The sequence below is a fragment of the Alteribacter aurantiacus DSM 18675 genome (assembly GCF_000429705.1).
GTDB classification, from domain to species: domain Bacteria; phylum Bacillota; class Bacilli; order Bacillales; family Salisediminibacteriaceae; genus Alteribacter; species Alteribacter aurantiacus.
Map to the genome: position 1 here is coordinate 1,439,099 of NZ_KE386941.1, position 56,050 is coordinate 1,495,148.

Annotated in this window: 66 protein-coding genes and 1 tRNA gene (2 of these 67 cut by a window edge); 25 read left to right on the plus strand and 42 right to left on the minus strand. The window is 41.2% G+C overall.

Going from position 1 to position 56,050, the window contains the following annotated elements; translation table 11 throughout:
• On the minus strand, positions 1-493 hold the 5' portion of the coding sequence (locus G476_RS0110485) for an SIS domain-containing protein (protein ID WP_026690075.1). Its footprint begins 242 nt before the window's first position; the window shows 493 of its 735 coding nt (coding positions 1-493); its start codon is at positions 491-493; its stop codon lies beyond the left edge, outside the window.
• Between the two features lie 422 nt (positions 494-915).
• Positions 916-1,632 (minus strand): GntR family transcriptional regulator, encoded by a 717-nt coding sequence (locus G476_RS0110490; protein WP_026690076.1) that lies wholly within the window; start codon positions 1,630-1,632, stop codon positions 916-918.
• A gap of 212 nt (positions 1,633-1,844) precedes the next feature.
• Here G476_RS0110490 and G476_RS0110495 point away from each other — a divergent pair, with 212 nt between their 5' ends.
• Entirely contained in the window at positions 1,845-2,027 is a 183-nt protein-coding gene (locus G476_RS0110495; RefSeq protein ID WP_026690077.1) for a DUF5325 family protein, read from the plus strand.
• A 126-nt stretch (positions 2,028-2,153) separates the two neighbouring features.
• On the opposite strand, the gene G476_RS0110500 is transcribed toward G476_RS0110495, so the two are convergent.
• The gene (locus G476_RS0110500) at positions 2,154-2,933 is read right to left on the minus strand and encodes an inositol monophosphatase family protein (RefSeq protein WP_026690078.1); all 780 of its coding nucleotides are present in this window, start codon (positions 2,931-2,933) and stop codon (positions 2,154-2,156) included.
• Between the two features lie 137 nt (positions 2,934-3,070).
• Positions 3,071-3,259: a hypothetical protein gene (locus tag G476_RS0110505; RefSeq protein ID WP_026690079.1), complete on the minus strand. Its 189-nt coding sequence runs from the start codon at positions 3,257-3,259 to the stop codon at positions 3,071-3,073.
• Positions 3,260-3,511: 252 nt separating this feature from the next.
• On the opposite strand from G476_RS0110505, the gene G476_RS0110510 reads away from it, so the two are divergent.
• The 4 genes from G476_RS0110510 (at position 3,512) to thiE (ending at position 6,598) form a co-directional block, all read left to right on the plus strand.
• Positions 3,512-4,120 carry a YktB family protein gene (locus G476_RS0110510; protein WP_026690080.1) on the plus strand — a complete coding sequence of 203 codons (609 nt, stop codon included), beginning with the start codon at positions 3,512-3,514 and terminating at the stop codon, positions 4,118-4,120.
• A gap of 163 nt (positions 4,121-4,283) precedes the next feature.
• Positions 4,284-5,096 carry a hydroxyethylthiazole kinase gene (gene thiM, locus G476_RS21725; protein ID WP_035186388.1) on the plus strand — a complete coding sequence of 271 codons (813 nt, stop codon included), beginning with the start codon at positions 4,284-4,286 and terminating at the stop codon, positions 5,094-5,096.
• The gene (thiD, locus tag G476_RS0110520) at positions 5,097-5,939 is read left to right on the plus strand and encodes a bifunctional hydroxymethylpyrimidine kinase/phosphomethylpyrimidine kinase (RefSeq protein ID WP_026690081.1); all 843 of its coding nucleotides are present in this window, start codon (positions 5,097-5,099) and stop codon (positions 5,937-5,939) included. It begins immediately after the preceding gene.
• Complete coding sequence (gene thiE, locus G476_RS0110525) at positions 5,927-6,598, plus strand: thiamine phosphate synthase (protein WP_026690082.1); 672 nt, start codon at positions 5,927-5,929, stop codon at positions 6,596-6,598. The genes thiD and thiE overlap by 13 nt, the downstream gene beginning before the upstream one ends.
• A 95-nt stretch (positions 6,599-6,693) precedes the next feature.
• Here thiE and G476_RS0110530 read toward each other — a convergent pair whose 3' ends face one another.
• Positions 6,694-6,966 carry a UPF0223 family protein gene (locus G476_RS0110530; protein ID WP_026690083.1) on the minus strand — a complete coding sequence of 91 codons (273 nt, stop codon included), beginning with the start codon at positions 6,964-6,966 and terminating at the stop codon, positions 6,694-6,696.
• 219 nt (positions 6,967-7,185) lie between these two features.
• Here G476_RS0110530 and G476_RS0110535 point away from each other — a divergent pair, with 219 nt between their 5' ends.
• The gene (locus tag G476_RS0110535) at positions 7,186-8,673 is read left to right on the plus strand and encodes an aminotransferase class I/II-fold pyridoxal phosphate-dependent enzyme (RefSeq protein WP_026690084.1); all 1,488 of its coding nucleotides are present in this window, start codon (positions 7,186-7,188) and stop codon (positions 8,671-8,673) included.
• Between the two features lie 57 nt (positions 8,674-8,730).
• On the opposite strand, the gene G476_RS0110540 is transcribed toward G476_RS0110535, so the two are convergent.
• The 4 genes from G476_RS0110540 to G476_RS0110555 form a co-directional block, all read right to left on the minus strand.
• Positions 8,731-8,862 carry a GapA-binding peptide SR1P gene (locus tag G476_RS0110540; protein ID WP_026690085.1) on the minus strand — a complete coding sequence of 44 codons (132 nt, stop codon included), beginning with the start codon at positions 8,860-8,862 and terminating at the stop codon, positions 8,731-8,733.
• Positions 8,863-9,032: 170 nt separating this feature from the next.
• A complete protein-coding gene (locus G476_RS0110545; RefSeq protein WP_026690086.1) occupies positions 9,033-9,326 on the minus strand; it encodes a DUF3055 domain-containing protein in 294 nt (97 codons plus the stop codon).
• A 75-nt stretch (positions 9,327-9,401) separates the two neighbouring features.
• Positions 9,402-9,833, minus strand: a complete 432-nt coding sequence (locus G476_RS0110550; protein WP_026690087.1) for a hypothetical protein — start codon at positions 9,831-9,833, stop codon at positions 9,402-9,404.
• Positions 9,834-10,586: 753 nt separating this feature from the next.
• The gene (locus tag G476_RS0110555; protein WP_026690088.1) at positions 10,587-11,444 is read right to left on the minus strand and encodes a polysaccharide deacetylase family protein; all 858 of its coding nucleotides are present in this window, start codon (positions 11,442-11,444) and stop codon (positions 10,587-10,589) included.
• Between the two features lie 320 nt (positions 11,445-11,764).
• On the opposite strand from G476_RS0110555, the gene G476_RS0110560 reads away from it, so the two are divergent.
• Both G476_RS0110560 and G476_RS22860 read left to right on the plus strand, forming a co-directional pair.
• On the plus strand, positions 11,765-13,282 hold the full coding sequence (locus G476_RS0110560) for a glycine betaine uptake BCCT transporter (protein WP_035186392.1): 1,518 nt from the start codon (positions 11,765-11,767) through the stop codon (positions 13,280-13,282).
• Positions 13,283-13,558: 276 nt separating this feature from the next.
• Positions 13,559-13,978: a thioredoxin domain-containing protein gene (locus G476_RS22860; protein WP_051314744.1), complete on the plus strand. Its 420-nt coding sequence runs from the start codon at positions 13,559-13,561 to the stop codon at positions 13,976-13,978.
• A 295-nt stretch (positions 13,979-14,273) separates the two neighbouring features.
• Here the strand turns inward: G476_RS22860 and lpdA are convergent, their stop codons facing one another.
• From lpdA to G476_RS21735, 5 genes are all read right to left on the minus strand, one after another.
• Positions 14,274-15,683, minus strand: a complete 1,410-nt coding sequence (gene lpdA / locus G476_RS0110570; RefSeq protein ID WP_026690090.1) for a dihydrolipoyl dehydrogenase — start codon at positions 15,681-15,683, stop codon at positions 14,274-14,276.
• A gap of 4 nt (positions 15,684-15,687) precedes the next feature.
• The gene (locus G476_RS0110575) at positions 15,688-16,995 is read right to left on the minus strand and encodes a dihydrolipoamide acetyltransferase family protein (protein ID WP_026690091.1); all 1,308 of its coding nucleotides are present in this window, start codon (positions 16,993-16,995) and stop codon (positions 15,688-15,690) included.
• 101 nt (positions 16,996-17,096) lie between these two features.
• Positions 17,097-18,074 carry an alpha-ketoacid dehydrogenase subunit beta gene (locus G476_RS0110580; protein ID WP_026690092.1) on the minus strand — a complete coding sequence of 326 codons (978 nt, stop codon included), beginning with the start codon at positions 18,072-18,074 and terminating at the stop codon, positions 17,097-17,099.
• A 3-nt stretch (positions 18,075-18,077) separates the two neighbouring features.
• A complete protein-coding gene (gene pdhA / locus G476_RS0110585; RefSeq protein WP_026690093.1) occupies positions 18,078-19,166 on the minus strand; it encodes a pyruvate dehydrogenase (acetyl-transferring) E1 component subunit alpha in 1,089 nt (362 codons plus the stop codon).
• Positions 19,167-19,823: 657 nt separating this feature from the next.
• A complete protein-coding gene (locus G476_RS21735; protein ID WP_051314745.1) occupies positions 19,824-20,471 on the minus strand; it encodes a YkyA family protein in 648 nt (215 codons plus the stop codon).
• A gap of 212 nt (positions 20,472-20,683) precedes the next feature.
• Between G476_RS21735 and G476_RS23290 the strand changes: the two genes are divergently transcribed.
• Both G476_RS23290 and def read left to right on the plus strand, forming a co-directional pair.
• Positions 20,684-20,848 (plus strand): YjcZ family sporulation protein, encoded by a 165-nt coding sequence (locus tag G476_RS23290; protein WP_084405701.1) that lies wholly within the window; start codon positions 20,684-20,686, stop codon positions 20,846-20,848.
• 138 nt (positions 20,849-20,986) lie between these two features.
• On the plus strand, positions 20,987-21,568 hold the full coding sequence (gene def, locus G476_RS0110610; RefSeq protein WP_026690095.1) for a peptide deformylase: 582 nt from the start codon (positions 20,987-20,989) through the stop codon (positions 21,566-21,568).
• Positions 21,569-21,828: 260 nt separating this feature from the next.
• Here the strand turns inward: def and G476_RS0110615 are convergent, their stop codons facing one another.
• On the minus strand, positions 21,829-22,602 hold the full coding sequence (locus tag G476_RS0110615) for a Cof-type HAD-IIB family hydrolase (RefSeq protein ID WP_026690096.1): 774 nt from the start codon (positions 22,600-22,602) through the stop codon (positions 21,829-21,831).
• Positions 22,603-22,731: 129 nt separating this feature from the next.
• Positions 22,732-23,061: a hypothetical protein gene (locus G476_RS0110620; protein ID WP_026690097.1), complete on the minus strand. Its 330-nt coding sequence runs from the start codon at positions 23,059-23,061 to the stop codon at positions 22,732-22,734.
• A 518-nt stretch (positions 23,062-23,579) separates the two neighbouring features.
• Here G476_RS0110620 and G476_RS0110625 point away from each other — a divergent pair.
• Both G476_RS0110625 and rnjA read left to right on the plus strand, forming a co-directional pair.
• Entirely contained in the window at positions 23,580-23,789 is a 210-nt protein-coding gene (locus G476_RS0110625; RefSeq protein ID WP_026690098.1) for a DNA-dependent RNA polymerase subunit epsilon, read from the plus strand.
• A gap of 3 nt (positions 23,790-23,792) precedes the next feature.
• Positions 23,793-25,457, plus strand: coding sequence for a ribonuclease J1 (gene rnjA, locus G476_RS0110630; protein ID WP_026690099.1), 1,665 nt, complete (start codon positions 23,793-23,795; stop codon positions 25,455-25,457).
• A 103-nt stretch (positions 25,458-25,560) separates the two neighbouring features.
• Here rnjA and G476_RS0110635 read toward each other — a convergent pair whose 3' ends face one another.
• The 4 genes from G476_RS0110635 to G476_RS0110650 all read right to left on the minus strand — a co-directional run bounded on the left by G476_RS0110635 (position 25,561) and on the right by G476_RS0110650 (position 28,474).
• Positions 25,561-26,124 (minus strand): GNAT family N-acetyltransferase, encoded by a 564-nt coding sequence (locus G476_RS0110635; RefSeq protein WP_026690100.1) that lies wholly within the window; start codon positions 26,122-26,124, stop codon positions 25,561-25,563.
• A gap of 303 nt (positions 26,125-26,427) precedes the next feature.
• The gene (locus G476_RS0110640; RefSeq protein ID WP_026690101.1) at positions 26,428-27,096 is read right to left on the minus strand and encodes a potassium channel family protein; all 669 of its coding nucleotides are present in this window, start codon (positions 27,094-27,096) and stop codon (positions 26,428-26,430) included.
• A 262-nt stretch (positions 27,097-27,358) separates the two neighbouring features.
• On the minus strand, positions 27,359-27,805 hold the full coding sequence (locus tag G476_RS0110645; RefSeq protein ID WP_026690102.1) for a redoxin domain-containing protein: 447 nt from the start codon (positions 27,803-27,805) through the stop codon (positions 27,359-27,361).
• 117 nt (positions 27,806-27,922) lie between these two features.
• Positions 27,923-28,474 (minus strand): peroxiredoxin, encoded by a 552-nt coding sequence (locus tag G476_RS0110650; protein ID WP_026690103.1) that lies wholly within the window; start codon positions 28,472-28,474, stop codon positions 27,923-27,925.
• A 451-nt stretch (positions 28,475-28,925) separates the two neighbouring features.
• On the opposite strand from G476_RS0110650, the gene G476_RS0110655 reads away from it, so the two are divergent.
• Positions 28,926-29,765, plus strand: a complete 840-nt coding sequence (locus G476_RS0110655) for a mechanosensitive ion channel family protein (RefSeq protein ID WP_026690104.1) — start codon at positions 28,926-28,928, stop codon at positions 29,763-29,765.
• Between the two features lie 46 nt (positions 29,766-29,811).
• Here the strand turns inward: G476_RS0110655 and G476_RS0110660 are convergent, their stop codons facing one another.
• The 5 genes from G476_RS0110660 to G476_RS0110690 all read right to left on the minus strand — a co-directional run bounded on the left by G476_RS0110660 (position 29,812) and on the right by G476_RS0110690 (position 34,465).
• On the minus strand, positions 29,812-30,057 hold the full coding sequence (locus G476_RS0110660) for a YkuS family protein (protein WP_026690105.1): 246 nt from the start codon (positions 30,055-30,057) through the stop codon (positions 29,812-29,814).
• A 339-nt stretch (positions 30,058-30,396) separates the two neighbouring features.
• The gene (locus tag G476_RS0110670) at positions 30,397-31,521 is read right to left on the minus strand and encodes an N-acetyldiaminopimelate deacetylase (protein WP_026690106.1); all 1,125 of its coding nucleotides are present in this window, start codon (positions 31,519-31,521) and stop codon (positions 30,397-30,399) included.
• Between the two features lie 36 nt (positions 31,522-31,557).
• The gene (dapD, locus tag G476_RS0110675) at positions 31,558-32,280 is read right to left on the minus strand and encodes a 2,3,4,5-tetrahydropyridine-2,6-dicarboxylate N-acetyltransferase (protein WP_026690107.1); all 723 of its coding nucleotides are present in this window, start codon (positions 32,278-32,280) and stop codon (positions 31,558-31,560) included.
• 132 nt (positions 32,281-32,412) lie between these two features.
• A complete protein-coding gene (locus G476_RS0110680) occupies positions 32,413-32,979 on the minus strand; it encodes a hypothetical protein (protein ID WP_026690108.1) in 567 nt (188 codons plus the stop codon).
• A gap of 343 nt (positions 32,980-33,322) precedes the next feature.
• Entirely contained in the window at positions 33,323-34,465 is a 1,143-nt protein-coding gene (locus tag G476_RS0110690) for a mechanosensitive ion channel family protein (RefSeq protein ID WP_156906548.1), read from the minus strand.
• A gap of 157 nt (positions 34,466-34,622) precedes the next feature.
• Between G476_RS0110690 and G476_RS0110695 the strand changes: the two genes are divergently transcribed.
• Both G476_RS0110695 and G476_RS0110700 read left to right on the plus strand, forming a co-directional pair.
• On the plus strand, positions 34,623-35,279 hold the full coding sequence (locus tag G476_RS0110695; RefSeq protein WP_026690111.1) for a potassium channel family protein: 657 nt from the start codon (positions 34,623-34,625) through the stop codon (positions 35,277-35,279).
• 198 nt (positions 35,280-35,477) lie between these two features.
• Entirely contained in the window at positions 35,478-36,191 is a 714-nt protein-coding gene (locus G476_RS0110700) for an ABC transporter ATP-binding protein (RefSeq protein WP_026690112.1), read from the plus strand.
• 81 nt (positions 36,192-36,272) lie between these two features.
• Here G476_RS0110700 and G476_RS24045 read toward each other — a convergent pair whose 3' ends face one another.
• Positions 36,273-36,407: a hypothetical protein gene (locus G476_RS24045; protein ID WP_281170447.1), complete on the minus strand. Its 135-nt coding sequence runs from the start codon at positions 36,405-36,407 to the stop codon at positions 36,273-36,275.
• Positions 36,408-36,753: 346 nt separating this feature from the next.
• Positions 36,754-37,137, minus strand: coding sequence for a hypothetical protein (locus G476_RS0110715; RefSeq protein WP_156906549.1), 384 nt, complete (start codon positions 37,135-37,137; stop codon positions 36,754-36,756).
• A gap of 144 nt (positions 37,138-37,281) precedes the next feature.
• Between G476_RS0110715 and G476_RS0110720 the strand changes: the two genes are divergently transcribed.
• From G476_RS0110720 to nfsA, 3 genes are all read left to right on the plus strand, one after another.
• Positions 37,282-37,716 (plus strand): Hsp20/alpha crystallin family protein, encoded by a 435-nt coding sequence (locus G476_RS0110720; RefSeq protein WP_026690114.1) that lies wholly within the window; start codon positions 37,282-37,284, stop codon positions 37,714-37,716.
• Positions 37,717-37,726: 10 nt separating this feature from the next.
• Positions 37,727-38,119: a YppG family protein gene (locus tag G476_RS0110725; RefSeq protein WP_026690115.1), complete on the plus strand. Its 393-nt coding sequence runs from the start codon at positions 37,727-37,729 to the stop codon at positions 38,117-38,119.
• Positions 38,120-38,341: 222 nt separating this feature from the next.
• Complete coding sequence (gene nfsA, locus G476_RS0110735) at positions 38,342-39,091, plus strand: oxygen-insensitive NADPH nitroreductase (RefSeq protein ID WP_026690116.1); 750 nt, start codon at positions 38,342-38,344, stop codon at positions 39,089-39,091.
• A 45-nt stretch (positions 39,092-39,136) separates the two neighbouring features.
• Here the strand turns inward: nfsA and G476_RS0110740 are convergent, their stop codons facing one another.
• The 3 genes from G476_RS0110740 to G476_RS0110755 all read right to left on the minus strand — a co-directional run bounded on the left by G476_RS0110740 (position 39,137) and on the right by G476_RS0110755 (position 40,743).
• Positions 39,137-39,571, minus strand: a complete 435-nt coding sequence (locus tag G476_RS0110740) for a hypothetical protein (RefSeq protein ID WP_026690117.1) — start codon at positions 39,569-39,571, stop codon at positions 39,137-39,139.
• Between the two features lie 14 nt (positions 39,572-39,585).
• A complete protein-coding gene (locus G476_RS0110745) occupies positions 39,586-39,954 on the minus strand; it encodes a hypothetical protein (protein ID WP_026690118.1) in 369 nt (122 codons plus the stop codon).
• Positions 39,955-40,377: 423 nt separating this feature from the next.
• Positions 40,378-40,743 carry a hypothetical protein gene (locus G476_RS0110755; protein WP_026690120.1) on the minus strand — a complete coding sequence of 122 codons (366 nt, stop codon included), beginning with the start codon at positions 40,741-40,743 and terminating at the stop codon, positions 40,378-40,380.
• Between the two features lie 291 nt (positions 40,744-41,034).
• On the opposite strand from G476_RS0110755, the gene G476_RS0110760 reads away from it, so the two are divergent.
• The 4 genes from G476_RS0110760 to G476_RS0110775 are packed head-to-tail and all read left to right on the plus strand — an operon-like array spanning position 41,035 to position 44,252.
• A complete protein-coding gene (locus G476_RS0110760; protein ID WP_026690121.1) occupies positions 41,035-41,679 on the plus strand; it encodes a class I SAM-dependent DNA methyltransferase in 645 nt (214 codons plus the stop codon).
• A gap of 18 nt (positions 41,680-41,697) precedes the next feature.
• Positions 41,698-42,174: an S-ribosylhomocysteine lyase gene (locus G476_RS0110765; protein ID WP_026690122.1), complete on the plus strand. Its 477-nt coding sequence runs from the start codon at positions 41,698-41,700 to the stop codon at positions 42,172-42,174.
• 15 nt (positions 42,175-42,189) lie between these two features.
• Positions 42,190-43,116, plus strand: coding sequence for a PLP-dependent cysteine synthase family protein (locus G476_RS0110770; protein WP_026690123.1), 927 nt, complete (start codon positions 42,190-42,192; stop codon positions 43,114-43,116).
• Positions 43,116-44,252, plus strand: coding sequence for a bifunctional cystathionine gamma-lyase/homocysteine desulfhydrase (locus G476_RS0110775; protein ID WP_026690124.1), 1,137 nt, complete (start codon positions 43,116-43,118; stop codon positions 44,250-44,252). The genes G476_RS0110770 and G476_RS0110775 overlap by 1 nt, the downstream gene beginning before the upstream one ends.
• A 136-nt stretch (positions 44,253-44,388) precedes the next feature.
• Here G476_RS0110775 and G476_RS0110780 read toward each other — a convergent pair whose 3' ends face one another.
• The 7 genes from G476_RS0110780 to G476_RS0110810 form a co-directional block, all read right to left on the minus strand.
• Positions 44,389-44,883, minus strand: coding sequence for a hypothetical protein (locus G476_RS0110780; protein ID WP_026690125.1), 495 nt, complete (start codon positions 44,881-44,883; stop codon positions 44,389-44,391).
• Between the two features lie 29 nt (positions 44,884-44,912).
• On the minus strand, positions 44,913-46,220 hold the full coding sequence (locus tag G476_RS0110785; RefSeq protein ID WP_026690126.1) for an erythromycin esterase family protein: 1,308 nt from the start codon (positions 46,218-46,220) through the stop codon (positions 44,913-44,915).
• Between the two features lie 103 nt (positions 46,221-46,323).
• Entirely contained in the window at positions 46,324-46,998 is a 675-nt protein-coding gene (gene yknW / locus G476_RS0110790; protein ID WP_084405703.1) for a YknW family membrane protein, read from the minus strand.
• Positions 46,999-47,153: 155 nt separating this feature from the next.
• The gene (locus G476_RS0110795) at positions 47,154-47,387 is read right to left on the minus strand and encodes a WYL domain-containing protein (RefSeq protein WP_026690128.1); all 234 of its coding nucleotides are present in this window, start codon (positions 47,385-47,387) and stop codon (positions 47,154-47,156) included.
• A gap of 90 nt (positions 47,388-47,477) precedes the next feature.
• Positions 47,478-48,650 (minus strand): MGDG synthase family glycosyltransferase, encoded by a 1,173-nt coding sequence (locus G476_RS0110800; RefSeq protein WP_026690129.1) that lies wholly within the window; start codon positions 48,648-48,650, stop codon positions 47,478-47,480.
• 150 nt (positions 48,651-48,800) lie between these two features.
• A complete protein-coding gene (locus tag G476_RS0110805) occupies positions 48,801-49,238 on the minus strand; it encodes a GNAT family N-acetyltransferase (RefSeq protein WP_026690130.1) in 438 nt (145 codons plus the stop codon).
• A 2-nt stretch (positions 49,239-49,240) separates the two neighbouring features.
• A complete protein-coding gene (locus G476_RS0110810; RefSeq protein WP_026690131.1) occupies positions 49,241-49,756 on the minus strand; it encodes a YjcG family protein in 516 nt (171 codons plus the stop codon).
• Positions 49,757-49,975: 219 nt separating this feature from the next.
• Between G476_RS0110810 and G476_RS0110815 the strand changes: the two genes are divergently transcribed.
• From G476_RS0110815 to G476_RS0110825, 3 genes are all read left to right on the plus strand, one after another.
• On the plus strand, positions 49,976-50,536 hold the full coding sequence (locus G476_RS0110815; RefSeq protein ID WP_026690132.1) for a phosphatidylglycerophosphatase A family protein: 561 nt from the start codon (positions 49,976-49,978) through the stop codon (positions 50,534-50,536).
• Positions 50,537-50,686: 150 nt separating this feature from the next.
• Positions 50,687-50,887 (plus strand): hypothetical protein, encoded by a 201-nt coding sequence (locus G476_RS0110820; RefSeq protein ID WP_035186395.1) that lies wholly within the window; start codon positions 50,687-50,689, stop codon positions 50,885-50,887.
• A gap of 74 nt (positions 50,888-50,961) precedes the next feature.
• A tRNA-Val gene (locus G476_RS0110825) sits at positions 50,962-51,037 on the plus strand.
• 115 nt (positions 51,038-51,152) lie between these two features.
• Here G476_RS0110825 and G476_RS0110830 read toward each other — a convergent pair.
• The 5 genes from G476_RS0110830 to G476_RS0110850 all read right to left on the minus strand — a co-directional run.
• The gene (locus G476_RS0110830; protein ID WP_026690134.1) at positions 51,153-52,001 is read right to left on the minus strand and encodes a DegV family protein; all 849 of its coding nucleotides are present in this window, start codon (positions 51,999-52,001) and stop codon (positions 51,153-51,155) included.
• 340 nt (positions 52,002-52,341) lie between these two features.
• Complete coding sequence (locus tag G476_RS0110835) at positions 52,342-53,256, minus strand: C40 family peptidase (RefSeq protein WP_026690135.1); 915 nt, start codon at positions 53,254-53,256, stop codon at positions 52,342-52,344.
• The gene (locus G476_RS0110840; RefSeq protein WP_026690136.1) at positions 53,253-54,350 is read right to left on the minus strand and encodes a dipeptide epimerase; all 1,098 of its coding nucleotides are present in this window, start codon (positions 54,348-54,350) and stop codon (positions 53,253-53,255) included. The genes G476_RS0110835 and G476_RS0110840 overlap by 4 nt, the downstream gene beginning before the upstream one ends.
• Before the next feature lie 32 nt (positions 54,351-54,382).
• Entirely contained in the window at positions 54,383-55,339 is a 957-nt protein-coding gene (locus tag G476_RS0110845) for an ABC transporter ATP-binding protein (RefSeq protein WP_026690137.1), read from the minus strand.
• Between the two features lie 14 nt (positions 55,340-55,353).
• Positions 55,354-56,050 carry the 3' portion of a gamma-glutamyl-gamma-aminobutyrate hydrolase family protein gene (locus G476_RS0110850; RefSeq protein WP_026690138.1) on the minus strand. It continues 26 nt past the right edge of the window, so the window shows 697 of its 723 coding nt (coding positions 27-723); the start codon falls outside the window, past its right edge; it ends in the stop codon at positions 55,354-55,356.

Genomic DNA, 56,050 nt, shown 5'->3' on the forward strand with positions numbered 1-56,050 from the left:
CAATAGCCAAATCCACAACATCCTTTAACTTTTTCTGACTCGAGTGTCTCGATGGTTGGCTTTTCGTATAGGTGAATGATGTAAGGGCTATGGTATATGCTTCTTTTTCTTTTCCGTATATAGCCACATCGATCGGGACGGGATTTCGTCCTGATGTAGACGTTACGATTAAAACGTCAGTCGAACGAATGTCTTCCTTTTTCAAAAAAGTACCAGCATAATCATTCATTCTCTCAAACTCTGAAGAACGAATGGCTCCTTTATGTAGCATCGTATTTTCATCAAAAATGGGGTTAATCGGGACCAATCCCCCTGCTCTGTAAAATAATTCTTCGCCCATCATATGTGAGTGGCCTGCACCATAAAGGTGAATGACTCCACCGGACTTAAGTGACTGATGAATTTTTTTGGCAGCTAGGGAAAGCGATTCATTTTGTTCATCAAGAATTTTCGCAAGTCTTGCTTGAATGGCTTGGAAATAGTCTTCTATCAAAGTTGAACCTCCTATTTTGTTTTAAAAGGCTGTTTTTGTATATATTGTTGCTTATTTATTATTTTCTTTATCACTAGAATTGTTGTTGAAGCATACGGGCCCTTCGCTTTCCGTGGCGGTGCTAGCAAGCCTCCACAGGCAAACCTGTGCTTCTTCCTCTGCTAGCCTATGCTTCGAGGAGTCTGCGTCGAAGCAACTCGAAGCTTACTCTTGATGTAATCGCTCGTCCCTGTGGGGTCTTGCATTGCCCCCACTGCCACAGGAGTCTCGAGCCCTTCTGCTTCAACCTTTCTTGTATAAAAGCAATAATCCTTCCGAAAACAGCGTTTAAAAAGATCCGCTTTACATCATCGTAGCACCTGAAAGTACAGTTGTCTATACCAGTTATAGTAAACGAAGGAGCCTTCTTTAGCCCCTTCCTTTTATCGCTTCATTTCCGTAATAAATTTATAACGATCCCCGCGGTAGATGGACTTCACAAACTCAAATGGCGTTCCATCACCCAAGTAACTCACTCGTTTCATTAAAAGAACCGGGGACCCTCTTTCAATATTTAATAGAGCACTTTCCTCTTTACTGATTGCCGGTTCAATCGACTGCTCTGCGCCGCCAATTTTTAAACCAAGGCTTTCTACATACTCGTAAAAAGAGTGATCGAACTTTTCCGGCGTCAAATCAGGGAAAAGGGTTTTAGGTAATGTAAGCACTTCATATGCCATAGGCAAGCCATCTGCCAAGCGTAAACGTTTCATTTGATACCCCTTCGAGTAGGTTTCTACTCGTAACTCTTTACTGATGGAAGGTGGGAGGTCCAATTGTATGAAATCCAATCTCTTTGTCCCTGGTTCCATTCCTCTTTGTTTCATGTCCTCTGAAAAACCAGTTAAACGAATTAAAGGTTGTTCTACCTTTTTTTTCGCTACAAACGTTCCTTTTCCCTTTTCTCTAGTTAAAAGTCCTTCGTTCACAAGATTGGAAACAGCTTGACGAATCGTCATTCTACTAATTTCATATTTTTCGGATAACGCACGCTCCGAAGGAATCAGATCTCCCTCAAGTAGCTCCCCTTTATCAATCTCGCCTCTTAACCACTCTTCCAATTGGTAGTAAATCGGTACAGGAGATTTTTTATTTATCACGTGTAAACCTCATTTCGTTAGTTATCGTTTGATTACGATTGAACAGTTATGAGTAAATACGTATTTACATTTCTGCTTTGTTCGTTGCCCATTTGGCCACCTTTTTTTATACAATATACCGTTTTACATGATAGTTGTCTATACCACTATACTTTTCAACGACTCCAAATTCATGTAAACTGTGATTAGATGAAAGGGGTGTCTTTCTAATTATGAAAACGTTTAACTGGCCATTATTTATTTTATCTGTTTTTGCTGCATGTGGTATAGCAGGAGTTGGGATCGGCCTTGCCGAGAACAGCGCCTTGATTATTATCCTTTCAATCGTTATCACGCTCGTATGCGTAGGTGGCGGATTTTCCATTCGAAAGAAAATTCTTGCTGAGGACCAATGATGTCACTCTTAAAACAAAAACCTCAACCGAGTTGATATCTTGGTTGAGGTTTTTTTAAGTGTCATGTATTTTTAACCATAAGTAATTCTAAGAAAAACAACAATCTGTCCGAATACAGCTTTACAATTACCCGTGAATTCGCTTCGTAATATCATCGTAGATGGACGGATTGGCAGCAAGAAGGGTGTCCTTATCTAAGAACGACAATTCATTTCCTTCGTAGTTCGTCATTACCCCACCTACCTCATTTAAGAGGACGTATCCTCCAGCCATATCCCACGGGGCTAAGTTAAAGCTGATGTAAGCTTCAATTCTCCCACATGCCACATAAGCTAATTCAAGGGAGGCAGCCCCATATGACCGAATACCTCGTGATTCTTTCACAAGATTTTCAAGTCTTCGATCCTTTAGGACCCAACCTGCATTGAAACTTAAAAGGGATTCATTCATAGAGACGTTAGGAAGCTTTGGCAATTCTTCATTATTTAAGAATGCCCCATGTCCTTTTAAAGCCATAAACATCTCGTCAGCCATCACATCATAAACGATACCAATGAAACCAACACCTTCATGGAATATACCTATCGATATGGCAAAATAACATTGTTGATGGACAAAGTTTACCGTTCCATCTATGGGATCAATGATCCAAACTGTCCCATCCAAATCCTTTACTTCATCGCCTAATCCTTCTTCACCCATGATCCGGTGATCCGGAAAATGCTCGTTTATTTTCTCTTTGAAGAAAAGTTCCGTATGTCTATCTACGTCCGTTACTAGATCGTGTTGATTAGCCTTAGTGTGTATTTCATATGTATCCCCCATCATGGTGCGAATTTGCTCGCCAGCTTCCTTCGTCCATTGTTGGGCTATTTTGTATATTGTTTCCCATTGTGGTTGAGTCAACGAATCATTCCTCCTCTAAATATACTATGAACAATCTATACCATAATAGGTTTGCCGTTGCAAATAACGTGTAGATCCTTTTTATTTTCTTAAAGCAAAAAAAATGAACCTAATAGGCTCATTTTTCATCATCACGATTATCCTTCTAATCGTTGTAATTCGTTGCGAAGCCTCTCCAGAATGCGTTTGCTTTTCTCAATTTGCTTCTGATCGCTGGCTTGCATGGCATCAAAGAGCGTCTGGAGTTCGTAGTCAATTTCCATTTTTAAAACCGGAATACGTCTCTCACCGTCTCTTCGTTTTAGTGTTTGAATGACTTTTTCCATGTTCTCCACACCCCTTTTCTTTTCGTTACATTCTCGCGATCAACGATTTATTTCCGCGTCTCTTAAGGATTACTATAAGTTATGAAAGCTCTACACAAGTTGCAACAAAATTATTTAATTATTTTTTTCTTTCCACTTTTTTTTGTTTTCTAAACCAATGGTGCTCAGAGAAGCACATTTTTTTTAAATTAACACCCCTTATGATAAACTATCGGCATGTAAGTATTTACGAAAAAGGAGTGACTTCTGGAAATGGATTTCAATGGTTTTTCCAAAGATGATTTTAATGTTTTTTATACTGATGGACTAGAAGAGAGAATGACATTAATTCGAGAAAAAATTCAACCAAAGTTCAAAGAAATTGGCGAAGACTTAACAGAAGAACTATCGGTCCTTTCCGGTGAGGAGATGTTCTTGCATATCGCACAACACGCTCGCCGTAAGAAAAACCCGCCCAACGACACTTGGCTAGCCATTGCTCCTAACAAGCGCGGGTATAAAATGCTTCCACATTTTCAAGTAGGTTTATTTGATGATCACGTGTTTGTATGGTTGGCATACATCTATGAATTGCCGAACAAAGAAGATAAAGCATCAACACTCCTTGATAACATCGGGAATGTGAAGGAACTTCCTAGAGATTTTATGGTATCTCTTGACCATACCCAAAAAAACGCCTTTCCAATAACAGATGAAGAAGCACTTGAAAAAGGACTGGAACGCTTTCGTGATGTAAAAAAAGGTGAATTCCTTATCGGAAAACAAATCATGTCCGATGACCCCCTTTTAAAAGACGGGGACCGCTTCTTAAACACAGTCAAAGAAACGTTTGAAACATTAATGCCTCTATATAAATTGTAGAAAATATGCAGCCCTTACGTTTACCGGGCTGCATTACTTGTATAAAGGTATGTGACATAAATTTGTCCTCATCTTTTTCTTATGGAATGGTACACACCTTGTTTTTCGAAAGAAGAATTTGGGAAAAGGAAATCTATTAGTATTTTGTGAAAGGAAGATGAGGATGGATAAGAAAATCACCCAATTAAAACAAGCGATCGTGGAGACCTCGCCACTTATACACAACATAACAAACGTCGTCGTGACGAATTTTACCGCAAATGGATTGTATGCATTAGGAGCTTCGCCAGTCATGGCATATGCAAAAGAAGAAGTTGCTGATATGGTTTCCATTTCCAATGGCCTAGTATTAAATATCGGTACACTTACAGAACCTGATATAGAAGCGATGCTCATTGCAGGACGCTCAGCCAATGAACATCGTATTCCCGTTGTACTCGATCCTGTAGGAGTAGGAGCGACCTCGTATCGAACTGAAACAGCTAAAAAGCTTCTAAATGAAGTAGATATTACTTTACTTCGTGGGAACTTAGGCGAAATAAGTAATTTGATTGACGAGCACGTGAAAATGAAGGGCGTTGATTCCAATACCGATCAGAGTGACGCCATCTCTGTAGCAAAAAAAGCCGCTAAAACGTTTAACACACTCGTTGCACTCACGGGTAAAGTAGATGTGATTACAGATGGGGAACGAACGTTAAAAATAAGTAACGGCTCGTCTCGACTAACCAAAGTCACTGGAACGGGGTGTCTACTGTCCTCTGTCGCATCTGCTTTTTTAGCCGTAAGTGACGATCGATTAGAAGCAGTGGCATGTGCTGTCACCTTTTATGGTATTGCTTCAGAAGTAGCTGATGATAAAAGTAAGTCCTTAGGAATTGGGCATTTCCAGTCTTACTTTTTGGATGAAATTGAACAATTATCTGAAAAAGAAATATCCAATCGAATCTCTATTGAAAGGGAAGGAGGAGCTTAAATGATAAAAACAGCATTAACGATTGCCGGTTCAGACTCAGGAGGCGGCGCAGGCATACAAGCAGATTTAAAGACTTTTCAAGAACATGGTGTATTCGGTATGAGTGCACTAACTGCTGTTACCGCTCAAAACACATTAGGAGTGCAAGGGGTTTACCCAGTAGAGCCTGAAGCAGTACAAGAACAGCTATCCTCTATAGGAGATGACTTTAACATAGGGGCTGTTAAAACGGGGATGCTCTTCGATCGTCGACGTATTGAAGTCGTAGTATCTGCTATACACAAATACCAATGGACAAATGTGGTAGTTGACCCTGTGATGATTGCAAAAGGTGGCGACTCTTTATTAAATGAGACGGCCCACCAAACCCTAATGGACCAACTGCTTCCCGTTACCGATGTTATAACTCCAAACATCCCAGAAGCTGAAGCGTTGACGGGGCTTAGTATTAAAACGATGTCAGACCGTAAAGAAGCGGCAATTCAATTACATAAAGCTGGAGCTAAAAATGTCGTTATCAAGGGCGGTCATGATGATTCAACGAGGGTTGTGATCGACTTACTTTACGACGGAGAGCGTTTCATCTATTTCGAGTTACCAAGAATTGACTCAAAAGACACACATGGCACGGGCTGTACTTTTGCAGCATCCCTTACTTCCGAATTATCACTTGGGTCATCTATTCAAGATGCTGTAAAAAAAGCGAAGATATTCGTTCACATGGCCATTCTAAAAGCTTCTTCACTTGGTTCCGGACATGGCCCGACAAATCACGGCGCACTGAGAGCACATCCGAAAGAATCTGTTCAACTATTAGAAGAGGTGAAAGTATGGGAAGAGTAGACCCTCTCCAATTAAAACGGGCATTGCGCGTCTATTTTATAGGAGGAACACGAGACTGTAAATTGCCTTTTCCCCTTGTCTTAAATGAGGCCATATCCGGCGGTATTACTATGTTTCAATTTCGTGAAAAGGGTCCAGGTTCTTTAGAAGGACAGATGAAAGAAGCCCTTGCACAGCAACTTTTTTCACAATGTCAAGAAGCTTCCATTCCTTTTGTTATCAACGATGATGTAGATCTTGCCATTAAGCTAGATGCTGATGGGGTTCATGTAGGCCAAGAGGATGAAGAGGCGAAACAAGTGCGAGAGAAAATTGGTAAAGAAAAAATCCTAGGAGTTTCTGCTCATACCCTTGAAGAAGCACTAACTGCCATTGATGCTGGTGCCGACTATTTAGGTATTGGGCCCATTTTTGAAACGAGTTCTAAAGCTGATGCAAAAGAATTGAAAGGGCCTGAATGGATTCGAGAACTAAGAAGAAACGGTATTGATATTCCTCTAGTCGCGATAGGTGGAATTACGGTGGAGAACGGTAATCAAGTCTTAAAAGCCGGAGCTGATGGCTTGAGTGTTATTTCAGCCATTTCCCGTGCCCCATCCCCAAATGAAGCAGCCAAATCACTGATAACACTCTATAAAGGATTTGAGAAAAATCACTGACATAAATGAACCGGTAGAAGCATCGACGGATCGATACTTCTACCGGAATCATGATGTTCTCAGATGGGACACCTTTTGACAGAAAGTAGATTTTATTACATTTTCACAATCGCTTCATCAATCTCTTTTGCTTTTTTAACAACATGATACGGGCTTTGTCCACTTTGCTTTTCATACTCTTTAAACGCTTGCTTTTCCTCTGCTTTTGAGGGAACAATTTTTTTGTATCTTCCGTAAAGGGTTTCCAAAACATCTTTTTCAACGCCTTTACCATATGCTTGATCAATAGCTTCAAAGAAGTTCACCACATCGATTACTTCTTCCTTCGACCACTCTACAGAGATTGGGATATTCACTTCACCTTTCATACCTAACACCTCTTTCATAAATTCGAAATACCTTTTTACTTAACGGATAAAATCATGGCCTAAAGTTGATATTTTGAGCAACCCATGTGATTCAGACCAGAAAATGCTTCCCCTCATGGGCTTAATTTGGTATACTCTGTTTGTTTTATACTAAGGATACCAAAGAGTCCACCTCTTTGAAACGTTCCAGCAATGATTATACAGTAGAGGTGAAAATACGTGTACAAAAAAGATCAAGGTCTTACACCGTTGTTTGACGGATTGTTAAAACATGCGGCAACAAATCCAACCCAGTTTCATATTCCTGGGCATAAAAAAGGATCCGGAATGGACCCACGCTTTCGTGAATTTATTGGAGAAAATGCTTTATCCATAGACTTAATTAACATAGCACCTCTTGATGACCTTCACCATCCACAAGGGATGATCAGAGAAGCTCAAGACTTGGCTGCCGAAGCTTTTGGAGCTGACCACACTTTTTTCTCAGTCCAAGGTACAAGCGGTGCGATCATGACAATGATCATGAGTGTTTGTGGACCTGGGGACAAGATTATTGTGCCTCGAAACGTCCATAAATCCATCATGAGTGCAATTGTTTTTTCTGGCGCAACACCGATATTTATCCACCCAGAAATTGACGTAGAGCTTGGCATATCTCATGGTATAACCACGTCCGCTGTAAAAAAAGCGCTTAAAGCGCATCCGGATGCAAAGGGCTTACTCGTTATCAATCCAACATACTTTGGTGTATCAGCTAATTTAAAAGAGATTGTAACGTTAGCCCACTCTTACGACATACCCGTCCTTGTTGATGAAGCTCATGGTGTTCATATTCATTTTCACGAAGACCTGCCTCTCTCTGCTATGCAAGCAGGTGCAGATATGGCTGCTACAAGCGTCCATAAGTTAGGTGGTTCTTTAACACAGAGCTCTGTATTAAATGTAAAAGAAGGTCTCGTGAACGCCGATCGGGTTCAAAGTATTATTAGTATGCTTACAACCACCTCAACATCTTACCTTCTCTTAGCTTCACTTGATGCAGCAAGGAAGCACCTTGCCACACAGGGACACCGTCTTGTGGAGAAAACGATTGAACTGGCCAATAATACACGTGAGCAAATCAATCAAATACCAGGCTTTACTTGTTATGGAATGGACATGCTCGATGATCATGCCATTTATGATATGGATCCTACAAAGCTTACCATATCAATTAAAGAGCTTGGAATGAATGGTTATGATGTTGAGACATGGTTAAGAGACCGTTATCAAATTGAAGTGGAGCTCTCTGACTTGTACAACATATTGTGTATTATCTCTTTTGGTGATACAAAGGAAACGACTGACCGCCTTATTCAAGCTCTTGAAGCTCTTTCCGAGGAGCAAATGAGTCACATTGAAAAAGGACATACACAAAAGGTGTCTGTCCATGTCCCAAATATTCCTACTTTAGCCCTGTCGCCACGAGACGCCTTTTATGCTGAAACAGAGGCAATCCGGTTAAACGAGTCGTCAGGTCGTGTGAGCGCAGAGTTTGTCATGGTATATCCACCAGGTATTCCAATTCTTATTCCCGGTGAGATTATTGAAGAAGAGAACTTATCTTACATCGCTAAAAACATGGATGCAGGTTTGCCTGTACAAGGGCCTGAGGACGCAAGCTTAGAATATATTCGAGTGATCCGAGAACATAAGGCGATTACGTAACCATTTACGATAGCTACAAAAATGGCTCCCTCTATTGAGGGAGCCATTTCATGTAACTTATTCTTCGTTATTCATAAGTGATGCTTCATCAGTACACTGCTCACAGCAATTTCCATAAAGTGTAGAAACCTTCTCGTTTTCATAATGCTCGATAACCTTCTCACAGCCTTGACAAACAATGACACCCATGTAGCTCCACTCCTTCAAATGTTTTTGTAAGCGTTTTCTTTAATGCTATTATAGTATGACACATTACGAAGTGTCAACCTCTTTAGTTAAACTTATTGTATGTATTAATAATTAATGTGACATACTATTTAAGCAAAAAGGGCGCGCATCCCGTAGGATGCGCGTATACGTTAATATTGTTCAACGATTGTTACTGAAGGTAATTCCTCTCGCAGAAAAGAAGCTACCTCTTCAGCATCCTCTTTGTGTTTAATGTGAAATGCTTTCATGATCGGTTCTGGCTCTTGAGTGTCATCTAGAGAAAGTAGTGTCGAACGTCCCGTCTGCATACAAATAACCATCGCTTTACCAAAGAACATGTTCGTGTACATAATTGCAAAGTCATACCTGTGGTAATCAGTAGCAATGCCAACAAAACGAACGTTTACTTGTTCTACTTCATCGTAAAGCCGATCCCATTTCACATTCTCCGCCTCCTTATGCAATATTCATAATTATATGAAAATTAATAAGACAGAGCAACTTAACTGCTCAAGAGGTTATAAGAATTTGCCTTTTGCTTCTATAAAATTCGCCAACTCTTCTGTAAAGAGGAGGTCTTGGTTTGTTAATGGGTACACATCCGTGCTAATTCTTATGGAAAAGATATAGGATACCTTTCCTTTTTTTGTTACAGGGATGAGTAGCGTTTGTTTTTTGCCTTCTTTTAATACGACGGAACTTTTTTTCCCGCACATGCCTAGAAATCCAAACCCAAACATGCGCTCTTTCCCTAAATCTTCCTTTGTACCAAGAATGTGTACCGGCCTTACACTCTCATCCACTTTATAAACAATCACGACAACATTTCTTTGTGCACCATTGAAAATGGCTTGACCAACCCTGCCTATAAAATCTTTTTCGTCCTTCGCGTAATCATAAGCAAGACCGACTTCCAACCGTAACTCATCTAACAGATCCGACTTGTTCATCGCTGTAATCACCTGCCATTCAAATCCTTAATCCGATCTTTTATTTTTTTCGAGCATAACACATATGATCACTGGAACGTGTCGCCTTTTGTCATATGAGTTGAATTTTCTATAGATTTTTTTAGTATTTTCCACATTGTGTTAGGAATTGTAATATTAGTGGATGAATTTCAAAACGTTAGGAACGAATTCGCCCTCATAAATCATATGTGTTTTTCTATAAGAGAAGAACTGTCCTATTTTTTTAATCAGTATAGCTATTAGTCAGAAAGTCTATTAATTATATGTGAAGTGCCCTGTCCTCTTATCATGCGTAACTAAACGATAGAAGCGATACACCTGTGCCAGTGAAGACTGTGTACATCGCGAGTTCTCTGCGAGTTGATTAGACGCAGAACACTACGAAGTGTTACTTGCAGAGGAAGAAGCAGGGTATCTTCTGGCTCGCCAGCACCTCTGGGGAAAGGGAGCCCATGGTGTGAAGCGGACATTACATACTGACGCAAGTGGGATATTCACTTTTTATACAACAAAAAAGGCTAGGGCAAGAAATGTTAAGATAATAACCCTAATCAATCTACTCAATAAGCAAAGCTACAGAAACACTCCCGACTAAAAACACTCATCCCCTTCCCGCAGAAGGTGATGTATCGCTCAGGAGTCATGTATTTGCATCGCAATTGGTTTAAAATATTAGGATTTTCGTTTATCTTAACACTTTTGACCTAGCCACTTTCCTTAGTATTCCTGTATTTATTCAATATGTTTAGGGTTAAGTGGTTCGTATCCCTTCTCACGTAACCCATTTACCATATCTTCAAGAGCTTCATAAGTAAAGGAGCGGTCGTGCATAAGAAGGTTCGCTCCATTTCTCAGAAATTCCGTCTCAACCATAATCTCAGCCAAGGCTTTCGCTTCCATATAATCAGCATTGTAATCATAGCCATATGTCCAATTCATCCACTGCATGCCCTCTTCTTCAATTAACTGCTTAGTATACTCCGTATTTACTCCAAAAGGCGCACGGTAAAAACGAGGGCGCTCACCTGTAACCTCTTCTATTAAATCATTCAAGTCCATTATTTCCTTATATTGTTCATCTTCCGTTAAGTCGCTCATGTTTGGGTGATTCATCGTATGATTTCCAATCTCAAATCCGAGATCATAAATTTCTTTTAATTCTTCTTTCCCTTCATCGGACTGTAAAAAGTGGCCGTTCACAAAAAAGATAGCCCCTGCATCTAATTCTACTAGAGCTTCAGCCATATCAACTCCATGACGATCAGGAGCGTCATCAATAGTTAGAAGAACGACCTTTTCTTCAAGGTTTTCATCTAACGGTTGTACGGTGTGATCACCGGCAAGGTAATGAGTTGTTTCGAGTTCCTCGCTCGCTTCCTCTTCATCAGCTGTCTCATCTTCGTTTTCTTCTTCGGTAAGGTCCGGCTCTTCTTCTATCTCGTCATCATGGAAAGTGTCATCTTCATCAACATCGGACTCTTCGTTCGAATCATATGTATTGCTTTCAACTGTCTCTTCCGTTTCTTCTCCATTACTACACCCTGCGAATATAAGGATGGCTACACTTAGACCACCTAAAGCTTTTTTCATCTTATCTACCCCTCACATTTCATTCGCTTTCCATTTTAACAAAATTAAGGGAAAGAAGATATGATACCACCTTATGCACAGAGGATATGATTCGACAAATTTTGAGATACTAAGTAGTGCGAATCATCATGACAAGTGAGTACAAATTCCTAAGTTAATGTTTCCTTAGGTGTATATAAGGGTAAGGAATACCGTTGTAGCAACGATTTTTATGAGTAAATATTTGAACAGGGAATGTAGTTGTGTTATTTTCAATACTGTTGCAATTTTTTAACCGCACACTTTTATTCGACAAAATCATTTGAAAGGTGGAAATGAATGTGAAAAAAATCACACCCGTATTTACAATTTCTCTTATTATTGCAGTTGCATTCATTATCTGGGGCGTTGCTGCCACGGACAACATGGAACTCATCACGACTGAAATTCAAGGGTTTATTACTGGACAGTTCGGCTGGTTTTACTTACTTGCTGCCACGAGCTTTGTTGCTTTTGCAATCTACTTAATCTTTTCTCCTTTAGGGAGAATTAAACTTGGAGAACCGGACGAAGAACCGGAGTACAATTACTTAACTTGGTTCTCTTTTCTATTTACTGCTGGTATGGGAATAGGCCTTGTATTTTGGGGTGCAGCTGAACCAATGTACCATTTGTTTACCCCACCGCCATCAGAGACCATCGCTGATGACGCGGCGGCTGCAGGCATCGCCCTTCGTTACTCCTTCTTTCATTGGGGTGTACATCCTTGGGCAATCTATTCGATCGTTGCGTTAACTCTTGCTTACTTCAAGTTCCGTAAGAAAAGCCCGGCTGTTTTAAGTGCCGCATTCGAGCCTCTTTTAGGTGATCGGGTCAATGGTCCAATCGGAACAACCATTAATGTCATTGTTGTTTTTGCCACAATCTTTGGTGTAGCAACATCCTTAGGATTTGGGACAGCCCAGATAGGTGGAGGTCTTTCTCAAGTGTTTGGGTTCGACAATAGCATCCTACTTCAGCTCATGATCATTTTAGTGGTCACAGTTCTTTACATGATTTCTTCACAAACTGGTCTAAATGTAGGAATTAAGTACTTGAGTAAAACAAATATCATACTTGCTGCATTTCTTATGCTATTTTTGCTCTTTGCTGGACCAACAAACTACATCATGAATGCATTTACACAAACCTTCGGAAGTTATCTTCAAAATTTCATAGGAATGAGCTTCCGCATTGATACTTTTAACCCTGAAAGCACTTGGGTAGAGGATTGGACAATCTTTTATTGGGCTTGGTGGATTGCTTGGGCACCATTTGTAGGAACATTCATCGCTCGCGTATCCAAAGGGCGTACAATAAGGGAGTTCATTCTTGGTGTCATTGCTGTACCAACTGTGTTTGGCGCATTATGGTTCTCTGTTTTTGGAGGAACAGCCATGAATCTTCAACTTGAACAAGGTGTTGATATTTATTCAACCATCAGTGATTCTGGTGAAGAGTCTGCCCTCTTTGCGGTACTCTCACAATTTAATTTCGGAACAATCATGATCGTGCTCGCGATCTTGCTTATTGCATCATTCTTTATCACGTCAGCTGACTCCGCAACATTTGTTCTAGGAATGCAAACGACGAATGGTAGTCTGAACCCACCTAACTCGGTTAAGTTCATTTGGGGTCTTGTTCAATCGAGTACGGCTGCAGTCCTTCTTTTATCAGGTGGATTAGCTGCCCTGCAAACAGCTTCCATTATTGCAGCATTCCCCTTTGTGATCATTATGATCTTTATGGTCATTAGCCTAATGAAAGCTCTTAGACAAGAAAAGATTCCTCCCAAGAAGCTAAAAGAAGAGAGAAGTTAACATTATTACGCTCAAAAGACCAAATTTGGTCTTTTGAGTTTTTTTTGTTTAGTAGGACACTGTTCAATGGGATTCCTTACATAAAGAATGATGGTGCATTCAAGATCTGGAGCAATTGCATTCTCCCCCCCTTTCACATTTCTAGTCATTAACGGGACGTTTTTAAAGCTTTCATTTAGGTGACAGTTTGGTTACGAAGACTTTTTTAATGATTGAGCGTGATACTATACCACTAACAACTTTTGTACCAAGTTACTTCGAGAGGAATGATCTAACGTGACCATGAGACTGAGTACTCTATTCTTCTTTCTTTCAGTTATCTTTTTATGTATTGGTTGTCAAAATGAACAGACCCGTGCAGATTACTCATTACTCGGAAATGATAACGAGATCGTCACTGTCCTTTTCTCGGATGAAAATCAAATCAATCAAGAAATTCATTATTATGACGCTGTACTGCGACTTCAAAATGACCATTCGGAAAAAATAGACAAAGTTAAAGTGATAGATGCAAAAGAAGAGGACTACACAAGCACATACGAAATCAGCACCTTCCCTACTCTTATCATTATTGACAACAATGAAGTTACATTAAGAATTGAAGGGAACTTGGATAATGAGCAAATACTCAATGAAATAAAAACGGGATTAAATCAAGTCGAACTTCACGATGTATCAAACTTGAATAGAAGCTAAATGCCACCGCCATTTTCTAAGCTCCACTAGGCTGTGGCTTTTTCTTTGAGTATTGAATATTTAGTAACAGGCTATATTAACCTGAATGCCTCCCCCTCATATTGGCTGTCTGCAGTGCCTCCTTAAGCTCCAATCCATGTGACCTGTGGTCTTTATTAGAAAAGAGCTTACACTCTCTCTAACTGTGTTTATGGCTGTCTTACGTGGTTGATGTAAAACTAGCTTTATGAGTGAATTCCTTTCTTAAAGCACAATAAACCCTCTCGCCAAAAGCGAGAGGGTTTTAATATCTTTATTATTTTACAATGTGGATCGGCATGCCAAGGGCAACTTCCGCTGTTTCCATTGTAATCTCACCAAGAGATGGGTGAGCGTGAATGGTTAGCGCTAAATCTTCGGCAGTCATACCAGCTTCGATAGCAACACATGCTTCAGAAATCATATCGGAAGCGTGCTCGCCAGCGATTTGTACGCCTAGTACTAGTCCGTCTTCTTTACGCGTAATCATTTTCACGAAACCTTCAGTTGCATTAAGAGAAAGTGCTCGTCCGTTTGCAGCAAACGGGAACTTGGCCACTTCGATGTCATAACCTTGTTCTTTCGCTTCTTTTTCTTTTAAACCTACAGAGGCAAGTTCGGGGCCTGAGAAGACTACTTCAGGGATTGCTGTGTAGTCAATTTCAGCAGGCTCACCAGAGATAGCTTCTGCAGCAACTTTAGCTTCGTAGGATGCTTTGTGAGCAAGCTGAGGGCCTGCTACGATATCACCGATGGCATAAATGTGACTAGATGTTGTGCGACACTGCTTGTCAATCTTGATAAGACCTTTGTCATCAAGTTCAACACCAGCTTGCTCAAGACCAAGCTCATCTGTGTTCGGCTTACGTCCTACAGTAACAAGAAGGTAGTCACCTTCAAATGTTTCTTCTTTTCCTTTGATTTCAGCTTTTACTGTTACACCGCTGTCTGATTCTTCAACGCTTTGTGCAAAAGCTTCTGTCTTAATTGTCACGCCGTTTTTCTTAAGGCGCTTCGCAACAAGTTGGCTCATTTGCTTTTCAAATCCAGGAAGGATTGCTTTTGTTCCTTCAAGAATCGTTACTTCAGAGCCAAGGTTAGCGTATGCAGAACCAAGCTCAACGCCGATGTATCCACCACCGATAACAACAAGCTTCTTAGGAACTTCTTTAAGACCTAAAGCACCAGTAGAAGAAACAACACGCTCAGTGTATTTAAATGCAGGAAGCTCAACAGGACGAGACCCTGTAGCTACGATACAATCTTTAAACTTATACGTTTGGGAGCTCTTGTCGTCCATGATGCGAACCGTTTCTTCGTCCACGAAGTAAGCTTCACCTTTAACAATGTCAACGCTGTTGCCTTTAAGAAGACCTTCAACGCCGCCAGTTAGCTTGTTAACAACACCTTGCTTCCATTCTTGTACCTTAGAGAAGTCTAGGTTTACTTTGTCAACACTGATCCCCATATCTTCAGAGTTGCCAGCATCGTGAAAACGATGACCTGCTTCAATAAGTGCTTTTGAAGGAATACACCCAACGTTTAAACAAACGCCACCGAGGTTTCCTTTTTCTACTACTGTTACTTTTTGCCCGAGTTGAGCCGCACGGATTGCAGCTACATAGCCTCCGGGACCGGAGCCAATGACGAGCGTATCTACTTCAACCGGAAAATCTCCTACTACCATAAGTTTAGCCCTCCATTACAAGTAATTGTGGATCGTTCAACAGACGCTTAATGTGGTTCAATGCGTGCTGAGCAGTCGCACCATCAATGATACGATGATCGAAGCTTAATGACAAGGCAAGAACTGGAGCTACGACAATTTCTCCGTCACGTACGACAGGTTTTTCTGCAATACGTCCTAGACCAAGAATGGCAACTTCAGGGTGATTGATAACCGGAGTAAACCACTGTCCACCTGCAGAACCGATGTTTGTAATTGTGCAAGAAGCACCTTTCATTTCATCAGAACCAAGGGAACCTTCACGTGCTTTACCAGCAAGTTCATTAATTTGGTCAGAAATCTTGAAGATCGATTTACGATCCGTATCTTTAACTACCGGTACAAGAAGACCTTTTTCAGTGTCTGCTGCGATACCGATGTTGTAGTAATGCTTGTGTACGATCTCATCCGTTGAATCATCAACAGAAGTGTTAAGTGCCGGGTACTCACGAAGTGCGGAAGTAAGGGCCTTAACTACGTATGGAAGGTAAGTCAGTTTAACACCTTTGTCTGCTGCAACCGGCTTAAACTTCTTACGGTGAGCAACAAGCTCTGTTACATCGATTTCATCCATTAATGTAACGTGTGGAGCTGTGTGCTTGGAATTAACCATTGCTTTTGAAATTGCCTTACGGATACCGGACATTTTTTCACGAGTTTCAAGCTCTTCGTTAGCAGGCTGATAAGCTGCAACAGCTTTTTTCTCTTGCTTCGTTTCCTGTGCTGCTTCTTCTTGAGCAGGTTCTTCCGCTTTGCCTTGGTCTCCAGAAAGATAGCTTTCGATGTCTTCTTTTACGACACGGCCATTTTTACCTGAACCACTAACTTTGCGGATATCTACGCCTTTTTCACGGGCAAACTTACGCACAGAAGGCATTGCAATAATGCGACGGTTCTCGTCTACTTCCTCATCTTGAGCAGCTGGCTCAGATGATTCTTCTGTCTTCGCTTCTGCTTTTGCTTCGGATTTTTCCTCTGCTTTTGGTTCTTCCTTCTCTTCTGACTCTTCACCTTCGTCTTCCTCAGGTTGTTCAGCGTCAGTTTCAAAGGTAATAATTGTTGTTCCTACTGTTGTTACTGTTCCTTCATCGATGTGAAGTTCTTTGACCGTTCCATCAACTGGAGAAGGAATTTCTACAACGGCTTTGTCATTTTGTACTTCACAAAGCACATCGTCCTCTTTTACTTCGTCGCCTTCTTTTACTTCCCATTTTACGATTTCGCCTTCGTGAATTCCTTCACCAATATCCGGCATTTTAAATTTATAAGCCAATCGTAACGCCTCCGTTTCTTATCACTTGTTGCTCTGTACAGGAGTGCTGAAGAAGGATTACAATCCTCCTCCAGCTTTCTGTTAACTGCTGATTCTATGGATTAAAATTCGATGACTTGTTTTGATTTCGTAACAATATCTTTGTAGCTTGGAAGCCATGTATCTTCTGCTGCACCGAATGGAAATACCGTATCAGGGGCAGTCACACGTAGAACAGGCGCTTCAAGACTCAAGATTGCACGGTCGTTGATTTCAGCTACAACGTTTGCTGCAATACCAGCTTGTTTTTGAGCTTCTTGTACAACGATGGCACGGTTTGTCTTCTCAACGGATTCAATGATCGTGTCAATGTCAATTGGGCTTACGGTACGCAAGTCGATAACTTCTGCGTCGATACCGTCTTTTTCAAGCTCTTCAGCCGCTTTTAGAGAAGAGTGGACCATTGCACCATAAGTAATGATAGTAATGTCTTTACCTTCGCGTTTTACATCCGCTTTTCCAAGCTCGATTGTGTACTCTTCTTCAGGTACTTCATCACGGAATGAACGGTATAGCTTCATGTGCTCAAGGTATACAACAGGATCGTTATCACGGATCGCTGAGATTAAAAGACCTTTCGCATCATATGGAGTAGATGGAATAACCACTTTAACGCCAGGCGTTTGAGCCATTAGACCTTCCAAGCTGTCTGCGTGAAGCTCAGGTGTTTTAACGCCACCACCGAACGGTCCACGAATGGTAACTGGAGAGTTGTATACCCCACCAGAACGATAACGCATACGAGCCATTTGCGCTGCAACCGCGTCAAATGTTTCGAAAATGAAACCGAAGAATTGAACTTCCATAACCGGACGGAATCCAGTTACACTAAGTCCACAAGCTAGTCCACCAATACCGGACTCAGCTAGGGGCGTATCAAATACGCGATCTTCCCCAAATTCCTTTTGAAGGCCTTCAGTCGCACGGAATACACCGCCGTTTTGGCCAACGTCTTCACCGAATACGAGGACGCTTTCGTCGTTCTTAAGTTCGCATCTCATCGCATCCGTAATCGCTTGAATCATTGTCATTTGCGCCATAGCTTACTTCGACTCCTTTTCTTTATACTCTGCCATTTGCTCCTTCAGGTTCTGAGGCAGTTCTTCGTTCATGAAACCGATAAGGTCAGTAACCTTTTGCTTAGGAGCTCCATCTGCTTTTTTAATTGCTGCTTTAATATCTTCTTTTGCTTGTTCAACGATCTTGTTCTCTTCGTCTTCGCTCCAAAGATCTTTAGACTCTAGGAACTTACGGAAACGAACAAGTGGATCTTTCTTTTCCCACTCGTCATCCTCTTCAGAAGTACGGTAACGAGTTGGGTCATCTCCGGCCATTGTGTGAGGACCGTAACGATATGTGAGTGTTTCAATTAGTGTTGGGCCGTTCCCTTCAAGTCCACGCTCACGAGCTTCTTTAGTCATAGCGTAAACAGCAAGGATATCCATTCCGTCTACCTGCACACCGTGAATTCCAGCTGCAACTGCTTTTTGTGCAATTGTTTGAGCAGCAGACTGCTTTTCAACTGGTACGGAGATCGCAAAACGGTTGTTCTGAACAACGAATACGGCTGGTACGTTGAATGCACCTGCAAAGTTCATACCTTCATAGAAATCACCTTGAGACGCACCACCGTCACCTGTATAAGTAATAGCAATTGTACCAGTGTCATTGCGCTTAAGTCCCATTGCTACACCGGCAGTTTGAGTAATTTGAGCACCGATGATAATCTGAGGCATCATGACATTAACGCCTTCTGGCATCTGTCCTCCGCCGTAGTGTCCACGAGACCATAGGAATGCTTGGTCCATTGGTACACCGTGATAAACAATCTGAGGAATGTCGCGGTATCCAGGTAAGATCCAGTCTTTTTTATCAAGAGCAAATTGAGAACCGATCATCGATGCTTCTTGTCCTGCTACAGGAGCGTAGAAGCCAAGGCGACCTTGACGATTTAGAGAAATCGCACGCTGATCCCAAATACGCGTGTAAACCATACGCGTCATTAACTCCTTAAGTTCTTCATCTGAAAGGTCCGGCATCGCATCTTCGTTTACGATTTCACCGTTTTCATTTAATATTTGGAAGGTTTCAAACTGGCTTTCAATCTGTTGTAGTTCTTTTGTTTTTTCCATGAATCCTTTCACCTCTTCCTTTCTTTTCACATTAAGGCTGCCATCAACAACACCCGAATATTCTGCAAAGTCACAAAGCCAATGAAAGGCTGCCCAACTTCACGAACACTCGCATGACTCTGGTGTTCACCATCTTTTAGATTACCCATTTTAGAAAAAACAATGAGAAATCCTGCTGTTCCGACAAAAACCTCTAATGGTTGTATACCCAATCCAAAATTCCGTTAACCAAAAGTATCGTGACTTTTATACGTCAAAGCAACACTGTATTACTGATTTTAAAATATGAGTGATACAACTTCTCATTCGACAATAAGTTTACATGAATGATTTAGCTTTCGTCAATGGTTTTGCACCTGTTTTTCTTCTTTTTATTAAAACTGGTTTTATAAACTGTTATATCGAAAAAACCTTACTGTTATACACACACATAGTATGTATAACGGTTCGGGATGGACAATATTATTTTTAACATATCTGCTTAAACGACAAAAGTAATAAGGCTCACCTGCAAAACCTTCCTAATTTGACACCCAACTAAGTAGATATATAGCTACTTCGTGTGATAAGAGGAGTGTTTTTAATTTGAATCTTTCCATATAAAAAACCCACACTTTGATAGTAGTGTGGGTTTTGGGTAGCTTTAGCTAAATGACTTTAAGATGGTTCTTCTACGCCCATGTCAGCAGCTTCATAAAACGAACGTTTCGCGTCATTATACTCTTGAGTTTTTGTATTGAATTCGTTGTTTAACTCATTGATTCTGTTATAAGCACTGTTTACTTCCTCATGCTTTTCCTCTAAATCTTCAATCCCTGTCTCATCTTCTTTAATCATTTCATAAAGCTCAATATCCATATCAATAGTGGCATTATATTCTTCGTAAAGTTCTTGATAAACTTCATAGCGGGCATCCATAGCCTCTACCATCTCTTCGGCAGCTGATTGAACCTCATCTTCCAAGTCGCTGATGTAGCTCTCAATTTCTTTAAACTCATCGTAAGCATCATCAATGCTTTGTTTTTCATTTTCAATCAATGTCCGGCGCTCTTCAGCAGAAGCGATGGCATCTTCAGCAAGCGGTTCAATCTCACTTACGTCGGAAAGAGTAAGCATTTCTTCATACCATTCATGCTCCCTGGTCTCAGCTTCTGTTAATGGTGATTGTTGCTCTTGAAACACTTGTTCTTTTTCTACTGCGTTCTCTAAATGGTCGTGCATATCCATTGCGGCATTGTTGCCGAGGCATCCAGTAAGGGCTATAGCCAGACCAACTGCACCAAGCAATTGAATTCCTTTCTTCACGTATGTAATCCCCCTTCAAATATCTACAATTATCTTCTTTTTTCAACCTACCTTATTTTACCCTAATTTACAAGGTCTTTCTATTCTGTTTAGACCTTTAACCAATAACTTCTTTCATTTCTGGGTATTCATCCATTCACTCAAGAACGTTTCGCATAGCATGTAGTAAATCGCTGAACAAACGGCGATGAAAACAAAGGAGGCTTTTGCATATGTACGGATATGGAAATGGTTGTGGATGTTGGGATCCTTGTGGTTACGGTTATGGTGGTCAGGTAGCTGGAGTAGGTTACTCTGGTGCTGGTAAAGGATTTGCGTTAATCGTTGTCCTTTTCATCTTGCTAATCATCGTAGGTGCATCTAAATTTGGTTGCTAATTAGCATCCATGAAGTGAACGAGGGTAATCACCCTCGTTTCTTTTTTTCTCCATGGTTTTCTGCGACTTTCGCCTGTTTTTTTATTATATAATAGGATATGATGGAAAACGACCATGAACCAAAAGGAGTGAAGTAAGATGATAACCATGGATGATATTATCCGAGAAGGTCACCCTACGCTACGAAGAGTGGCAGCCGAGGTTGACTTGCCACCAACTAAAGAAGAAAAAGAAATCCTTCAAAAAATGGTTGAATATCTAATACATAGCCAAGATGAAGAAATGGCTGAAAAATACGGTCTTCGTCCAGGAGTTGGGCTTGCAGGCCCGCAGATCAACGTTAGCAAGAGAATGATTGCCGTACGTACACACGATCATAATGATGAACTTATCGAGCTTGGCCTTTTTAACCCGAAGATCATTAGTCATTCTGTCGAAACCACCTATTTAGAGGGCGGTGAAGGATGCCTAAGCGTGGATCGAATGGTTGAAGGGGATGTCCCTAGGTATGCTCGAATTAAAGTCAAGGCAACCACTCTTGAAGGGGATGAGATTACTTTGAAATTAAAAGGGTTTGCTGCGATCGTATTCCAACACGAAATCGATCACCTCAATGGCGTCATGTTTTATGACCGCATTGATAAAAACGACCCACACAAAAAGACGTTACCACCAAAAGAAGTCATTAAGCTAAGTGATAATCATGGACCTGTTTCTTAAACGAAACAGGTTTTTTTAGACTTACAGTATGGGTATTGTTTTTTTACTTAGCACTTTAGGTGATGCACTTTTGTAATATTAGGTCTTTTTCATTTCACCAACAAAAAACAGGCTGAGCCAGAAGTGATTTTTGATGAATAAAATCCGACCAAGGATATGCAGTGCAAATAAGCCACTCCTGAAATATCCTTCGCTTTAATAGCAAATGTTTCGGACTCTACTCTAAACACTTTCTTCTGTCCCAGCCTCTTATCTAATGATTAAATTAAACCGAGTTTCACTAAGCCATTATGAATGCCGTCGTTTTCGACATGATCCGTTTCATGGTTCGCTGCTTCTTTCGCTTCCGGAACAGCATTCCCCATTGCAACGCCTGTGCCCACATATTTAAGCATCTCTAGGTCATTTAAACCATCACCAAATGCATAACTATTTTCTAAAGGAATACCGAGCCTTTCTAGCACCACTTCAATCCCCTTCGCTTTTGAACCACCTGGTGGCAGGACATCGATCGCCTTCTCGTGCCAGCGAACATAGTCGAACGAAAGGTGATGATCATGGTAATGCTTTTCAAGACCGTCTTCACAGAATAATAATGCCTGATAAATCTCACGGTCTTTATGGAACTGCTCATCATGAGGCGGGTGCGCCATTTTTAAACTACCCATTGATTCTTCAATCAGAGGGTGCCTTTGGTGGTTAGCCCTTCCTGTTTCATGATTAAGAAAGACCATAGGGTGACTGTTGTTCCAAGCATCCCGTTCAAGCTCCAAAAGTCTCTTTGTTGATAAAGGGGAGCGGTGAATGGTTTCACCCTTAAATACTACATAAGAACCATTAAAACTTATAAAAGAATCGATCTTTAATTCCTCACGGAGCTCTTTAAACATAAACGGGGCTCGGCCTGTAGCAATTGCAACATTTATGTTGTTATCTTGCAGCTTTTGAATCGCCGTTTTTGTAGATTGTGGTAACTGTTTTTTTTCATCCAAGATTGTACCATCAATATCCAAGAACACTACTTTATTTGACAAAACAAATCGTCCTTTCTATTGAGCAAGTGTATACAACAGCAAATAAATCGTAACACCTTTACTGTATCTCGTCTATACAAGTCCAAAGAGAGAGGGAGCCTATTAGGCAGGCTCCCTTTCATGCATTGTTTATGCTCTTGAGTTTTGTTTTTGCAGTTCTTCTAAGTCCCTTTTCGTTTTTTCAGTACCGTAGCGATAAATCATTTCAAACAATTCTCTCGTATCGTATTTCAATTCTTCTTTGTCTCGATCGGCTGCTGGCTCATTAAAAGGACGCACAAAAATTTGTTCAGGCTCTACGTCTTTTTCTCTGAACCTGTGTACGAGATTTAAAAATTCCTCGATTTCAGCTTCATCCACTTGAACTTCATATTGGATGAGGCTCGGATCTGTTCTTTCTGTAAAGATTTCGATCCTGCTGCCTTGATTAATTGATATAAAGTACGTTTGTTTGTTCATCAACGATCCCCTCCAACTAGTGTTACTAACCCATACCCCTTTTTAATTTTTATATTCGTCTTGTTTCCTACACCTGTCTTTGCCAGTCATTCCCTTCAATAAAACAAGAAAATGATTCCATACTATAAATAAAAAAGGAGCGCTAGTCTTGAATAAGTTGCGAGGAGGGTTTAAAATGTTGAAAAGGTGGAGAGAACGGTTATTAAAACGATGTCGCGATTTATTTCCTAAAAATATATACGCGTAGTCATCGAAATGATCCTTCTTTCTCATTGAGGAGAAAGAAGGTTTATCATTTCTATGCGTACAAGTGCAGGAAACATAACGGAAGCAATTCATTGACGTACATACGTATAATTAACTTATTTCTATCAATCGTATAACACATACTTACAAACTGTGTGAAAGAGAAGAATCATTTACGGACGTGACTTGCACAGTGAGTATTGACTCATTTCCGTGGTATTGATTCGGAGTTTCTTTAACCGCAGTTAACAAATAAAAAAGGAGAGGATCCTATGATTTTTAAAGTATATTATCAAGAAACAAAAACAGAAGTTCCTGTACGTGAGAACACGAATGCCATTTACGTAGAAGGAGCCTCACAAGAAGAAGTTCGTAAAAAGCTGGCTGATCGCGATTACAACATTGAGTTTGTAACCCCCCTAAGCGAGGAAGCACTTGAGTATGAAAAACAACACGAAGATTTTAAAGTGGAGCAGCTGTAAAAGATGAAGGCAAAAAATCATCAAGCTGCTGTATTCGCCCTCGGGGGTTTGGGTGAAATCGGTAAAAACACATATGCAGTACAGTTTCAGGACGAGATTATTTTAATTGACGCAGGAATCAAGTTTCCTGAAGACGAGCTTCTTGGCATCGACTACGTTATTCCTGATTATACGTATTTAGTAAAAAATGAAGATAAAATTAAGGGTCTTTTTGTCACACACGGTCACGAAGACCACATCGGCGGTATCCCTTACTTGCTCCGTCAAATTAACGTACCTATTTATGGTGGAAAATTGGCCCTTGGTTTACTAAGAAACAAACTTGAAGAGCATGGCCTTCTTCGCAACACCAAGCTCATTGAAATTGAAGAAGATGAGGTTGTAAAGTTCCAAAAAACATCCGTTTCTTTCTACCGAACAACGCACAGTATCCCGGACTCATTCGGAATTGTCGTGAAAACACCTGCTGGTAACATCGTTCATACAGGAGATTTCAAATTTGATTTCACCCCTGTGGGAGAACCTGCAAACTTAACACGAATGGCAAAAATCGGTGAAGAAGGCGTTCTCTGTCTTCTATCAGACAGTACAAACAGTGAAGTTCCCGGATTTACAATGAGTGAACGTAAGGTTGGCGAAAGTATTGATGGTATTTTCCGCAGCGTGGAAGGTCGTATCATTTTCGCTACATTCGCTTCAAACATTTACCGTCTCCAACAAGCTGTTGAAGCTGCCGTAAAATACCGACGTAAGGTCGCTGTTTTTGGCCGTAGTATGGAAAATGCTATTAATATTGGTCTTGATCTTGGTTATATTAAGGCACCTAAAAACACGTTTATTGACGCGTCACAGCTTAATAAAATCCCGGCTGAGCAAGTGGTTATCCTCTGTACAGGAAGCCAAGGTGAACCAATGGCAGCATTGTCACGTATTGCATTTGGTACTCACCGCCAGATTCAAGTGATCCCTGGAGACACAGTTGTATTCTCCTCTTCTCCAATTCCAGGTAACACACTAAGCGTAAGTAAAACCATTAACCAACTCTACCGCGCCGGTGCCAATGTGATTCACGGAAGTCTAAACGACATCCACACATCCGGACACGGTGGACAAGAAGAGCAAAAACTTATGCTTCGTCTGATGAAGCCAAAGTACTTCATGCCAATTCACGGTGAATTCCGCATGCAAAAAATGCACGCTAAATTAGCCGAAGACTGCGGTATCCCTGAAGAAAATTGCTTCTTAATGGATAACGGTGACGTTCTAGCACTTGATAAAGAAGAAGCGCGTCTAGCCGGTAAAGTCCCATCTGGTTCTGTTTACGTGGACGGAAGCGGTATTGGTGACATCGGTAACATCGTTTTACGTGACCGTCGCATTCTTTCTGAAGAAGGACTCGTTGTAGTTGTTGTTAGCTTGAACATGAAAGAATTCAAGGTGACAGCAGGACCGGATCTCATTTCACGTGGTTTTGTGTACATGCGTGAATCAAGCGATTTGATAAACGAAGCACAAAAAATGCTCGCTTCTCATTTAGACGGAATGATGGAACGCAAGACGACTCAGTGGTCTGAAATCAAAAATGAGATCAGTGACGTTTTGGGACCATTCCTATATGAAAAAACAAAACGTAAACCAATGATTTTACCTATCATTATGGAAGTATAATAAAAAGCCTCCTGAGCATTCAGGGGGCTTTTCTTTTGGTTTGTAAGGGTATTTGCTTGATTCTCACTTAACTTTGCTCCAGTTAGATTCAACCATATTACAACTACTCCTCTTTCACAATTGCGAAAGTGTCTAAGTCTCTATGCTGGTCTTTTATTAACATGGCCTTTCGATGAGTCCCTTCAAAGACCATTCCCACTTTTTCCATCACCCGTTTAGAAGGCGTATTTTCTTTAAAACATCTCGCTTGAATTCGAATAAGATTCATTTTAGTAAAGCCGAAGTTTACAATTTCTCTAGCCGCTTCGGTTGTGATTCCTCCGCCCCAATAATCACGAGACAGGACGTAACCAATCTCGGCTGTTCGGTGAAAAGGCCTCCACCAAACAAAGTCGATTGTACCGATCATCTTTCCGGTGGCTTTCTCTTCGATCGCCCAAGGCGCTACGTCGTTGTTCTTATATCGAGATAATACAAAGGATACGAAGGATACGAACTCTTCGGTGTCCGAAATGGACTTGTGGGTTGGCCACGTGACGTATTTGGCCACTTCTTCGTCAGATCCATATGTATAAATGGCTTCAACATCATTCATTGTGACCTTTCTTAACAATAAACGTTCTGTTTCCAATGTAGGCATGTTACGATAGATCTCTTCAACCTTCATCAAACCACTCCCCTTAGCTCTAAAACGGTTCTTTAAAGCTGACTTAGTATAGCTCATCTGCAGGTTCACTTCCTAGAGATGGCGTCTTAATCATTCGTAGTTTAATACATATTAGAAATACTCGTCACCTCTCTAAGAGACCCATAGTTAGCGTTCAACTCTGAATAATTATAAAAGACATCGTTTTTTTCAGGTGACTATAGGAAAGCTAGTTCTTAAAGAAACTACGAGTCTTCATACTAATCATTCGTACTATAAAAAAATAGTAGCATTCAGATGTTGAATACTACTGTTACTTCTATTTTAATCATCATCGTCAAATAGTGCTTGCTCTAAGCGATTAATATCGCTATCAGCGCCTATTACGATTAAAACATCGCCACGCTTTAGCATTTCATCCGCTTGAGGTGACACGTTTATATCCTCACCTCGTTTGATCGCCATGATGTTGCAGCCGTACTTTGCTCGAATGTCTAAATCAATGATGGTCCTACCACTAACCATACTTCCAGCCATAAGCTCGACAATACTATACTCATCCGACAGCTCTAAATAGTCCAGCACGTTCTTAGAAACGACGTTGTGGGCAATTCGTACCCCCATATCCCTTTCAGGGTGAACGACCTTGTGCGCCCCGATTTTATTAAGTACCTTTTCATGGTAATCGTTTTGCGCTTTAACTGTAATATGCTTCACACCTTGTTCTACAAGCATGAGTGTTGTAAGAATACTCGACTGAATGTTGTCTCCTATTGCCACAACAACATGATCGAAGTTGCGAATACCAAGGCTTTTTAATGTGTTATCATCGGTTGCATCAGCTACAACCGCATGGGTGGCTATATTAGCGTAACGATTGATTCGATCCTCGTCCGTATCAATGGCCAACACTTCCATCCCTTGTTTTGAAAGGGCTTGACACACGCTACCTCCAAATCGCCCCAACCCGATGACCGCAAATTGCTTCTTCATACCTTACCCCCATTTTAACGGAAACCATTTTCTATAATCATAGCAATAATTGTTTGAAATTGGCAACAACAATTGTGCGGGGTCTGTCCCCTGAATATTGTTGTAACCCTGTTGACACTCGCTATGTAAAGTCTTAATTAACATGCTTAAGGCCTCACTTGAAACACAACCATAATTTCACATTATTGTTCAGGGGACAGACCCCATTTGAGTCTTCTTTCTCCCATATAAAAACGATGGCCTCTAACAGCCATCGTTTTCTCTATTCTTTAATTCCAAGTACGCGATTTACTCGCTTTGTTAGCATTTTCATGCCGCCTCCACCTGCTTGAAAATGGCGAAGCTGACCTTCTGCATCAAAAACATAATAGCTTGGTACGTATTGATTTTCGAATGTATCTGTTAGCTTATGCTCACTGTCGACAAAGGTTGGTTGAGTAATATCATGCTCTGCAGCTACCTTCTTAATTTCTTCTATATCCAAGTCTTTCTCCGATCGCGGCATATGAACACTCATTACATTTAAATCATCTTTGTATTGGTCACGAAAGGCATTAATATCCGGCATTGCTTCTTTACATAAGTGACAGCTAATTGACCAAAAGTGAATAAGTGTAGGCTTCTTTCCTACTAAATCATCTTTTGTAAGCTGTCCGTTTAACCATTCGGTAGCGCCATCCAACTCAGGCATCGGTGAACGTAATTTCATAAAAAATCCCTCCGGTACAATTTTTTCCAACTTATGTACTTAAAAGAAAAGACCTGAACAAAATCATTTGCCAGGTCTTTTCTGTTCTGATTCTATTTTACCCCGGTTAAAGGATTATTACACTTTTAGTGTATCTTGTCCTGGCTTCCAGTTTGCAGGGCAAAGTCCGCCAGTTTGAAGAGCTTGTAATACACGTAGAGTTTCATCTACGTCACGACCGATGTTGTTGTGGTTAACAACAGAGTACATTAGCTCTCCTTCAGGGCTGATGATGAATAGTCCACGAAGTGCAACACCTTCATCTTCAATTAATACCCCATAGTCACGAGAAACTTGGTGGTTTGTATCTGCAGCTAGTGGGTATTTCAGATCCCCTAGACCATTGTCATCGCGATCTGTGTTGATCCAAGCAAGGTGAGTGTGAACTGTATCTGTAGATACGCCAATTACTTCTGCATCTAAGTCTTCGAACTCGTCGTAACGATCACTTAGAGCTGTAATTTCAGTTGGACATACGAATGTGAAGTCCATTGGATAGAAATAAAGAACTGTCCACTTATCTTCTTTCATGTTTTGCTCAAGGCTTACTTTACCAAATTCTTTGTTAGAAAGAACGGCGTCCATTTCAAATCTAGGTGCTTGTTTTGCTACCATACGCTTGTCTGACATATGTAACCCCTCCTGAGTGTAGTTGATTAGTTTAAATTACAATGATTATTATAAGAAAAGAATTCTAACCCGTCAACAGGTGAGCAAATTCTTTCTTTTCCGTCATAATCATTCACACTTCGTCAGTATTTCCATTTCCTCATTAATTAATCGGAAAAAAATCACCAACGTTAATCATTATAACGAAGAACGATTATCATTTAAAGTAAAAGCCCTTATGTATGCGAATCTTCTTATAAACAGTTCCACTCACTTCCGTTTGAGAACCCTGCATTTTCCTCCTATGACTAGTACCTAAATGATTTTTAACAAAGGAATGAACCCCTCTCTCCGTCTAACAGAGAATTACAAGACGCGTTTTCTTTTTCTCACCTGTTGGGTATGATAAAATGAATGGCATCGTTCAAAGAGATCAATGAATACTATTTTCGTTACAAAGGAGTGTGAAACAATGAACGATTGGATTAGTTCCTTCAGCTGGGAGGCTCTTTTAATTGCTGCATCATTATTACTCATTCAGCTCGTTGGAATTTTTGTTGTATACTTAATAGTTAGAAGTATTGGAAGGCGAGTGATCTCGTCTAGTTTTGACCGTATGAGCAAGCAGAGAAACATGACTGCAGGACGGTCAAAAACGTTGGAGAAATTAACGTTGAATATTTTCTCATACGCACTGATGTTTGTTTTTTTAACCATTATTATTGGACTGTTTGACTATGATATTGCGCCACTGATCGCTGGTGCTGGTATCGTTGGTCTCGCAATTGGTTTTGGAGCTCAAGGGTTAGTCAGTGACATCGTAACAGGATTTTTCTTACTTTTAGAAAAGCAACTGGAAGTAGATGAATATGTGACCGTTGCTGGAATTGATGGCGTTGTTGAAGAAGTCGGTCTGCGCACAACAAGAATTCGCAGCTTTGACGGTACCGTGCATTACATTCCGAACCGGGAGATCAGTTCCTTAAGCAACCATACTCGCGGCAATATGCGCGCATTAGTGGACATTGGTATCAGCTATGATGACAACATTGATCATGCCATGAAGGTCATTCAAAATGTGTGTGATCGAATTGCCGCTGAAGATGAGACCGTTGTAGAAGGGCCTAACGTCCTTGGTGTACAAAGTTTAGATGATAGTGATGTCGTTATTCGTGTTATTGCTAAGACAGTTAACATGGAGCAATGGGGCCTTGAACGCAAGCTACGTAAAGCTATAAAAGAAGCGTTCGACCAAAACGGCATTGAAATTCCTTATCCACATCAAGTTTATATTCAAAAAGAAGAACAATAAAACACACAAGCACCTCCCGAAACGGGGAGGTGCTTTTATCGTTATTTTATTGCTGAATACGTTGGTCTACTTGCTGACATACCTCATCAGCACTCATTCCGTGACAGTTGATAACGGAACCTTGATTCTGAGTGTCTTGCATACCCATCATGTTTTGGTCCTGACCACTGATTACACAACAGTCACAGCCTTCTTCGTCACCTTGTTGCTTAAGCTGGACAATTTCATGTCCTTTTGCTTGTAGAGCCTCTTGAATATCAGATAATGACTGTTCTACACCTACTCTAGCCATTGTTGTTTCCTCCTTTAATGTGAGAGATAAGCTTCCAACGATTACTATGCCCTCATGAATCCCCTTCTATTCAGTGTTAGATCGTTTTTCTTAAAAACCCTTTCATACGGAGAGATAATTGCAAGTAAAAAAGAAAACGGATTGTTCCACTAGTAATCCTACTTCCCAATTTTTTTAAAGCGAAATAAAGAGATACGTTCTTGGCCAAGGGGGCTTGTTAATACTGCCACGATAAGCGAAGACCACGTAGGATTCAACCACAATGGTAGTAAAAGAAGAGATTAATCAAAACAACCAAAATCAAATCAAAAAAAGCCCTGCTAAGCAGGACTTTTCATATTATCTTTGACTATATTCCAAGTAGTCAACAAGTAAGGAAACAGCAAAAGGAATCGCTTCCTCTTTCGCATCGAGTGTGGATGAATGAAGGCCGCTTTGACTATTTACACCGAGCCAGAACATCAGACCAGGGATCTCTTCTAAAAAGTATCCAAAATCTTCTCCTGTCATGGCTTTATCACACTCAATCAATACCGCCCCTTCTCGTTTCTTAGTAAAGTTCATAAAACGTTCGGCACTCTCATGATTGTTATACACCTGACAATAGTTCGCACCATAATCAATCGATGCTGTACAGTCAAAACCCGTTTCAATACCTGCAACAAGGGCTTCAATTCGACGCTTGACCACATCCATGGATTCAATAGAAAGAGTACGAATGGTTCCTTCCAAACGGGCATGTTCAGCGATGATATTTTGTTTCGTTCCTCCACTGATTTTACCAACAGTGACTACCGCACTATCGAGTGGCGCTACATTACGTGACACAATCGTCTGAAACTGAGTGACGAGCTGACTGCAAGCCACAACCATATCGTTGGCTAAATGAGGTAAAGCGGCGTGCCCGCCCTTACCTTTCAAATCTATAAACAACTCACTTGTGTTTGCAAAAAGAAGACCTGGCTTTGTTGCTACTGTGCCAACCGGATATTCCGGAGCAATGTGTAGAGCGAGCATTTCATCAGGCTTCCACGCTTGGAATTCTTCAGATTGTAACATAGGCTGCGCCCCACCTGGTCCTTCTTCTGCAGGTTGAAAGATGAATACTAAATGATCTTTCGGTCTCTTATAGGTAAAGTGAGCGAGAACCCCTAGTGCAATGGTCATATGAAAATCGTGACCACACGCATGCATAAATCCTTCGTGAGTGGAGTGATAAGAGGCACCTGTTTCTTCGAGAATAGGTAGACCATCTATGTCTGCACGGTACCCGTACGTTTTGTTTCCTTCGCTTCCCTTTACACGAACAAGAAGCCCTGTTCGCCAAGGCTTGACCTCAAGATGATCTTGGGGATATTCATTAATGGTATCTATGAGATATTTCTGTGTTTTAACCTCTTGAAACCCGATTTCCGGGATCTTGTGGAGATCCCGGCGGATTTCAATTAAACGGTTCGTTTGCATTGTCATGAATGAAACGACTCCTTTATCATACTCAGCTTATTCGTCGTTTAATTTACGAAGCTCTTGTTTGATTTCAGTCTTACCTTTTGTTTTCTCATCAATCTCTTTGATTACACGTGCTGGCGTACCTGCCACTACCGTGTTTGGAGGTACGTCCTCTGTTACGATCGCACCTGCTGCTACAACAGCACCTTCACCTACTGTAACTCCCTCAAGGATAACAGCATTCGCACCTACGACAACTCCGTCTTCAACTACGACAGGCTTAGCTGATGGTGGCTCAATCACACCGGCTAATACAGATCCAGCTCCAATGTGGCAGTTCTTTCCTACTGTAGCACGACCGCCTAATACAACGTTCATGTCGATCATTGTACCTTCACCAACAACCGATCCGATGTTGATCGCAGCACCCATCATAATGACTGCTCCATCACCGATTTCAACCTGATCACGAATGATCGCACCAGGCTCGATACGCGCTTTAATGTTTTTCATATCTAGAAGTGGGATTGCAGAATTTCTACGATCGTTCTCCACTACAACATCTTCAATTTTACTTCCGCTTTCTTCAAGAGCTTTTTGAATGTCTTTCCACTCACCGAAAAGAACACCTGTATTTCCTTGAATGAACGTCTTTGTATTGGCACCAAAATCAACATTCTCAAGGTCTTCTCCCTTGATATGTACTTTAACTGGTGTTGATTTTTCCGCGTTTGAAATAAATTGAATAATCTCGTTTGCATCCATCATTTTCATGGTTAATACATCCTCCCTTAAACTCGCTAATTTATTTTACTTCCCTTATGATAGTCACAACAAAGTAAAATTGCAATCATGAAGTAAAAATCTCGGAGCAGCTTTGCCCCGAGATGATCAATCGTCCTTTATTTATTCAAACAAACCATTAATCGTAGACCAGATTACCAAAGGCTCTCCACCTTTTTCATCACGTTCAATTATAATATCTTTACCGTTTGTTTCATAAATCTCCATCCATGTATGATCCATTTCATTTTGACCACTAAAAACGTTTTGCCCCTCTAATTCTTCTGTGAGTTGCTCCACGTCAATGTCGTTTATGTTTTCTCCTTTGACGGCGATTGCATTAACTTGATTACTTTCCGGATCAACAAAGTACGTATAGGTGCCGTAGTCGAAGAAATGGCCTCCATTATAATACCCTTCATCAACCAAAGGATCTTGAATATCCCTCACATCTTTTTTCATATCACCAAGAGATACATCAGCTTCTTCAAAAATAAGATGGTATAACGGCTTTTCATCCTCTATTGTTGAAACACCTTTAACAACTGACGTTTCTAATTTAACTAAACTTCGTTCTTTATGGAAAAAATCGGAAGTAACATCAACACTATTTGTTTGAAAGACACCGCCGTTAAATAAAAAGAATAAGGCAGAAGTTACGAGTACGACTCTTGTATGTAATTCCATCATTTTGCATGTCCCCTCTCTACTTTTTCGTTTCCCGCCTTCAAGGGACTTTAATCATATTTCTTCTAATTTTTTTCGTATATGCATGTTTTTATTACTTTTTAGGCATAACTAAGAGTACTCGGGATGAACCCTTTTGAAAGGGACAGGTCGTTTTATTACAAAATGGCCGATTCAGGTGCAACCCCTGACCATCCCGCCACTTTTTGAGTGTGGGCTATATGTTGGTACAGCCCCACAGTTTCGTCGTGTTAGACACGACGAAAAAAGAGAGCTCGCCGGGATGGCAAGCTCTCTTTTCATGTTCTCTTATCGAGCTCATTGAGAAACCTTTTCCTACTACTATTTAATATTCACGCTCATAGGACTCCACTGGCGTTTTTGCCCCTTGACCTGCATCTTCATTTTTCACATAAATTTGACGAGTTGGGAAGGCAATTTCCACACCTTCTCCTTCAAGAATTCTCATGATGTCTAAATTGATCTGTTCTTTAACTTTTAAGAACTCTTCCCACGCTGTTGTTTTCGTGAAGAAGTAAACGAAAATTTCCAAGCTGCTTGATGCAAATGATTCAAAGCGAACAAGGATCAGCTCTTGGTCTACGTGCTCGCTTTCTCTAAGCAAGTTTTCAATTCTTTTCACGCACGTTTCCAGCTGTTGACGCTTTGTTGAGTACGTTACACCAAGTTTAAATGTAATTTGTCTTTTCCCCATCTTCGACCAGTTCTGTATTGGTTCATTTGCAAGTGTAGCATTAGGAACCACTACTAATGAGTGAGCAAACGTTCTAATTTTGGTGCTTCGGAAGGTGATGTCTTCTACAATTCCTTCCACACTTGGAGAGCTAACCCAGTCACCAATTGTAAACGGCTTCTCCGTAATAATAACAACGCCCCCGAAGAAGTTACTAATCGTATTTTGTGCTGCAAGTGCAAAAGCGAGACCACCAAGACCGAGTCCGGCCACAAAACCATTCACATCATAGCCCCACTCACTTGCAATAATACTTAAAGCCATAGCTACAATAGCAAACCGAACGAGCTTGGATAGAAACGGTAACAAGATTTGATCGAGTTCAATGTCTAATTTTCGTCCGACTTTTACAAACAGCGTCGATGAGGTGGAGGACAAATTGAACAATCCCCACGAGATGAGAATGATAATCCAGGTCCGGTACACATCGACCATGGGATTATTAAAGCCATCTGGTAATGGGAGATATAGTAGCGAAAAATACAAGCCAATAATGACAAAAAACACTCGTATCGGGCGCTTAAATGCCATGAGAATATTGTGAAGGATATCTGTCTTAGCCCTGTCGGAGTATTTAAGTATGATCCTGAATAAATAGCGGGTAAAAATCTTGCGAAATACCAAAAACAAAATGAAGATTCCAAAAGCAATTCCGTAATCGTATAGTGAAATACCCGTTACCGTTTCGACTACAGCATCTGTATCGATGGCGGGTAGGTTTTGTTCTTCGTTCATATCGTCCATCCTTTATAAACTTAATATCCTTATTATTTTACATAACGCTTTCAGGTTGTCTATAGTCCTCTCGTCCCTGTGTAGGAACGCTTATTGATACAAAAAGCATCTCAGTGGTATACTAGCCCAATGATACCAAGATTTGAGGGAAACATCTATGAAAAAGCAGTTTGCTGTTATTGGCCTTGGACGCTTTGGTTCTAGTGTGTGTAAAGAACTACATCGTATGAATCATGAAGTACTGGCCATTGATAATGATGAGTTTAAAGTGAATGAACTAAAGAATTTCGCCACTCATACCGCTGTTGTTGATGCAACAGATGAAACAAGCATGAAAAAAATAGGGATAAGAAATTTCGACCATGTCATTGTAGCCATCGGCGAAGACATTCAAGCGAGCATTCTTTGCACACTAATCTTAAAGGACTTCAACATTAAACAAGTGTGGGTAAAAGCTCAAAATGATCACCACCATAAGGTGCTTGATAAAATAGGAGCGGATAAAGTCTTCCACCCTGAATCGGATATGGGTGAAAGAATTGCCGAGTTCTTGACTTCCGAAAAGGTCATTGACTATATCGATCTTTCAGATGAATACAGCATCATAGAGAGTTTGGCCACTGAAAAAGTAAAAGGAAAGTCTCTCGCTGATCTCGATATACGTGCTAATTATGGTTGCACCATTATTGCAATTAAACAAAAAGACAAAGTCGACGTTACTCCTCATCCCGAAGATACGTTAAATCCTGGAGACCTTCTCGTCGTAATCGGTCATAAAAACGATCTCCGACGATTCCAAAAAGAAGCACTCTAACCCTGTAGCCATTAGCTACAGGGTTCTTTCATTCCATCACCATATAAAAGTCAACTCAGTCCATCATTTTACACAATTGTTCAGGGGTCAGACCCCTCTCAGGAATGTTTGTCCATTTTTTGCGTACATATGAAAGTACAGGGATTTCTATGCTTTATTATGACAGCGCTATCATGATTGTGAGAGGTGGTGATACGAATGAATGCAGTAGAAATGAAACATGTACTAAAGCAATACTTTGACGGCACTCAAATGAACATTCTTTTTAATGATTTAAATTTGACTGTAAAAGAAGGCGAACTGGTGGTTATTCAAGGTAAACCAGGATCTGGGAAGTCTACCCTTCTTAATATGATTGCAGCCATGACGCCACCAAACAAAGGAAGTGTCAAAGTATTTGGGCGGAATTTACTATCCGTTACTAGACGCCTTGAGTGGAGATCGGACACCATAGGCTACATTAGCAACAATTGTTCATTAATGCCTTATTTAACAGTAAAACAAAATCTTCTTCTCGGTTTCCAAACGGGCACTGCTGATGATTCTAAAGCAGAACAACAAGCAATGACTCTTTTATCCGAATTAGGAATGGATCATAAACGTTTCGATGAGGCAATTGAGGGGCTGGAACAAAAGGATCAAATTCTAGCTACAATTGGTCGAATCTTTATGGCCGAACCAAAACTTGTGCTAGCAGATGAACCAACCAAGTCCTTAGATGGCAAAGAAGGCGCTGACGTTCTAGGTAAACTCCTTTTCTTTACTAGAAAAAAAGGAACAACCGTCATCATCGTAAGTAACGATGAGAACTTGGCTGAAATGGCAGACAGAACGTTAAAGATGGAAAACGGAAGGTTACTATCAGTAAAATCGGAAGAAAAGCTGAATAGGAAAAAAGTGTGGTCATACTAGGTAAGCATGTTTGTTCGAGTAATGTTAAGTAGGATTTCAAACTAATTATTATTAAACGAAACAAAGAAGCTTCTCACTCTGCTATGACAGAGGAGAAGCTTCTTTGTTTTCCACACCAAACATGAGACCAAAGATGACGTATACAATATAAATAATCATTACTGCACCTGTACCTAATAGAAAAAAAGCAATTAAGATTTTGTGAAACGTCTCCATGAGGCTGACTCCTTTATGATCGTCTTTTAGTGCTTTCATTATAACGATTGTACGCTTCTTTTAAAAGCTTAGCATTTTATAAAATGATCCAAAAGCAAACAACGATGATAGCCCCATTCGTGAGAAGGTATCCAATCACTCTTTTCTTTACTCCTCGATTGCTCCGAATCCGAATCATTTCTTCCAATAATTCTTCAATCATCTCCGGCCCGTAATCGACCTTTTTTTAAGCCCCTTTACGAGAAGCTTAATATTTACGGGAACATCATCATTCATCACAGACCTCTTCCACTCTACTCTAATAAAAATGTTTTTATCAGAGTTTGGCACTCTGTATTCTTTATACTTATAGTCGAACCTCGTTTTCCCTTTGATCAAAAGGAAGATCATACTGGGCTATTTTTTTATCAAGAACGTTGATAACTTCATTTTCTGTTCCGTTGGTAATTAAATAGCTTCTATTTATTAATAAAGGAATTCCGTAACTAAAGACGGTCGCCCCAACTAAAAATAATAACAGTTGACCAATCGGAAGGTGCTCGCCCCAGTCAAAGAACGTAAAATAAGCCATCAGGACAATAACCACAAAAACGACCGTCGAACTAAAAAAAGAAGGACTATGTTTATACACGCCACGAGTTTTAATCGTTGTAATCCATTCACTAATTAACATCACCCATGCTTGGATAAAAGGCAATATAATGCTAAACCAAACAACAGCACTCATCATCTTTTCCCCTCTCAACTTTTACTGCCCTAAAATCCATTAGCCCAATACTTCAGTCATACCTACACGATTGTTAGGACACCTGCCTAAACCAAACGTACCCAATCTTCATATAGTAATAACGGAATAACGAGCGAGGTGAGCAGCATGGAGAATTTCAAAAGCAATCGCAAAGCACCTAAACCGATTCACGAGAAGCCAATCGGAGATATTTTGAGTTCAATCGACGGTTTTTTTCAGGATACAATTAAACAGATAAGTGTCCCCCGCACGATTAATGTCTATGAATATGAAACAAAACGGGAGTACATCATTGAAGCTGAGCTTCCTGGCATTAGAAAAAATCAGATTTCTATTGATATTTATCACAATTATATTCGGATCGCCGTTAATGAGAATGAAGTCACAGAAGTACGTGACGAAAAAAGGAAAGTCGTTTCACAAAGTAGGAAATTCCAACGGGCAGAGCGTACAATCACCCTCCCCTTTTATGTAAACGAAAATGAAGTGAAAGCTACTCTAAAGGACGGACTTCTGGTCATACGAATACCAAACAGACGCAAACGAATTCAGATCGATTAGGAGGGGAATTATGTACACAGAAGAATACCGCTGGCAAACACACCCTCGCCCATGGAACGGTTACCAACAAAACCAATGGCCGCAACAGCCACAAATGTATACCCACCAACCATATACAGAATATGGAGGATATTTTCAGCAGCAGCCCCAAAGTATCCCCTACTATCAGCAGCAAAACCATCAAGGCTACCAACAACCACACTACCAGCAAGGGTTTAACGGCTATGGCTATCAGCCTCAACAATCAAAGTTGTCAGGTCTTCTGACACCGTTTCAAGGGAAAGACGGTAAATTTGACTTTAACAAAGCCTTTGTCACGGTCGACCAAGTGATGAAAACAGCGAATCAAATTAGCCCTCTAATGAAACAAGTGGGGAGCTTTTTCACCAACTTCACACCTTAAGAACCTAAGGGAATTAGGTTCTTTTTATTGTGTAATCATACCGATAAAAATGACAAGTATAGTCATAGCAACGACGAGTAAGAAACCGTAAAACATTTTGGTATTCATAAAGACCAACTCACTTTCTATAACCTTACTACTTATTTTTACCTGTTTATTGCCCATTAAAAACGCTCCACTATGATAAAATGAACATATATCAAAACGTTGGAGCTGATCAAAATGAATACGGTGATAGAAACGCTCTTAGACCACCGATCCATCCGAAAGTTCACGGAAAAACCACTCACAAATGAGCAGATTGAGATGATCGTAAAAAGTGCGCAAATGGCGTCCACGTCGAGCTTTATCCAAGCGTATACGATTATCGGGGTTAAAGATCGTGTAAAAAAACAAAAGCTTGCTGAACTGGCTGGGAATCAACCTTATGTTGAAAACAACGGACATTTTTTTGTGTTTTGCGCCGATCTTCATCGTCATAAGGTGGCTGGTCATATGGAAGATACAGATGTGACTGCTTCAATTGAATCTACAGAAAAATTCTTAGTTGCAGCCGTTGACGCAGCACTTGCAGCCCAAAACGCTTCGATCGCTGCCGAATCAATGGGGCTTGGCATTTGCTATATCGGCGGGCTTCGTAACAACATTGAAGAAGTTGGTCGTCTTTTAAACCTTCCAGACTACGTGATTCCTGTATTCGGCTTAGCCGTTGGGGAACCTGCAGATCGTTCAAGTGTAAAACCAAGACTCCCCCTTTCTAATGTGTATCATGAAGACCAGTATGAACAAAATGAAAAGGCGTTTAACCGCGGTCTTGAAGAATACAACGGAGTCATTTCGGCCTATTATGACCTTCGTACAGCCGGCAAACGAAAAGATCGTTGGACTGAACAAATGGCTAATATGTTAAAAGAGCCAAAACGTCTTCATATGAAGGAGTATCTTGAGAAAAAAGGATTAATGAAACATTAATGAAAAGCACCCGATTGGACCAAAGCCAATCAGGTGCTTTTCATATCAGAAGAGTTCCTCAATTTCTGACTCCGGAAAGCGAAAAATTCTGTTATGAAGGTCTTTAGGGAATAAATTCTTGATCCCTTCACTATATTCTGAACCATCGCCAGGAACATCATAACCTTTAATATATATATTTTGTTCATTCACGTTCACAAACAATACGACTGGCAATGACCACCCTCCCCCTTGGAATCGATCATTTCCGTCCTCATAGTACTCATTCATATGAGCCCAAAGGTAAATCTCCCCGCGACTTTTGTCAGACCCTAATACTTTAAAGGTACTTTCCACAGTTCCATCATTAGAACGAAACATAACGGTTTCACTTAAATAGTTTTCCACTGCCTTTTCGTCCTCCATACTTAATGGAATACTTTCACGAGTAGAGCAACCAACCAATAGAATAGCCACAAAGAGTAGACTTAACCGCTTCACCTGTCACTCCACCTTTACTTGTTTTGGGAAGTCTCCTTCACATGCTTATATTTAGACCACCTTTTTTGCGTATCATAAGCAAACAGGACGACGATGACCCAAAAGAAGAAGTCATCAAAAGAAAAGCCCACTTGAGACTGACCACCCATGAAATTAAACAAAATCAACATGAGCATAAAGTAGATATTAAATACAATTCCAAAGACAATTCCCTCGACTTTTCTACCTTTAAGTAGGGCCACTCTCAAAATCACCACAGCGATTAATAAGACAATCACCATCCAGCTTGTCAAAAAGAAATCTGGATTAAAAAAATCAATCCATAAAAACAGGGCAATCAGGCCGAATAACAGCCCGTCCAAAATCCTTCTTTTGTTTTCCATTACTACCTCTCACACCTTTTCAGCGGATTCTTATGATGTTTGTCTAATTTTATCATGATTCACTCCGTTATTTATGGAATGTTTACAACTCAATTACCAAAATATCAAGAGTTCCCTCCACTCTCTTGAAAATAGATAAGGACTATACTTATACCAATTCCTATTATTACATGTGTCCAAGAAAGAGGGGATCCCAGAATGATATTTACGAGTATTATCGTGGCATTCAGCGCGAAAAGGCTAAGCCACTTGGATTGAAACTTGTCCATCAATAAATATAAAGCCACTGTGGTGAGGACCATGGCAGCAAGCCACTGAACGAATGATGGTGCAATAAAAATGTATACCGCAAAATAAATCATAAAGCCTATTAGAAATTTGCTCTTTTTCTTGATATGTTTTTCCATCCTTCTCGTTGTCCCCCTACCCTTCCAGCAAGATTCTGTAGAGCACCTCTTCACCATCCACAATCGCAATTAAATAATTCATCGCATTTCCAGCTGGCTTATATATGGACGTTCCTTCAGGTAATTGTGTAGCTGAGCCGTCTCGAAAGAACCACCGTCGATCCGTTTGCCTCTTAATCTCTCCAATCTTCTCATCAGGTTCAAAGCCTCGATCAATATACTCGGCACCAGACATGTTTGAATAAACGAACCCTCCGTTCCATTGAAAAATATCTGCGTCGGGGTTGTTCCTTAATACTTCACTCGCCGACGGATTATCAATCCCGCTCTGGCAGCCAATCAAAAAGATCCATATTAAAATAGAAGATATTAACTTTTTCACAGGACTTCCTCCTTCAGATAATGCTGCGGGCAATGAAGAGTTTGAACTTTCCCTATTCAATGCCTTCATAGTCTCTATGAGTCTACCATAAAATTACCATTATTAGGGCTAAAACCCTGTTAAAACCAGCAACAATAACTCCCTTTATTAACGTTGCACACCATAAATGCATATGATATATTAAAGTTAATCCCGACCTAATCCATGCGAATTATATGTTTTTGGTGTGTTGCACATTTTTACACAACATTGTGCGGGGTCAGACCCCCGATCTAGAAAGGTGAATGAGAAATGGGACGTGAATTTGTCGATTTGTTTGATCGTTGGGCTGAGTCTTATGATGATACGGTTCATGGGATCGATGAAGAATACAAAGAAGTATTTTCGAATTACAATTTAATTTTGCAAGCTGTTGCGAATGGCGCTCATGGTAATGCTATTGAATTTGGTGTGGGAACGGGGAATTTAACCGGTCTTTTAAAATCAAAAGGATTATCGGTTACGGGTATAGAACCATCTAGTAAAATGCGGGAAATCTCTTCTAAAAAGCACCCATCCATCTCCGTCGTTGATGGGGATTTCCTAAACTATCCAACACCTGATACGGGGATTGATACATTCGTTTCCACTTACGCCTTTCACCATCTAACAGACGAAGAAAAAAAAGAAGCAGTAAAACAATACAGCAAATCGCTCAATCGTGGCGGTAAAGTTGTGTTTGCTGATACAATGTTTATAGACGACACCGCAAAGCAACGAATGATCAAACAGGCGGAGAAGCGAGGGTTCTATAACCTTGCACAAGACTTGCGAACAGAATACTATACGACGATTCCGTACCTATCTACAATTTTTCAAGAAGCAGGGTTTGAAATAGAATTCACTTCACTAAATCCATACGTCTGGCTTTTGAATGCGGTGAAAAAAGACCAATAACCTTAGGAGGCTGTTAAAATGACGAAGAAAATGAACGTAGAAAGCTTCAACCTGGACCACACAAAGGTGGCTGCACCATACATCCGCCTTGCCGGAACAACAGAAGGAGCAAACGGTGATACCATTTACAAATACGACATCCGCTTTTGCCAGCCAAACAAGGAACATATGGAGATGCCTGGTCTCCACTCACTCGAGCACATGATGGCTGAATTCAGCCGCAATCACCATAGTCAAATTGTTGATATTTCCCCTATGGGTTGCCAGACAGGGTTTTATTTAAGCGTGATTAACGATGAAAGCTATGACGCTATTCTTTCCCTTGTTGAAAAAACATTGAAGGACGTTCTTGTTGCAAATGAAGTGCCTGCGTGCAATGAAGTCCAGTGCGGATGGGCCGCTTCTCATTCTCTTGAAGGAGCAAAAGAAATTGCTGAGCAGATGCTATCACGAAAAGATGAATGGACGACCATCTTTGCTGAAGAAAGTCGTTAAATAGGAGAGTGCAAGGTGACCATCTATCAAGGCATTCACACACTTATCGGTCATACACCGTTATTTGAAATCACAAATATCCCATTGCCAAACCGGGTTCGATTATTCGCTAAGCTCGAATATTTCAACCCCGGGGGCAGTGTGAAAGACCGCCTCGGGCAAGAGCTCATTCGTGATGCCATTGATGGCGGTCATATTTCTGAAACGGGAACGATTATTGAACCTACAGCCGGTAATACAGGCATAGGGCTTGCACTTGCCGCTGTAGGAAAAAAAGTAAATGTCATCTTTGTAGTACCGAAAAAGTTCAGTATCGAAAAGCAAACCCTCATGCGCTCACTGGGAGCAACCGTTATTAACACCCCGACAGAACTTGGTATGAAAGGGGCTATTGCGCACACGAAAGAGCTATTGGCGAAAACACCGGACTCCTACTCCCCAGATCAGTTTTCAAACGATGCGAATCCAATGACTTACTACAAGACGCTAGGTCCGGAAATTGTTTCTGATTTAAAGGGGAAAGTCGATATTTTTGTTGCTGGCGCTGGTACCGGTGGAACGTTTATGGGAACAGCAAAATACTTAAAAGATCATATAAAAGATGTAAAGACGGTCATTGTTGAACCTGAAGGCTCGATCTTAAACGGAGGCCTGTCCGGTCCTCACCGAACAGAAGGAATTGGAATGGAATTCCTCCCTCCATATATGGATTCAACTTATTTTGACGCCATTCATACCATAACGGATGATGAAGCATTCGCTCGCGTTAAAGAATTGACTCAAAAAGAAGGCCTACTCGTTGCCAGCAGTTCAGGAGCTGCCTTTGAAGCAGCCGTTCGAGAGGCTAAAACGGCAAAGGAAGGTGCTCATATCGTCACGGTCTTTCCGGACAGCAGTGAGCGTTATTTAAGCACAGGGATTTACGAAGGGACTGACGCGTAATGAAAAAGAAAACACAACTCATTCACGGCGGCGTATTCGGTGACAAACATACCGGAGCCGTGAGTACACCGATTTATCAAGTGAGCACATATAAACAAGACGGTGTCGGTAATTTTGCCTATGAATATTCACGCACCGGAAATCCGACTCGCGAGGCTCTCGAGAAGCTGATCGCTGACCTTGAAGGCGGTCACCGAGGCTTTGCCTTCGGATCTGGAATGGCTGCGATCGCCGCAGTCATGAACATGTACAAAGCAGGAGATCACATCGTTTTTACAGATGATGTATACGGTGGTTCATACCGCCTCATGACAAAAGTGCTTAACCGTTTCAACATCGACGTTACGTTTGTTGATTCAAGCAATCCGTTAAAAGTAGATGAAGCGATTCAAGACAATACGGTTGCTATCTACGTTGAAACACCGACCAATCCTCTTTTAAAAGTGACGGATATCGCTGAAATGAAGAAGCTTGCCGATGAATACGATCTTCACTTAATCGTGGATAACACCTTCAGTACACCGTACTTCCAAAACCCGATCGCGCTAGGTGCTGATATTGTCCTTCACAGTGCAACGAAGTACCTCGGGGGACATAGTGATGTTGTTGCCGGCCTCGCTGTTGTTAACAGTGAACAACTCGGAGAAGAGCTTCACTTCGTCCAAAATTCCGTAGGTGGAATATTAGGACCGCAAGACTCTTGGCTTCTTATTCGCGGAATCAAGACACTGGGCCTCCGTATGGAACAAACGGAGAAAAACACGGAGAAAATTGTATCCTTTCTTGAAAGCCGTAATGATGTGTCCACGATTTATTATCCCGGACAGCCGTCCCACCCAGGCCATGAAACCCATAAAAAACAGGCCACAGGATTTGGCGGGATGATTTCATTTGATGTTGGAAGCGGTGAACGGGCAGAGCATGTTCTGGCACAAACCCGTTACTTCACTCTAGCTGAAAGCCTCGGAGCTGTAGAAAGTCTCATTAGTTTACCCGCTAAAATGACCCATGCTTCTATCCCCGCTGATCGTCGAGCGGAACTAGGAATCACCGACGGTTTGATCCGTGTATCTATTGGAATTGAAGATGCAGATGACTTGATTGAAGACTTAAAGCAAGCGCTTGATAGTAAATAAGGAGAACCCCCTCGGGAGATTGATCACCCAAGGGGGTTTGGTTTATTGAGCTTGGTGGTTAGGTTCATCGACTTTGCTGCGTTCTTCATCGACTTTTCTCTCCCGCTACCCGAAAGATCGCTATAACGATCCAAGCTCATGACTCACCTTCCATCGCTTCTACTTCACTCAAATCCATGTGGCCATCGTGGAGTAGATAGAAAAGGCCGCTCGGATGGTGAACATCCAACATCGCACCACCAGAAGCTTTGACTGATGTAATGAGTGAATCATTTACTTTACCTGCTATTGCAGACACTTCTTCCCCTGAATACGTTTCCGTGACGACACCTATTGATTGCATAGGAACGTCGCCATCAAATCCATAATAAGGCGAACTTCGATACCAAGCATAACCCTGATCACTCTCAGCAATCGATGCAATCCCTAAAGCATCACCCTTTTCATAAATAACAAACATGGCTCCCTCAAACTCCTCCACGGAAAGAATTGAAACAAGGTCGGCTCCTTCCACTTGCACACCTTGTTCAATTGCTTCCTCCTTCGTTTCATACCATGTAAGCCTCTCATGGTTCGAACAGCCAGAAGTGATCATTCCCATTACTAGTAAAATTAAGACGACCCTTTTCAAAACATCCTCCCCCTCCCCCATTGCCTTTGTTATCTTGCTGATGACAAATACTTGACCGGACGTACCCGATCCACATATACAATCCCGTCATATTGTTCATGTAAGAGAAAACGTTCCTTCGTCAATCCAAAGTTTTTAGCCCTCACCGGCTTAATCAACCATGGATCTAACGATCGGTTTCCTTTAACTGGTAGAAAGAGACCTCTTTGCTCAGATTTATTCAACATCCATTCTAGATCTCCTTCTTCATGTTCGTCGTTTATTGTAAAAAATTGATTCCTGACTCTTTCTGCAGAACCGCTGTGCATAAACAACCCAATTGTGTAGGATACTTCACGAATACTAGTAGGAAGGAGCTCACCCATCAGTTTCAAACCTTCTGAAGGTGTATTGGTTTCCAACACGCGCGAGTTGTTTTTTCTCACATGGTCACCGTGCGCAAGAACAATGATCTTTTTATCAGGATACATCTCTTCAGAAAGCCACGTTAGCTGTCTAGCCATCCCTTTATCTCTCACCGCATACCGTTCTTTGGGCTCTGCGAGGGGAAGTAGATGTTCGATTGTGTTCAACCTTTCTTCCATCGATACTCTTAATATCGCCAAATGATCAGTGTCTTCACTTTCTACAATCTCATTTTCTGCCATGAACGTCAGGACTTCTTTATAGCCTTCCATAAGGTGATCTAATAAGTCTGGGCTGTTTAATTCGGTGTCCCTATAGTAAGCAGTGTTGAACATCCTTTCCAACTCTCTTATCTCAGGGACTTGTTGAGCATCAATATTTTCAAACAACTCCCCTAAAAAATCCCCATATACCTCATTACGATGGGGCTGAATATCAAATCCTGCAAGGTGTAATGGACTGGTGGTATCTTTCTTTTCCTGAATGTATTCAAATAAGGGCATTAATTCTAACGTCTGCCAAATATGAAGCACCCCGTCCCCCATCAACTGTTGTGGTCGATCATTTATTGACGCGTTTGCATAACTGATTGCAGTCTGTGCCATATCACTTTCAAACGCAACCACCTCAAAATCCATCTCCGAATGGAGATAAGGGATAACTTTTGTATAAAAATCATGAAATTCCCCGACCCCATGACTTGTTTCACCTAAAAACACCATTCTGCTGTCACCGATGACATCCTTTAAAAAGGAGAAGTCATTTACTCCATCAGATCCAAAAGATAGAGGATAAACCGATTCTTCAAAAGATCTAATTGGAATATCATCCGAATCACCATTCGCTTCTTTTTCAGTAAGAAACAGAAAAGTACTTACAGAGAGCAACAAGATAAAAAAGCAATAAAAAGCAAGTTCCTTAGTCAGTTGCAATCACCGCCTTTTTAAAGTCAAAACTCTAAACTGGGAAACTTGATTCTTCCCAGTTAAAAGTGTACTTGAAACAACATAATCCTTTAACCAAACCTTCCTCACTTCACACGAATAAATAGCTAATGAAAGAACCTCCTACGTAAATAACCAAAGCTGTTACCCAAGCCGCTGTAGTGCTCATTGATGCCACGATACGAAGGCCCATGACCGTTAGAATAAGAAGCCAAATTCCGAACACTTCAGCCATAGCTACCAGAGGAAAGACAGGATCCATAGGATCGAAGAATACCGGTAATCCTGTATATGTCTGCAAAGGATTCAAGCCAAAAACCAAAACAATCGTAAGGTTAACTAAAAGTCCGATTCCTGTAATAAGCGTAACGAAGACGTTTAACGAAAAAAGCTGCTTAAATGTTGCTTCAGCTGCTGTTAATTTAACAGCAATCAGCATAATAAGAGCAACGAACAGAGAACCGAGTGCCGGTATAAACAACCCGGAGATAAAAGTAATTAGACGGGTAAGACCTTCTGCAGCTTCCACAAATGCGACTTGGCCTGGAGGTACATCACCCATCAATGTCTGAAAATCCGTTGTGTAAGCAAAAATCGCGGACCAGACCGCAAACAACGCCGTCACCATTAGAAGCGGTACTGCCACCGTCGGGTTTTCTTTCATTCTAGCGAACTGTTCAGAGGGGTTCGTAATGAGCTTAAATAAAGATGGATTTTCTTTCTCTGGTTCTCCCGGATCTAATTTATGTACAGATTCTGACATCATCCATTCCTCCCACGTTTTATGTCTCAATCATGTGTACGAATAACCAAAGGAAATCGTTTCAATTTTTGTTAAATATAATCTCAAAAGTGAAATTACACCTTATTACAGCACGTCGTTCCCCAATAAAAAACGCTCCCCATAAAATGAAGAGCGTTTCATCCAAGTTGATCGTCCTGCTTCCTAAATTTGTGTTTTACAGGTAAAGCGGAAAGAATGTTCATTCGCTTAAAGGTACGTAAAGCTTTTCTCATGTGACAAAACCCAATAATGGCCTCGTCATTTATTTGTCTGACTGAAACAACTCGCTTCGTTACTATGCCTGTTTTACTCATATAAATTATTTCAATCGGTGTTTGCTCAGCAATACTCCTTTTAAACAACCCTTCCACAATACCCCTCCTCATTTCTTTTTCTTCCATTATACGAACAAGCGTTCTGTTCTGCAATCCTTTTCCCGTTGCCAATTCATTCCTAAACCCTCATGTGTGAAATTCACCTTTCTCTTTTTGTTTTTGTTTCATAGTTAGGATATGATTCATACGATAAAGGCTTCCATTGCCTACATAGGCCTGTTTTTTGGCTTCAAATCCATCATAAAGGAGCAGCATTTTATCAACGAGTTCAGCCGTAGAGACTTGGCTCGGCGAAAGCATCTTTTTAGGGTTATTCACCAACAACTCTGCTTTTTTACCTACTTGTTTTATGCTTGACTGAACGAAATGTTCTTTTAATCGCTGTTCGTTCTCTTCCTCTTGGCCTGGCAAAGGAGAGGTCATGATTGTTGGTACATTCGCTGCGAGTGCTTCTGTCATCGTCACACCACCGGGTTTTGATATTAGAACATCTGACGCTTTGACATAATCAGAGAATACTGGTGTGTATGGAAATGTACGCACATCGTGCTTCGTTTTAAGTGTGCTTAGTTGTTTTGCAGCTCGATGGTTTTCTCCGGTAAAACAAAGAAGTGTCCAGACACCTTTTCCTTCCTTCTCAAAGCTCTTAATGACTTCTTTGTAGCGAAGAAGTCCTTCTTTTCCTCCGCTAATGGCTGCGATTTTCCCTTGAATAGGCAACCCCAATCGTTGTCTCAAGTCCAGTTGATCGATCTTTTCGAACCACTTTTTATGAACGCTAATACAGCCGTGTATAAACTGTGCAAAAGGGTATGTCCTTTGCAAAGAGTGTGTTTCATTTTTATCAGGTAAAAATACAGCCGTCACTTCTTTTGTAAGACTCATCCCGTGGAAAGAGTAATCTGTCACTAGTGAGTAAAGAGCCGGTGTTTGTTTAAACGTTTTATCACGAATCGCTTTTGCTGCTACTGCGGTTGCGAGTGGATGGGTTGCTATAATGATTGATGGAGCTGAGATTTTCATTCGATGATTTGCTCCCTGCCATAACGCACGACGGAACAAAAAGGGGTTACTATAAGGCGTGTTCGTCTTTTTGTAAATGAAACGCCAAAGAGGCGGAACGACTTGTACCATTGATAAATAAAGGGCTGGGATTGTTTTTTTAAACAAGGACGGTAAACAATTGAACAAATCAATGACTTCACAATGAGCACCTCTTTTTTCCCATTCTTGTTTCACGACATCGCAAACAGCATCATGTCCAGCCCCTGCAGATACTGTAAGTAAAATTACTCTCATACTCATCACCCGTCCCTAAACAACCATTTATTATTAGTGTAGTGTGTGATTAGCCAAATGATTCCATGCACTCGAGATAGAATAAAAAAACCTGATTAAAAAGTTTTGGTAATGCCCTCAATGTGATTTTCACAAAAACAAAGAGGCAGCCTATTCATAGGCTGCCTCAACAGTTTTACGCATAGCGACATGAGGGATTCCAGCATCAAAAAATTCTCCGGAAATCGTCTCATACCCTAATCGAGTATAGAAGCGTTCAGCTGTGACTTGTGCATTCAGCTTCATTTCTTCGATCGGGTATTGCGTTGCTTCTTGTTCAATTTTTTTCATTATTTCAACTCCGACACCTTGTGTACGATATTCTTTCAACACGCAAATCCGCTCTACTTTTCCGATGTCATCCATGATTCTGAGTCTTCCGGCTCCTACCGGCTTCTCTCCATCATAGGCAACGAAATGAACCGATTGTGATTCGTACTGATCAATCTCTTCTTCCTCAGGAACTTGTTGCTCATCCACAAACACCGTTCTTCTAACAGCGAACGCATCTTCTTTCTCTTTTTGGGACTTCACTACTTTTACGTTCACGCTTATTCCCCTTTACCTAAACGGAAGGTTTCATAGACTGTCCACGTATTGTTATCGAGCTGATATAAAAGAGAAAACCGGTCGACTAACTCTTCGTGGTTAACAGATTCCATTTTCAATCGGCCGAACACGTCCGAGCATTCATCATTATCCAACTGTTGTCCAATGGTTATGTGAGGAACGAACTGATAATCGTAATGGTGTTCGAGCTTTCCCGAGTTGAGACGTTCACGAAGGGTTGTGAGCGTGTCATTCTCTCTTACCTTCATATAGATCGTGTTTGTAACCGGGTGGAACGATCCGAATTTATAAACTTCCATCGTAAACGGACTCGTCTCACTCGCAACAGATCTCATCTCTTCGAGGAGCTCCGGGAGATCTTCTTCTTCCGATTCAAACGCTTCCTTAATGGTTACGTGAGGCGGGATAAGAGAATAGTGGGAGTCATATCGCTTTCTGTATGAGTTTGCAACATCCTGTAATTTTTTAGATGGGAAAATAGCAATACCGTATTTCATGTTGAGTGCCCTCCTTATGTAATCGCTTTAATCATCGCTTATTTTTCGATTTGCTAAAGATCGACAAAGAATCTTCCTAAAAAGTCTATTCAACATATACCATGAAATCTCCTTTTTTTCTACTATGATTGTTTTCTGACAGAATGTAAATAGTCTTTCTATTCCAAAATGTATGATAAACTATAGTTAGATCGGACCAGTCATAGGAGGAATGCTCAAATGGAGAACAGACAACCTGTTCATTGTCACGTAGTAGAAAATGCTGCACGTAAACTCATTCAAGAACGAGGTGTTACCCTCGATGATATTGCGAAAATTGTGTATGACATGCAAGAGCCTTACAATCCTGACCTCACAATGGAGGAGTGCCTCGACAGTGTAGATAAAGTCCTGGAAAAAAGGGAAATTCAACATGCCGTTTTGGTAGGGATCGAGCTTGATAAATTGGCTGAAAAAAAGCAGTTGTCAGAGCCTCTACAATCAATTGTTGAAATGGACGAAGGACTCTTCGGGGTGGATGAAACGATTGCCCTTGGATCGGTTTTCGGATATGGGAGTATTGCTGTAACGACTTTTGGTTATCTGGATAAAGAGAAAGTCGGAATCATTCGAGACTTGGACCAAAAGAAAGACGGACGCATTCACACTTTTTTGGATGACCTTTTATGTAGTATCGCAGCAAATGCTTCAAGCAGGCTTGCCCATCGATTGAGAGATCGACAGGAACGATTGCGTGAAGAAGAAATCAAGGACCGAGACCGGGAAGAACGGATCGGTTAAATAATTCCTCATGAAGCCGAAGGACCCTCTTCGGCTTCATCTCCCTTAAGGGACAAAGCAGTCATTTTTTTTATCACTCTTTCATGACCTTGGTATTCTTTTGACCAAAAGCACATAGGCTAACGGAAAACAGTGGTTGAGGTGACGAGCATGTTGGGAAAGCAAAAACAACCGTTAAAAAGAACGCGCTGGGTCTATTTAAAACAGATTTTCACATCGAAATTTCAAGCAGGATGCTTAAAAGCAAAGCTTGAGGAGAACTGGCAAAACGGCTATGAAATCCCTCCTTGGGTCGAGATTCGTAAACTGAGAGATGATCGTTATGTGGTCAGGTATACGTATGACGAATGAATTTTCACAAATCTATTGACTTCTATTCTGGGTTAAGATATATTATTAAATGTCGCTACTACATAATCTGTCCCGTTCCGTTAGCTCAGTTGGGAGAGCGCCACCTTGACAGGGTGGAGGTCACTGGTTCGAGCCCAGTACGGGACACCATAAAATGTACATATCCCTCATTACACACATGTGTAGTGAGGTTTTTTGCTGTCTTCAAATGTACAAACGTAATACAGCTACCCTTCTCATTTTGAGTAGAGTAGCTGTTGATTGATTATCCTCGTTGCCAAAGGAGCGCAAGTGTTCCTTCACCGGCGTGTACCGCGATGGTTGAGCTGATTTCCCCAATGAGTACATCCACACCAGGGATTTTTTCTTTTACCTTTTCTTCAAGCATGGCTGCTTTTTCAGGTACGTTTCCGTGCATAATCTGAACACTGCGAACAGGGTGCTCCTCGTGATACGTGGTTAGAAGCTCTACAAGTCTGTTCACCGCTTTTTTCTCCGAACGAACGCGCTCAAAAAGATTGAATTCTCCTTCAGGCGTAATAGTGATAACAGGCTTAATCTTGAGCACACTTCCGATTAGGTATTGAGCGCCACTCATACGTCCGCCTTTATAAAATTGATCAAGGCTTCCAAGTAGGATGTAATTTGCCGTTCGGCCTGCTTCGTCACGGACGTGTGCCGCAATATCAGACACGTCTTTTCCCTCTTCTGATAGTTTAATAGACTCGTTGATTAAGTGTGTGATCGCATAGCTCATACATTTGGAGTCAACGACTTCTACCGGAAAATGATCTACTAAATCACTTCCCTGCTTGGCACTTGCCATTGTTCCGCTTAATTTGTCAGAAATGTGAATGGAAATAGCTGCGTCGTAGTCTTCTTTCAACTTTTCATAGAGCTCGGCAAACCTACCGATTGCAGGCTGGCTCGTTTTGGGAACTTCCTTTTCTTTGCGAATGCGAGTGTAAAGCTCGTCCACACTCAAATCAACACCGTCCGCGTAGGATTCCCCGTCAATAATAATGCTTAAGGGTAACGTATAAACGTCAGGATGATTTTTAAGTTCTTCGGTCAAGTAAGCCGTACTGTCTGTTACAAATGCAATCTTTCCCATTTATATCAACTCAATTCTATAAATTGTATGAAAACGTATTCTTTAAAACCATTATATATCAAGTTCTTTTTATAACCAAGTACTAATTGTTGGTACTAACTCACTTTTTCTGAACTAGAAGAACGACTTGATTGTATATATTATATCGAATGACGATGGTAATGTTAATTCAATAGTGGTTTCCACATAAAAACCCGAAGAGAGACGGATCTCCTTTCGGGTTTTTACTAGTTTTCATCCTATTATTATGTTTGAGAGATTCTCATTCCTAGATAAAGCAGCCCTTAAAATCCTTCTCCTCCATCACATTTACACAAAATTGTGCGGGGACTGACCCCTTTTACCAGAAACGGCGAGCGGAGCAATAATTTTTTTCGTATTTTGTTGTGTTGATTGGAACGATTTCTATTCCCTTACCGGCGCTAGGTGCGTGAAGCATTTGCCCGTCACCGTAATAAAACCCTACATGATAGACAAAGCCTTTTCCTTCGTCTTTAGCAAAGTACACACAGTCCCCTGGCTTTAAGTCCTCTCGCTCAACCGGCTTGCCTGCTTTTTCTTGGTCTGAGGCATCCCTTGGGATCGTAACGCCAAAGTGACGATGTACGGTATATGTAAAGCCCGAACAATCAAAGCCGAATCCGCTCATACCACCCCAAAGGTAAGGAAGCTCCAGGAACATTTCCCCGTTCTTAACTAAAGCATCTCCAAGAGGTGCTGGAATGTCACTTTCTTTTTCAAAAACGTTTACGTCACCTGACTTTAGTTGGGCAACGCCGTGGGGGGTTTCTACCGATACAAAAGATCCTTCCACGATGTCTTTGGCGAGAGGTAGCCTCGTTTCGTAGCTTATTTCAAGAATCGGATTTTGATTTTGATAAAGCCAAGCGGTTTGCTTATTTACCACTGCAAAGGGGACCTGGGATTGAATGTTCGTATCTGTCCGCTCAACAACTTGGCATTTAGGTATCCAACCAGGGTAGCCTTTTTCACTTTTTTTAGAAGGCTGGTCGACCACATGGACTTGAAGCCAGTCCCCTTGTTCTTCAATCAAAGAAACGACTTGACCATAGAGCACCTGTGATTGAATAATATTTTGGTCTGTAAGTTGTTTTCGGTCATCTGTAGACAACCCATTCAACCAGCCATGAATGTCAACAGGTTCCTCTAAAGCTAGCTTATCGATTTCACGTGGTTTCTCTGCTGAGGTCCAAAGGGTTGCGACAGAGGCCTTCACGATATATTCCGTACTCATTTAAACGCCTCCTCGAATTCTCCGATTCCAGTAATGCCTAGTCCCGGTTCTTTTTGTAAGGTAATTTTATTTTTATCGTAGATCATGCCCCCGTGGACAATGTCTTTTTTAAGCATAAGGGGACTGTCAAAATCGAACCTGGTCACATTTTTCTTACTCGCTGCAAAATGAGCCGCAGCCGAAATACCTACACGAGTCTCGATCATGCTGCCGGTCATACATTCAATGCCGGCGGCCTCTGCCAAACGATTGATCGTTTCTGCTTTGTATATACCCCCGGCTTTCATCAATTTAATATTGATCATGTCTGCACAGCGGTTTGTAATTACCCGCAAAGCATCTTCCGGTGAAAACACACTCTCATCGGCCATGATAGGCGTAATGGTGTTGTCTGTTACCATTTTTAACCCTTCAAAATCGTGGGCTTTTACAGGCTGTTCTACAAGCTCGATTCCCAAGTCTAGGTCCGCCATTTTATTGATTGCAAACACGGCATCTTTTGCATTCCACCCTTGATTCGCATCGAGCCTCAACTTAATGCTGTTTCCAACCCGTGATCTTATCTCTTTGATTCGTTCAATGTCTGTTTGAATGTCTTGAATTCCGACCTTGACTTTTAATACTGAGAAGCCGTCGTTCACATACTGTACCGCGTCTTCCCCCATCTCTTCAGGCCCATTAACACTAACGGTGTAATCCGTTTCAAGCTCGTGTTGAAACCCGCCTAGGTACTCGTACAATGGAACGTCCATTTTTTTCGCCAAAAGGTCATACAATGCCATGTCCACAGCTGCTTTCGCACTCGTGTTTCTTACTAAAATACGATGAAGCTTTTGAAATACCTGTTCAAAATGGAGCACATTCATACCGGTAAGTGCCGGTTTTATCGTATTGTGAATGGCACTTTCAATACTTTCCAAACTGTCCCCTGTAACCACAAGAGTAGGAGGCGCTTCTCCAAATCCTACTAAACCGTTATCACAGTGAATGGTCACGATTACTGCTTCTGCTACTTCCAACGTTCGTAGAGCCGTTTTAAACGGCTTCTTTAAAGGTACGGCAACGCGTCTCGTTTCTATTTTTTCAATTAGCATTCGCTCTCACCTTCCGCAAAAGTAATCTATTATTACTCGTATAAATGACAAGCTACGTAATGATTCGGACGTGCTTCTTGCCAGACCGGCCTCTCCTTGGCGCACACATCCATTGCATCCGGGCATCTTGTTCTAAAGGGACATCCGCTAGGCGGATCAATTGGGCTTGGCACATCTCCTGATAAGATCGTTCTTTTTCGTTCTTCCTCTTTTTGAGGGTCAGGGATTGGTATTGATGACAAGAGTGCTTTTGTATATGGGTGAAGAGGTTCTTTATAAAGGTCTTCACTATCGGCCAGCTCCATGAGTCCACCTAAATACATTACACCAATACGGTCGCTAATGTGCTTAACCATAGATAAATCGTGAGCAATAAACAAGTATGTAAGCCCGTGATCTTTTTGAAGGTCCTTCATCAAATTTACTACTTGCGCTTGAATGGAAACGTCCAAAGCTGAGATAGGCTCGTCCGCAATGATAAATTCCGGATCTACAGCAAGGGCTCGAGCAATTCCTATCCGTTGTCGTTGCCCACCGCTAAATTCATGGGGAAAACGAGTTGCGTGTTCTGAGTTGAGTCCGACAGTTTCCAATAGCTCATGCACTCGCTTTGTTCTCTCTTTCCCTTGGTAAATGCCATGAATATCCATTCCTTCTGCAATAATATCTTCGACAGCCATCCTCGGGTTAAGAGAAGCATAAGGATCTTGGAAGATCATTTGCATCCTCCGGTTAAACTCTTTTACTTTTTTTCCTTTTATTTTATGGACATTGTCTCCGCGGAACACAACCTCCCCTGAAGTTGCTTCATAAAGGCGGATAATGGTCCGCCCTGTAGTTGATTTCCCGCAGCCCGACTCTCCAACGAGCCCGAGCGTCTCACCTTCGTACACGTCAAAGGAAATGTCATTCACTGCTTTTAACTTCTTACCTTTTCCAACGTCGAAATGTTTTTGTAAGTTTTTAACTTCTACTAATTTCTTTGCCATAAGTTACCCCTCCACTATGCCCTAGCTCGTGTTTGTCTTTTCTTCAAACAAGCTGTGATAAATGCCTTGAATAATGTTACCGACGGGTTGTCACTCATACATTCAGGGTGCCATTGAACGCCAACGATGAATGTATGCTCAGAACTTTCAAATGCTTCAATCACACCGTCCGTGGAACGAGCCGTTACCTGAAATCCCGGTGCCATGTTCCTGACAGCTTGGTGATGAAAGCTATTCACCTTGTATGTTGTTAAGGTAGTGGTGCGATGAAGAATACTTCCTTCTACTACATTAATGAAGTGTGAGCCATAAGCTCTTGGTGCCTTTTGGGTATGTTGAAGGAGGTCATGATCCATTTGGGTATAGATATCCTGGTACATGTCTCCTCCGGCAGCGATATTTAAAATTTGGCAGCCTCTGCAAATGGCAAGGATCGGTTTATCCTGCTTCATCGCCTCCTTCAACAATGCAACTTCAAACACATCTCTGTCCGGATGAATAATCCCGAGATGAGGGTGAGGTTCTTCTCCAAACAATGTGGGGTCGATGTCACCTCCTCCGGTGACTACAATTCCGTCAACCGAATCCAGATAAGCCTTAACATGAGACAATTCCGTTACATTTGGGAACACAACGGGTGTTCCTCCCCCGTTTAAAACAGAATGAATATTATCATATGACGTTTGTAATGTTCTTTCGTCCATATAAGAA

Excerpts from the sequence above, each read along its gene's own strand:
- G476_RS0110495 (WP_026690077.1), top strand. The coding sequence starts at position 1,845 with ATGAAAACGTTTAACTGGCCATTATTTATTTTATCTGTTTTTGCTGCA.
- G476_RS0110505 (WP_026690079.1), bottom strand. The coding sequence starts at position 3,259 with ATGGAAAAAGTCATTCAAACACTAAAACGAAGAGACGGTGAGAGACGT.
- G476_RS0110510 (WP_026690080.1), top strand. The coding sequence starts at position 3,512 with ATGGATTTCAATGGTTTTTCCAAAGATGATTTTAATGTTTTTTATACT.
- thiM (WP_035186388.1), top strand. The coding sequence starts at position 4,284 with ATGGATAAGAAAATCACCCAATTAAAACAAGCGATCGTGGAGACCTCG.
- thiD (WP_026690081.1), top strand. The coding sequence starts at position 5,097 with ATGATAAAAACAGCATTAACGATTGCCGGTTCAGACTCAGGAGGCGGC.
- thiE (WP_026690082.1), top strand. The coding sequence starts at position 5,927 with ATGGGAAGAGTAGACCCTCTCCAATTAAAACGGGCATTGCGCGTCTAT.
- G476_RS0110530 (WP_026690083.1), bottom strand. The coding sequence starts at position 6,966 with ATGAAAGGTGAAGTGAATATCCCAATCTCTGTAGAGTGGTCGAAGGAA.
- G476_RS0110540 (WP_026690085.1), bottom strand. The coding sequence starts at position 8,862 with ATGGGTGTCATTGTTTGTCAAGGCTGTGAGAAGGTTATCGAGCATTAT.
- G476_RS0110550 (WP_026690087.1), bottom strand. The coding sequence starts at position 9,833 with ATGAACAAGTCGGATCTGTTAGATGAGTTACGGTTGGAAGTCGGTCTT.
- G476_RS0110555 (WP_026690088.1), bottom strand. The coding sequence starts at position 11,444 with ATGAAAAAAGCTTTAGGTGGTCTAAGTGTAGCCATCCTTATATTCGCA.
- lpdA (WP_026690090.1), bottom strand. The coding sequence starts at position 15,683 with ATGGTAGTAGGAGATTTTCCGGTTGAAGTAGATACGCTCGTCATTGGC.
- G476_RS0110580 (WP_026690092.1), bottom strand. The coding sequence starts at position 18,074 with ATGGCGCAAATGACAATGATTCAAGCGATTACGGATGCGATGAGATGC.
- pdhA (WP_026690093.1), bottom strand. The coding sequence starts at position 19,166 with ATGGAAAAAACAAAAGAACTACAACAGATTGAAAGCCAGTTTGAAACC.
- G476_RS23290 (WP_084405701.1), top strand. The coding sequence starts at position 20,684 with ATGTACGGATATGGAAATGGTTGTGGATGTTGGGATCCTTGTGGTTAC.
- def (WP_026690095.1), top strand. The coding sequence starts at position 20,987 with ATGATAACCATGGATGATATTATCCGAGAAGGTCACCCTACGCTACGA.
- G476_RS0110620 (WP_026690097.1), bottom strand. The coding sequence starts at position 23,061 with ATGAACAAACAAACGTACTTTATATCAATTAATCAAGGCAGCAGGATC.
- G476_RS0110625 (WP_026690098.1), top strand. The coding sequence starts at position 23,580 with ATGATTTTTAAAGTATATTATCAAGAAACAAAAACAGAAGTTCCTGTA.
- rnjA (WP_026690099.1), top strand. The coding sequence starts at position 23,793 with ATGAAGGCAAAAAATCATCAAGCTGCTGTATTCGCCCTCGGGGGTTTG.
- G476_RS0110635 (WP_026690100.1), bottom strand. The coding sequence starts at position 26,124 with ATGAAGGTTGAAGAGATCTATCGTAACATGCCTACATTGGAAACAGAA.
- G476_RS0110640 (WP_026690101.1), bottom strand. The coding sequence starts at position 27,096 with ATGAAGAAGCAATTTGCGGTCATCGGGTTGGGGCGATTTGGAGGTAGC.
- G476_RS0110645 (WP_026690102.1), bottom strand. The coding sequence starts at position 27,805 with ATGAAATTACGTTCACCGATGCCTGAGTTGGATGGCGCTACCGAATGG.
- G476_RS0110650 (WP_026690103.1), bottom strand. The coding sequence starts at position 28,474 with ATGTCAGACAAGCGTATGGTAGCAAAACAAGCACCTAGATTTGAAATG.
- G476_RS0110655 (WP_026690104.1), top strand. The coding sequence starts at position 28,926 with ATGAACGATTGGATTAGTTCCTTCAGCTGGGAGGCTCTTTTAATTGCT.
- G476_RS0110660 (WP_026690105.1), bottom strand. The coding sequence starts at position 30,057 with ATGGCTAGAGTAGGTGTAGAACAGTCATTATCTGATATTCAAGAGGCT.
- G476_RS0110670 (WP_026690106.1), bottom strand. The coding sequence starts at position 31,521 with ATGCAAACGAACCGTTTAATTGAAATCCGCCGGGATCTCCACAAGATC.
- dapD (WP_026690107.1), bottom strand. The coding sequence starts at position 32,280 with ATGAAAATGATGGATGCAAACGAGATTATTCAATTTATTTCAAACGCG.
- G476_RS0110680 (WP_026690108.1), bottom strand. The coding sequence starts at position 32,979 with ATGATGGAATTACATACAAGAGTCGTACTCGTAACTTCTGCCTTATTC.
- G476_RS0110690 (WP_156906548.1), bottom strand. The coding sequence starts at position 34,465 with ATGAACGAAGAACAAAACCTACCCGCCATCGATACAGATGCTGTAGTC.
- G476_RS0110695 (WP_026690111.1), top strand. The coding sequence starts at position 34,623 with ATGAAAAAGCAGTTTGCTGTTATTGGCCTTGGACGCTTTGGTTCTAGT.
- G476_RS0110700 (WP_026690112.1), top strand. The coding sequence starts at position 35,478 with ATGAATGCAGTAGAAATGAAACATGTACTAAAGCAATACTTTGACGGC.
- G476_RS24045 (WP_281170447.1), bottom strand. The coding sequence starts at position 36,407 with ATGGAGACGTTTCACAAAATCTTAATTGCTTTTTTTCTATTAGGTACA.
- G476_RS0110715 (WP_156906549.1), bottom strand. The coding sequence starts at position 37,137 with ATGATGAGTGCTGTTGTTTGGTTTAGCATTATATTGCCTTTTATCCAA.
- G476_RS0110720 (WP_026690114.1), top strand. The coding sequence starts at position 37,282 with ATGGAGAATTTCAAAAGCAATCGCAAAGCACCTAAACCGATTCACGAG.
- G476_RS0110725 (WP_026690115.1), top strand. The coding sequence starts at position 37,727 with ATGTACACAGAAGAATACCGCTGGCAAACACACCCTCGCCCATGGAAC.
- nfsA (WP_026690116.1), top strand. The coding sequence starts at position 38,342 with ATGAATACGGTGATAGAAACGCTCTTAGACCACCGATCCATCCGAAAG.
- G476_RS0110745 (WP_026690118.1), bottom strand. The coding sequence starts at position 39,954 with ATGGAAAACAAAAGAAGGATTTTGGACGGGCTGTTATTCGGCCTGATT.
- G476_RS0110760 (WP_026690121.1), top strand. The coding sequence starts at position 41,035 with ATGGGACGTGAATTTGTCGATTTGTTTGATCGTTGGGCTGAGTCTTAT.
- G476_RS0110765 (WP_026690122.1), top strand. The coding sequence starts at position 41,698 with ATGACGAAGAAAATGAACGTAGAAAGCTTCAACCTGGACCACACAAAG.
- G476_RS0110775 (WP_026690124.1), top strand. The coding sequence starts at position 43,116 with ATGAAAAAGAAAACACAACTCATTCACGGCGGCGTATTCGGTGACAAA.
- yknW (WP_084405703.1), bottom strand. The coding sequence starts at position 46,998 with ATGATGTCAGAATCTGTACATAAATTAGATCCGGGAGAACCAGAGAAA.
- G476_RS0110800 (WP_026690129.1), bottom strand. The coding sequence starts at position 48,650 with ATGAGAGTAATTTTACTTACAGTATCTGCAGGGGCTGGACATGATGCT.
- G476_RS0110810 (WP_026690131.1), bottom strand. The coding sequence starts at position 49,756 with ATGAAATACGGTATTGCTATTTTCCCATCTAAAAAATTACAGGATGTT.
- G476_RS0110815 (WP_026690132.1), top strand. The coding sequence starts at position 49,976 with ATGGAGAACAGACAACCTGTTCATTGTCACGTAGTAGAAAATGCTGCA.
- G476_RS0110820 (WP_035186395.1), top strand. The coding sequence starts at position 50,687 with ATGTTGGGAAAGCAAAAACAACCGTTAAAAAGAACGCGCTGGGTCTAT.
- G476_RS0110830 (WP_026690134.1), bottom strand. The coding sequence starts at position 52,001 with ATGGGAAAGATTGCATTTGTAACAGACAGTACGGCTTACTTGACCGAA.
- G476_RS0110835 (WP_026690135.1), bottom strand. The coding sequence starts at position 53,256 with ATGAGTACGGAATATATCGTGAAGGCCTCTGTCGCAACCCTTTGGACC.
- G476_RS0110840 (WP_026690136.1), bottom strand. The coding sequence starts at position 54,350 with ATGCTAATTGAAAAAATAGAAACGAGACGCGTTGCCGTACCTTTAAAG.
- G476_RS0110845 (WP_026690137.1), bottom strand. The coding sequence starts at position 55,339 with ATGGCAAAGAAATTAGTAGAAGTTAAAAACTTACAAAAACATTTCGAC.